Annotated in this window: 57 protein-coding genes (2 of these 57 cut by a window edge); 32 read left to right on the top strand and 25 right to left on the bottom strand. The window is 65.0% G+C overall.

Features of this window, described 5'->3' with window-relative positions; all coding sequences use genetic code 11:
• The 5 genes from EN852_RS20380 to EN852_RS20400 all read left to right on the top strand — a co-directional run.
• Positions 1-53, top strand: partial view of a LacI family DNA-binding transcriptional regulator gene (locus EN852_RS20380; protein ID WP_127876646.1) — the final stretch only. 1,009 nt of this gene lie to the left of the window's left edge; 53 of the gene's 1,062 nt are visible here — the last part of the coding sequence; the start codon falls outside the window, past its left edge; its stop codon occupies positions 51-53.
• A 76-nt stretch (positions 54-129) separates the two neighbouring features.
• Positions 130-1,119: a substrate-binding domain-containing protein gene (locus EN852_RS20385; RefSeq protein WP_246694336.1), complete on the top strand. Its 990-nt coding sequence runs from the start codon at positions 130-132 to the stop codon at positions 1,117-1,119.
• Positions 1,120-1,186: 67 nt separating this feature from the next.
• A complete protein-coding gene (locus EN852_RS20390; RefSeq protein WP_127876647.1) occupies positions 1,187-2,179 on the top strand; it encodes an ABC transporter permease in 993 nt (330 codons plus the stop codon).
• Positions 2,176-2,952, top strand: a complete 777-nt coding sequence (locus EN852_RS20395) for an ATP-binding cassette domain-containing protein (RefSeq protein WP_127876648.1) — start codon at positions 2,176-2,178, stop codon at positions 2,950-2,952. The genes EN852_RS20390 and EN852_RS20395 overlap by 4 nt, the downstream gene beginning before the upstream one ends.
• 1 nt (position 2,953) lies before the next feature.
• Entirely contained in the window at positions 2,954-3,808 is an 855-nt protein-coding gene (locus tag EN852_RS20400; protein ID WP_127876649.1) for a sugar phosphate isomerase/epimerase family protein, read from the top strand.
• A gap of 46 nt (positions 3,809-3,854) precedes the next feature.
• Here EN852_RS20400 and EN852_RS20405 read toward each other — a convergent pair whose 3' ends face one another.
• The 8 genes from EN852_RS20405 to pcaQ all read right to left on the bottom strand — a co-directional run bounded on the left by EN852_RS20405 (position 3,855) and on the right by pcaQ (position 11,976).
• Complete coding sequence (locus EN852_RS20405; RefSeq protein WP_127876650.1) at positions 3,855-5,300, bottom strand: aldehyde dehydrogenase; 1,446 nt, start codon at positions 5,298-5,300, stop codon at positions 3,855-3,857.
• Positions 5,301-5,336: 36 nt separating this feature from the next.
• Positions 5,337-6,122, bottom strand: coding sequence for a coniferyl-alcohol dehydrogenase (locus EN852_RS20410; protein WP_127876787.1), 786 nt, complete (start codon positions 6,120-6,122; stop codon positions 5,337-5,339).
• A gap of 2 nt (positions 6,123-6,124) precedes the next feature.
• Positions 6,125-7,186, bottom strand: a complete 1,062-nt coding sequence (locus EN852_RS20415) for a branched-chain amino acid ABC transporter permease (RefSeq protein WP_127876651.1) — start codon at positions 7,184-7,186, stop codon at positions 6,125-6,127.
• Positions 7,183-8,079 carry a branched-chain amino acid ABC transporter permease gene (locus tag EN852_RS20420; RefSeq protein WP_127876652.1) on the bottom strand — a complete coding sequence of 299 codons (897 nt, stop codon included), beginning with the start codon at positions 8,077-8,079 and terminating at the stop codon, positions 7,183-7,185. Before EN852_RS20420 ends, EN852_RS20415 begins: the two co-directional genes overlap by 4 nt.
• Positions 8,076-8,804, bottom strand: a complete 729-nt coding sequence (locus EN852_RS20425; RefSeq protein WP_127876653.1) for an ABC transporter ATP-binding protein — start codon at positions 8,802-8,804, stop codon at positions 8,076-8,078. Before EN852_RS20425 ends, EN852_RS20420 begins: the two co-directional genes overlap by 4 nt.
• Entirely contained in the window at positions 8,801-9,532 is a 732-nt protein-coding gene (locus EN852_RS20430) for an ABC transporter ATP-binding protein (protein WP_127876789.1), read from the bottom strand. Before EN852_RS20430 ends, EN852_RS20425 begins: the two co-directional genes overlap by 4 nt.
• 28 nt (positions 9,533-9,560) lie before the next feature.
• Positions 9,561-10,877: an ABC transporter substrate-binding protein gene (locus tag EN852_RS20435; protein ID WP_127876654.1), complete on the bottom strand. Its 1,317-nt coding sequence runs from the start codon at positions 10,875-10,877 to the stop codon at positions 9,561-9,563.
• A 181-nt stretch (positions 10,878-11,058) separates the two neighbouring features.
• Entirely contained in the window at positions 11,059-11,976 is a 918-nt protein-coding gene (gene pcaQ, locus EN852_RS20440) for a pca operon transcription factor PcaQ (protein ID WP_127876655.1), read from the bottom strand.
• 92 nt (positions 11,977-12,068) lie between these two features.
• On the opposite strand from pcaQ, the gene pcaD reads away from it, so the two are divergent.
• From pcaD to pobA, 6 genes are read left to right on the top strand one after another with little or no spacing between them, the layout of a single operon-like run.
• Entirely contained in the window at positions 12,069-12,881 is an 813-nt protein-coding gene (gene pcaD, locus EN852_RS20445) for a 3-oxoadipate enol-lactonase (protein ID WP_127876656.1), read from the top strand.
• Positions 12,874-13,278: a 4-carboxymuconolactone decarboxylase gene (pcaC, locus tag EN852_RS20450; protein WP_127868660.1), complete on the top strand. Its 405-nt coding sequence runs from the start codon at positions 12,874-12,876 to the stop codon at positions 13,276-13,278. The genes pcaD and pcaC overlap by 8 nt, the downstream gene beginning before the upstream one ends.
• Positions 13,271-14,023, top strand: a complete 753-nt coding sequence (gene pcaH, locus EN852_RS20455; protein WP_127876657.1) for a protocatechuate 3,4-dioxygenase subunit beta — start codon at positions 13,271-13,273, stop codon at positions 14,021-14,023. Before pcaC ends, pcaH begins: the two co-directional genes overlap by 8 nt.
• Positions 14,023-14,637 carry a protocatechuate 3,4-dioxygenase subunit alpha gene (pcaG, locus tag EN852_RS20460; RefSeq protein ID WP_127876658.1) on the top strand — a complete coding sequence of 205 codons (615 nt, stop codon included), beginning with the start codon at positions 14,023-14,025 and terminating at the stop codon, positions 14,635-14,637. The genes pcaH and pcaG overlap by 1 nt, the downstream gene beginning before the upstream one ends.
• 11 nt (positions 14,638-14,648) lie before the next feature.
• On the top strand, positions 14,649-15,701 hold the full coding sequence (locus tag EN852_RS20465) for a 3-carboxy-cis,cis-muconate cycloisomerase (RefSeq protein WP_127876659.1): 1,053 nt from the start codon (positions 14,649-14,651) through the stop codon (positions 15,699-15,701).
• Positions 15,701-16,873: a 4-hydroxybenzoate 3-monooxygenase gene (gene pobA, locus EN852_RS20470; protein ID WP_127876660.1), complete on the top strand. Its 1,173-nt coding sequence runs from the start codon at positions 15,701-15,703 to the stop codon at positions 16,871-16,873. The genes EN852_RS20465 and pobA overlap by 1 nt, the downstream gene beginning before the upstream one ends.
• Positions 16,874-16,886: 13 nt before the next feature.
• Here the strand turns inward: pobA and pcaF are convergent, their stop codons facing one another.
• The 3 genes from pcaF to EN852_RS20485 are packed head-to-tail and all read right to left on the bottom strand — an operon-like array spanning position 16,887 to position 19,749.
• Positions 16,887-18,092 (bottom strand): 3-oxoadipyl-CoA thiolase, encoded by a 1,206-nt coding sequence (gene pcaF, locus EN852_RS20475; RefSeq protein WP_127876661.1) that lies wholly within the window; start codon positions 18,090-18,092, stop codon positions 16,887-16,889.
• Positions 18,092-18,895, bottom strand: a complete 804-nt coding sequence (locus EN852_RS20480; protein WP_127876662.1) for a CoA-transferase subunit beta — start codon at positions 18,893-18,895, stop codon at positions 18,092-18,094. Before EN852_RS20480 ends, pcaF begins: the two co-directional genes overlap by 1 nt.
• A complete protein-coding gene (locus EN852_RS20485) occupies positions 18,892-19,749 on the bottom strand; it encodes a CoA transferase subunit A (RefSeq protein ID WP_127876663.1) in 858 nt (285 codons plus the stop codon). Before EN852_RS20485 ends, EN852_RS20480 begins: the two co-directional genes overlap by 4 nt.
• Before the next feature lie 94 nt (positions 19,750-19,843).
• Between EN852_RS20485 and EN852_RS20490 the strand changes: the two genes are divergently transcribed.
• The 13 genes from EN852_RS20490 (at position 19,844) to EN852_RS20550 (ending at position 31,726) form a co-directional block, all read left to right on the top strand.
• Positions 19,844-20,626, top strand: coding sequence for an IclR family transcriptional regulator C-terminal domain-containing protein (locus EN852_RS20490; RefSeq protein ID WP_127876664.1), 783 nt, complete (start codon positions 19,844-19,846; stop codon positions 20,624-20,626).
• 81 nt (positions 20,627-20,707) lie between these two features.
• Positions 20,708-21,433 carry a GntR family transcriptional regulator gene (locus tag EN852_RS20495; protein ID WP_127868669.1) on the top strand — a complete coding sequence of 242 codons (726 nt, stop codon included), beginning with the start codon at positions 20,708-20,710 and terminating at the stop codon, positions 21,431-21,433.
• A gap of 2 nt (positions 21,434-21,435) precedes the next feature.
• Complete coding sequence (locus tag EN852_RS20500) at positions 21,436-22,467, top strand: ADP-ribosylglycohydrolase family protein (protein ID WP_127876665.1); 1,032 nt, start codon at positions 21,436-21,438, stop codon at positions 22,465-22,467.
• On the top strand, positions 22,464-23,438 hold the full coding sequence (locus EN852_RS20505; protein ID WP_127876666.1) for a PfkB family carbohydrate kinase: 975 nt from the start codon (positions 22,464-22,466) through the stop codon (positions 23,436-23,438). Before EN852_RS20500 ends, EN852_RS20505 begins: the two co-directional genes overlap by 4 nt.
• Positions 23,439-23,476: 38 nt before the next feature.
• Complete coding sequence (locus tag EN852_RS20510) at positions 23,477-24,541, top strand: ABC transporter substrate-binding protein (protein ID WP_127876667.1); 1,065 nt, start codon at positions 23,477-23,479, stop codon at positions 24,539-24,541.
• 28 nt (positions 24,542-24,569) lie between these two features.
• A complete protein-coding gene (locus tag EN852_RS20515; RefSeq protein ID WP_127876668.1) occupies positions 24,570-25,439 on the top strand; it encodes an ABC transporter permease in 870 nt (289 codons plus the stop codon).
• Complete coding sequence (locus EN852_RS20520; protein WP_127876669.1) at positions 25,439-26,227, top strand: ABC transporter permease; 789 nt, start codon at positions 25,439-25,441, stop codon at positions 26,225-26,227. Before EN852_RS20515 ends, EN852_RS20520 begins: the two co-directional genes overlap by 1 nt.
• Entirely contained in the window at positions 26,227-27,294 is a 1,068-nt protein-coding gene (locus EN852_RS20525; RefSeq protein ID WP_127876670.1) for an ABC transporter ATP-binding protein, read from the top strand. Before EN852_RS20520 ends, EN852_RS20525 begins: the two co-directional genes overlap by 1 nt.
• A gap of 83 nt (positions 27,295-27,377) precedes the next feature.
• Positions 27,378-28,466 carry a Gfo/Idh/MocA family oxidoreductase gene (locus EN852_RS20530; protein WP_127876671.1) on the top strand — a complete coding sequence of 363 codons (1,089 nt, stop codon included), beginning with the start codon at positions 27,378-27,380 and terminating at the stop codon, positions 28,464-28,466.
• 51 nt (positions 28,467-28,517) lie between these two features.
• Positions 28,518-29,432, top strand: a complete 915-nt coding sequence (locus tag EN852_RS20535) for a sugar phosphate isomerase/epimerase (protein WP_127876672.1) — start codon at positions 28,518-28,520, stop codon at positions 29,430-29,432.
• Positions 29,433-29,445: 13 nt separating this feature from the next.
• Positions 29,446-30,543, top strand: a complete 1,098-nt coding sequence (locus tag EN852_RS20540; RefSeq protein WP_127876673.1) for a fatty acid desaturase family protein — start codon at positions 29,446-29,448, stop codon at positions 30,541-30,543.
• Positions 30,544-30,568: 25 nt separating this feature from the next.
• Positions 30,569-30,883 carry a MocE family 2Fe-2S type ferredoxin gene (locus EN852_RS20545; protein WP_127876674.1) on the top strand — a complete coding sequence of 105 codons (315 nt, stop codon included), beginning with the start codon at positions 30,569-30,571 and terminating at the stop codon, positions 30,881-30,883.
• A 39-nt stretch (positions 30,884-30,922) separates the two neighbouring features.
• On the top strand, positions 30,923-31,726 hold the full coding sequence (locus tag EN852_RS20550; protein ID WP_127876675.1) for a 3-methyl-2-oxobutanoate hydroxymethyltransferase: 804 nt from the start codon (positions 30,923-30,925) through the stop codon (positions 31,724-31,726).
• 18 nt (positions 31,727-31,744) lie between these two features.
• Here the strand turns inward: EN852_RS20550 and hutH are convergent, their stop codons facing one another.
• Both hutH and EN852_RS20560 read right to left on the bottom strand, forming a co-directional pair.
• Positions 31,745-33,241: a histidine ammonia-lyase gene (gene hutH, locus EN852_RS20555; RefSeq protein ID WP_127876676.1), complete on the bottom strand. Its 1,497-nt coding sequence runs from the start codon at positions 33,239-33,241 to the stop codon at positions 31,745-31,747.
• Entirely contained in the window at positions 33,238-34,239 is a 1,002-nt protein-coding gene (locus EN852_RS20560; RefSeq protein WP_127868682.1) for an ornithine cyclodeaminase family protein, read from the bottom strand. Before EN852_RS20560 ends, hutH begins: the two co-directional genes overlap by 4 nt.
• A 111-nt stretch (positions 34,240-34,350) precedes the next feature.
• Here EN852_RS20560 and EN852_RS20565 point away from each other — a divergent pair, with 111 nt between their 5' ends.
• The 7 genes from EN852_RS20565 (at position 34,351) to EN852_RS20595 (ending at position 43,720) form a co-directional block, all read left to right on the top strand.
• Positions 34,351-35,793 (top strand): MFS transporter, encoded by a 1,443-nt coding sequence (locus tag EN852_RS20565; RefSeq protein ID WP_127876791.1) that lies wholly within the window; start codon positions 34,351-34,353, stop codon positions 35,791-35,793.
• Between the two features lie 280 nt (positions 35,794-36,073).
• Positions 36,074-37,060, top strand: a complete 987-nt coding sequence (locus tag EN852_RS20570; protein ID WP_127876677.1) for an ABC transporter permease — start codon at positions 36,074-36,076, stop codon at positions 37,058-37,060.
• 88 nt (positions 37,061-37,148) lie between these two features.
• Positions 37,149-38,174: a sugar ABC transporter substrate-binding protein gene (locus EN852_RS20575; RefSeq protein ID WP_127868684.1), complete on the top strand. Its 1,026-nt coding sequence runs from the start codon at positions 37,149-37,151 to the stop codon at positions 38,172-38,174.
• Positions 38,175-38,272: 98 nt separating this feature from the next.
• The gene (locus EN852_RS20580) at positions 38,273-40,396 is read left to right on the top strand and encodes an SMP-30/gluconolactonase/LRE family protein (RefSeq protein ID WP_127876678.1); all 2,124 of its coding nucleotides are present in this window, start codon (positions 38,273-38,275) and stop codon (positions 40,394-40,396) included.
• The gene (locus EN852_RS20585; protein WP_127876679.1) at positions 40,393-41,448 is read left to right on the top strand and encodes a hypothetical protein; all 1,056 of its coding nucleotides are present in this window, start codon (positions 40,393-40,395) and stop codon (positions 41,446-41,448) included. Before EN852_RS20580 ends, EN852_RS20585 begins: the two co-directional genes overlap by 4 nt.
• On the top strand, positions 41,448-42,944 hold the full coding sequence (locus EN852_RS20590; RefSeq protein WP_127876680.1) for a sugar ABC transporter ATP-binding protein: 1,497 nt from the start codon (positions 41,448-41,450) through the stop codon (positions 42,942-42,944). Before EN852_RS20585 ends, EN852_RS20590 begins: the two co-directional genes overlap by 1 nt.
• A gap of 368 nt (positions 42,945-43,312) precedes the next feature.
• On the top strand, positions 43,313-43,720 hold the full coding sequence (locus tag EN852_RS20595; protein ID WP_127876681.1) for a carboxymuconolactone decarboxylase family protein: 408 nt from the start codon (positions 43,313-43,315) through the stop codon (positions 43,718-43,720).
• Between the two features lie 58 nt (positions 43,721-43,778).
• Here the strand turns inward: EN852_RS20595 and EN852_RS20600 are convergent, their stop codons facing one another.
• The 11 genes from EN852_RS20600 to EN852_RS20655 form a co-directional block, all read right to left on the bottom strand.
• Positions 43,779-44,666 (bottom strand): amidohydrolase, encoded by an 888-nt coding sequence (locus tag EN852_RS20600; RefSeq protein ID WP_189546084.1) that lies wholly within the window; start codon positions 44,664-44,666, stop codon positions 43,779-43,781.
• A complete protein-coding gene (locus tag EN852_RS20605) occupies positions 44,666-45,802 on the bottom strand; it encodes a VWA domain-containing protein (protein ID WP_127876683.1) in 1,137 nt (378 codons plus the stop codon). The genes EN852_RS20600 and EN852_RS20605 overlap by 1 nt, the downstream gene beginning before the upstream one ends.
• Before the next feature lie 226 nt (positions 45,803-46,028).
• Positions 46,029-46,910, bottom strand: a complete 882-nt coding sequence (locus EN852_RS20615; RefSeq protein WP_127876684.1) for a MoxR family ATPase — start codon at positions 46,908-46,910, stop codon at positions 46,029-46,031.
• A gap of 7 nt (positions 46,911-46,917) precedes the next feature.
• On the bottom strand, positions 46,918-47,922 hold the full coding sequence (locus tag EN852_RS43205; RefSeq protein WP_127876685.1) for a molybdopterin cofactor-binding domain-containing protein: 1,005 nt from the start codon (positions 47,920-47,922) through the stop codon (positions 46,918-46,920).
• A gap of 1 nt (position 47,923) precedes the next feature.
• Complete coding sequence (locus tag EN852_RS43210; protein ID WP_127876686.1) at positions 47,924-49,291, bottom strand: xanthine dehydrogenase family protein molybdopterin-binding subunit; 1,368 nt, start codon at positions 49,289-49,291, stop codon at positions 47,924-47,926.
• Positions 49,292-49,302: 11 nt separating this feature from the next.
• Positions 49,303-49,785 carry a (2Fe-2S)-binding protein gene (locus tag EN852_RS20630; RefSeq protein WP_127876687.1) on the bottom strand — a complete coding sequence of 161 codons (483 nt, stop codon included), beginning with the start codon at positions 49,783-49,785 and terminating at the stop codon, positions 49,303-49,305.
• Positions 49,786-49,842: 57 nt separating this feature from the next.
• Entirely contained in the window at positions 49,843-50,637 is a 795-nt protein-coding gene (locus tag EN852_RS20635; protein WP_127876688.1) for an FAD binding domain-containing protein, read from the bottom strand.
• Between the two features lie 11 nt (positions 50,638-50,648).
• Positions 50,649-51,092, bottom strand: coding sequence for an SRPBCC family protein (locus tag EN852_RS20640; protein ID WP_127863148.1), 444 nt, complete (start codon positions 51,090-51,092; stop codon positions 50,649-50,651).
• 105 nt (positions 51,093-51,197) lie between these two features.
• Positions 51,198-52,025: an AraC family transcriptional regulator gene (locus tag EN852_RS20645; protein WP_127876689.1), complete on the bottom strand. Its 828-nt coding sequence runs from the start codon at positions 52,023-52,025 to the stop codon at positions 51,198-51,200.
• Between the two features lie 145 nt (positions 52,026-52,170).
• Entirely contained in the window at positions 52,171-53,169 is a 999-nt protein-coding gene (locus tag EN852_RS20650; RefSeq protein WP_042637227.1) for an ABC transporter permease, read from the bottom strand.
• A gap of 41 nt (positions 53,170-53,210) precedes the next feature.
• Entirely contained in the window at positions 53,211-53,954 is a 744-nt protein-coding gene (locus EN852_RS20655; protein ID WP_095815741.1) for an ATP-binding cassette domain-containing protein, read from the bottom strand.
• Between the two features lie 451 nt (positions 53,955-54,405).
• On the opposite strand from EN852_RS20655, the gene EN852_RS20660 reads away from it, so the two are divergent.
• On the top strand, positions 54,406-55,395 hold the full coding sequence (locus EN852_RS20660; RefSeq protein WP_127863150.1) for a sugar-binding protein: 990 nt from the start codon (positions 54,406-54,408) through the stop codon (positions 55,393-55,395).
• A gap of 71 nt (positions 55,396-55,466) precedes the next feature.
• On the opposite strand, the gene EN852_RS20665 is transcribed toward EN852_RS20660, so the two are convergent.
• Positions 55,467-55,848: the final stretch of an NAD(P)-dependent oxidoreductase gene (locus EN852_RS20665; RefSeq protein WP_348643456.1), read on the bottom strand. 722 nt of this gene lie beyond the right edge of the window; only the last 382 of its 1,104 coding nucleotides appear in the window; its start codon lies beyond the right edge, outside the window; the stop codon is at positions 55,467-55,469.

A 55,848-nucleotide genomic window follows, 5' to 3' on the forward strand; every position in this document is an offset into this window, starting at 1 on the left:
CCGTTGGCTCGCCAGGCAACGGCCCGTATTCCGGGGGAGGAGACCGACAATAGCCCCCATTGTCGACAACGGAAGGACCGCCGGCCTGGCCAAAGGCGTCCGGCACCCCAGATCAGAAGGAGGACTGGAATGACATCGCTTACCCTGAAGATAAATCGATTTACCCTTGCATTGGGCGTGGCTCTGGCGTTTTCGGCCATCGGTGTCGCCAAGGCCGAGGATGGCGAATATGGCGTGCTGATGAAGACGCTGGCCAATCCATTCTGGGGCGCGATGGCGCAGGGCGTCGCGGACGGCGCCAAGGAAGCCGGGGTGAAGTATTTCCAGCAGGCGGCCGAGAGCGACCAGGCGGCCGAGCCGCAGCTCAACCTTTGCAACACGATGCTGGAGCGCAAGCCGGTGGCGATGATCACCGCCGCCATCAACTCGACCAATCTTCTGCCCTGCCTGAAGTCGGCGCAGGACGCCGGCATCAAGATCGTCGACCTCGACAACAATCTCGACCAGGCGGTCCTCGACAAGGAAGGCGTCAAGGTGACCTTCCATATCGGCTCCGACAACATCGCCGCCGGCGCGCAGGGCGCGGAGTACCTGGCCAACAAGCTCGGCAAGGACGCCAAGGGTCCGGTGCTTGTGATCGAGGGCCTCTCCGGCAACATCACCGGCGAGAAGCGCGCCAAGGGCTTTGCCGACAAGCTGAAGGAACTGGCGCCCGGGCTGGAGATCGTCGCCTCGCTGCCGGGCGACTGGGATCGCGGCAAGGCCGCCTCGATCGCCACCGACACGCTGACGGCACATCCCGACCTCGTCGCCATCTTCTGCGCCAATGACGGCATGGCGCTGGGCGCCGTAGAAGCGGTCTATGCGGCCGGCAAGGGCCAGCAGGTGACGATCATCGGCGTCGACGGCAATGTCGATGCCGTGAAGTCGATCAAGGAAGGCCGGCTCAACGCTTCCGTCGCGCAGCTTCCTTATCTCGTCGGCAAGCAGGCGGTCGAGAACGTCAAGAAGGCGCTCGCCGGCGAGAAGGTCGAGGAAAGCATCGCCGTGCCGACCCTGGTGCTGACCAAGGACGTGATCGACGCCGGCAAGGAGCCGATGCTGCAGTATGTGAAATAGTCCTCCCGGACAGGCTGGCGCGGGTCTACCCTGCGCCAGCCAACTTTTTTGCGAACAGCGAGGCAAGATGGCTTCCGAAACGACGCAGCCCGGTTTCTGGGCTCGGGTGCAGCGCGCATCCGTCGAAAGGCTCCACATCAGGCTGGAGTCGCTGGTGGTGCTTCTGGCGTTGGGCACGGCGATGGCGCTCTTGTCGCCCTATTTCCTGTCGCTCAGCAATTTCCTCAACATCTTGCTCGCGACCTCGACGATCGGCGTGCTGGCGATCGCCGCCACCTTCGTCATCGGCTCGGGCGGGCTCGACCTGTCGCTCGGCTCAGTGATGGGGCTTGCCGGCGTCGCGGGCGCCTTCGTCGCCGTCAATCTCGGCTGGCCCTCGGTGCTCGCCGTGATCGCCTGCATCCTGGCCGGCGCGATCGCCGGCTACATCAACGGGCAACTGGTCACCCGCGCCTTCGTGCCGGCCTTCATCGTCACGCTCGGCATGCTGGGCCTGGCGCGCGGGTTGGCGCTGGTCATCTCGCAGGGCAGGGCGATTTACGGCCTGCCGCCCGAGATCGTCTATATCGGCCAGGGGCGGCCGTTCGGCATCCCGATGCCGGTGATCATCTTCGTGCTGACGGCGATCGTCGCGCATGCGGTGCTTGCCTATACGCGCTTCGGCCGCCACACGCTGGCGCTGGGCGACAGCGAAGGCGCGGCGCGCGCAGCCGGCATCCGCGTCGAGCATCACCGCCGCATCATCTACACGCTGTCCGGCGCGCTCGCCGGGCTCGCGGGCCTGCTCTTCACCGCCCGCGTCAATGCGGGTGACCCGACCGCCGGCATCAATTACGAGCTCACCGCCATCACGGCGGCGATCATCGGCGGCACCAATCTGTTCGGCGGCCGCGCCTCGATCCTCGGCACGATGATCGGCGCGCTGATCATGGGCGTGTTGCAGAACGGGCTGACGCTGCTCGCGGTGCAATCCTACTACCAGCAGATGGCGATCGGCGCGGTGCTGATCCTCGCCGTGTTCATCGACCAGTACCAGGTGCGGAAGGAGTCACGCGTATGACCCTGCTTTCGCTTCACGGCATTCGCAAAAGTTTTGGCGCGGTCGACGTTTTGCATGGCGTCGACCTCTCGGTCGCGGCCGGCGAGGTGGTCGGGCTGGTCGGCGACAACGGCGCCGGCAAGTCGACGCTGATGAAAACCATCACGGGCATTTACCGCGCCGACTCCGGCTCGATCGAATTCAACGGCAAGGACGTTCTTGCCCTCGATCCTGGACAGCGCCGCCAACTCGGCATCGAGATGATCTACCAGGATCTTTCGCTGGCCAAGCAGCAGGACGTGGCGTCGAACATCTTCCTCGGACGCGAACCGACGAAGCGGCTGTTCGGCCTGTTCCCCGGCTTCGTCGACAAAAGCGAGATGGATCGCCAGGCGTCGAAGATGATCGAGCGGCTGGGCGCGCATCTGCCGTCGATAAACCGGTCCGTCGGTTCCTTCTCGGGCGGCCAGCAGCAGACGGTGGCGATCGCGCGGGCGCTCACCTTCAACCCGAAGCTCGTCATCATGGATGAGCCGACCGCGGCCCTTGCGGTGCGCGAGGTGCAGAGCGTGCTCGACCTCATCCGGCGGCTCAAGTCGGAAGGCATCGCCGTCATCCTGATCTCGCACCGGCTGAACGACGTGCTGTCGGTCACTGACCGCATCGTCGTGCTGCGCCATGGGCGGGCGGATGCCGATCTCGTCACCGCCAGGACCAATATGAACGAAGTCGTCAGCCGCATCGTCGGCGGCGGCGACATTGCCGCCGCGGCGGCGCATGAGCAACGAGGCTGATATGAATACCTTCGGACTGCACACTTTCGCGATCGCGCCGGTCTGGGACCTTGCCCGCATCGAGCCGCAGATGGACCGGCTGAAGGAGCTCGGCATCGGGCTGATGGAGATCCCGCTGCTGAGGCCGGAGGAGATCGACACCAAGCGCACGCGCGGCTTCGCCAATCACTATGGCGTCGAGCTCATCCCGTCGCTTGGCCTGCCGCGCGCGCTCGATGTGGTCGAGCGGCCAGAAGAGGCGCTCGACTTCCTGCAGCCGGCCTTCAAAGTCTGCAATGAGGTCGGCGCCGAGGCGCTCGGCGGCGTCACCTACGGCACGATCGGCAAGACCACCGGACGGGCGCCGACGCAGCGCGAGATCGACGGCATGTGCCGCTTCCTCGAACGTGCAGCGAAGTCGGCGAAGTCGCGCAGCCTCAAGCTCGGCATCGAGCCCTGCAACCGTTATGAGACGCATCTGATCAACCGCGGCATCGACGCGGCGCGCATCATCGAGCGGGTCGGCGCCGACAACATCTTCATCCATCTCGACACCTACCACATGCATATCGAGGAAGAGAGCTTTGCCGCCGGCTTCGAGGCGGCAGCGCCCTATCTCGGCTATGTGCATGTGTCGGAAGCCAATCGCGGCGTGCCGGGGCGCGGCATGCTGAACTGGGCGGCCTGCATGAAGGCAATCGCCGACATCGGCTATAAGGGGGCGATCACGCTCGAAAGCATGAACCATGTCGATGTCGACATAGCCGGCGGGCTCGCCGTGTGGCGCCCGGTGGCGGAAGACCCCCGCGACGTCATCGAGGTCGGCCTGCCGTTCCTGCGCGAGGAAGCGAAGAAGGCCGGATTGACGCTGGGGTGAGGGCATCTTCCCTTCTCCCGCAAGGGGAGAAGGAAGAAGCTGCCGATCAGAACGGGTAGTGCTGGCCCGGGTCCTCGATCGTCACCCAGCGCAGGTCGGTGAACTCGGCGATCGAGGCCTTGCCGCCGAAACGGCCATAGCCCGAGCCTTTCACGCCGCCGAACGGCATCTGGGCCTCGTCGCCGACGGTCGGGCCGTTGATGTGGCAGATGCCGGCCTGAATGCGCGCGGCGACGGCCAGGGCACGGCGGATGTCGCGGCTGAAGACGGCGGACGACAGGCCGTATTCGGTGTCGTTGGCGACGCGCACGGCCTCATCCTCGCCTTTCACGCGAATGACCGGCTTCACCGGACCGAAGGACTCTTCCGAATAGACGCGCATGGCGGGCGTCACGTGATCGAGGAGCGTGGCTTCCACGACCGTGCCGGCGCGCTTGCCGCCGGCCACAAGCTTTGCGCCTTTTGCGGTCGCGTCGGCGATCAGCTCCTCCATCTTGTCGGCGGCCTGAGTGCTGATCAGCGAGCCCAGCACGACATGGCCGCGCGGATCGCCGGCCGGAAGTTTTGAGGCACGGGCGGCAAGCTTGGCGACGAACTCGTCGGCCACCTTCTCGTCAACGATAAGACGTTCGGTCGACATGCAGATCTGGCCCTGATGCATGAAGGCGCCGAAAACAGCGGCATTGACTGCCGCGTCGATGTCGGCGTCGTCCAGCACGACGAGCGGCGCCTTGCCGCCGAGCTCGAGCAGGGCCGGCTTGAGGTGCCGTCCGGAGAGCTCGGCGATGATGCGCCCGACCTTGGTCGAGCCGGTGAAGTTGACGCGCTTCACCGCCGGATGCGCGATCAGCGCCTCGACGATTGCCGCCGCGTCCTTTGGGTCGTTGGTGACGACATTGACGACGCCTTTGGGCAGGCCGGCCTCGACCAGCACCTGGCCGATCAGGCGATGCGTGCCCGGGCACATTTCCGACGCCTTCAGCACCACCGTGTTGCCGCAGGCGAGCGGCATGGCGAGCGCGCGCGTGCCGAGGATGACCGGCGCATTCCACGGCGCAATGCCGAGGCACACGCCGGCCGGCTGGCGGATCGCCATGGCCAGCGTGCCGGGCTTGTCGGAGGGGATGACCTCGCCGGAGATCTGCGTGGTCATCGCCGCCGCCTCGCGCAGCATGTTGGAGGCCAGCATGACGTTGAAGCCCGCCCAGGGGCCGGTGGCGCCGGTCTCTTCCATCATCAGCTTCGTGAACTCGCCAACCTTCGAAGCCATCACATCGGCCGCCTTCAAGAGCAGCGTCCGGCGTTCACCAGGCCCGGTCTTCGACCAGGCGTCGAAAGCAGCGGCCGCAGCATCGACTGCGGCATTGGCGTCGGCAATGCTTGCGGCAGCGGCGCGCGTCGCGAGCTTGCCGGTGAAGGGGTCCAGGCGTTCGTAGGAGGCCTTGCCGGTGGCCGCCCGCTCGTCGCCGTCGATCAGAAGTCCGATATCCATTGTTCTCTCCCTCGCTCCCGGTGGAGCGTTGCAAAATCAGAAGCCAAGCACTTCCGCGTTGATCGATGCCTCGAGGCCGCCATCGACGGGCACGTTGGCGCCATTGATCCAGCGCGCGCCATCCGAGCACAGGAACAGCACGACGGGCGCGATGTCGCCCGATGTGCCGGCGCGGCCGACCCGGGCGATGTCGCTGTCGACCTTCGCGTCGCCCAGCACGCTGCGGAACTGTTTGAGGATCGGCGTCTCCACCGGGCCCGGGCTCACCGCGTTGACGCGGATGCCGCGGCTCTTGAACAGCTCCTGATGCGCGGCGCGGAAGGTCCACAGGAGTAGGAGCTCCTTCGAGACGGGATAGCCTTCCTCGTTCTTCACCGCATGGTCGGCGATCACCTTGGCGACATCGGGAAAGCCCTCGACGCTCACCATAGAGGCGGCGCGGTTGAGGTTGGCGCGCCAGCCGAAGCCGGCAATCGAGGCGACGTTGACGACGGCGCCGCCCTCGCGAAGTTTTGGCGCCAGCGCTTCGGACAGCGCGCGCAGTCCATAAAAGTTGACGGCGAGCGTCGATGCCGCGCCGGTGTTGCCGGAGAGGCCGGCGACGTTGCACAGCGCATCGAGCCGCTGCGGCAGTTGCGCGACAAGATCGTCGACGCCGGCCTTGGACGAGATATCGGCCTTGACGAAGATGCCCTGATGATCGGCTGGCTCGCGCATGTCGACGCCGATCACATCGGCGCCAAGTTGGCCAGCGAGTTCCGCAGTGCGGGCGCCGATGCCCGAGGCGACGCCGGTGACGAGGATCGTCTTGCCGAACAGCATGCTCACGCTTTCTCCCGAGATGTTGTTATCTGTTCCGGCGAAGCGGTCACACCGGTCGTGTCGCTTGCGTTGACAGGAAGCCTGACGCGGTAGCCGACCGACAACAGGCGCCAGCCGAAGCGTTCTTCGAGCGTGCCCCACAGACCGCGCGGCAAGAGCAGCGAGAAGACCAGCGCCGTGGCACCGAGGCCGATCAGGTACCAGACGCCGGCGCCGCCGAACCAGGTCTCGATGAGAAAGAACAGCAGCGCGCCGAGGATGGCGCCCTCGAAGGTGCCGATGCCGCCGACCAGCACCATGAAGATCATGTAGGCGGTCCACTGCACGCTAAAATAGGTTTTCGGCTGGAAGGTGATCGCGGTCGCCAGCCACAGCGCGCCGGCGACGCCGATGCCGAAGGCGGCGAGCACGAAGAGCAGCCGCTTGGTGCCGGTGACGCGCACGCCGATGGAGGCTGCCGCGTCCTCATTGTCGCGGATGGCGCGGATGGCGGCGCCCGTGCTGCCGCGCAGCAGGCCGAACAGGACGGCGAGCAGCGCCGTCATCGAGGCCAGCGCCAGCCAGTAGATCGTAATGCGCCTTGTCGACGCGTCGTAGACGTTGAGCGAGATCAGCGAGGTGCCGGTCTCGCCCTGGATCAACCGGTCGAGATTGACGAGAAGGTGGGTGAGTGCCGCGATCACCCACATGCCGATGGCGAACTCGCCGTTCCTCAAGCGCAGCATGAACAGCGAGATCGGCCAGGACACGGTGCCGACGATGACCGCCGAAATGAACAGCGAGACGAACGGATTGAGCCCGGCATTGGCGAGGCGGATGGCGAAGTAGGCGCCGAGGCCGAAGAACACCTGCTGACCGACCGAGACGAGACCGCCGAAGCCGGCGAGCGCGTTCCACATCGCGGCGAGGATCACATAGATGAACAGCGCGGTCATGCGGTCGACCGCGCCGGCCGAGAGAAATTGCGGCGCGACGGCGAGCAGCACGGTGATGGCCAAGACGCCGACGCCAGCGATGCGGGACGCGGCGGTGCCACGTTCGATGACGGGGGAGGTGGCGCTCATGATGCCTTCCCCGTGGAGAGTCGGAGCAAACCACCCAAGCCAAGGCCGGAGGTGTAGAGCCGGATGAACAGCACGATCAGGAAAGCGACATGCCCGCCGATGAGAAAGCCCTGCGGGTGCACGGTCGCGCCGAGCGTTTGGGCGAGCGCAAGCACGATGCCGCCGATCAATGTGCCCCAGAGCGAGCCGGCGCCGCCGATGACGGCCGCCTCGAAGGCGAACAGAAGCTGCGTCGCGCCGGCATAGGGATCGAAGGTGGCGCGCATGCCGAGGAAGGCGCCGGCAAGGCCGACCGTGACCATGGCTATGGCCGCAGCTATCGCCATGGCGCGGCGCGCATCGACACCGACGAGACCGGCAGTGTCAGGATCTTCCGAGGTCGCGCGGATCGAGCGGCCGAGGCCGGTGCGGGTGAGAAAGAGCTGCAGCCCGCCGAGCAGGACGACGGCGGTGGCGAAGATGATCACCGCCAGCTTCCCGACATAGATGCTGCCCGGCCATTCCCAGGAAGCGTAGGACAGGCTGCCGATATAGGGCGCCAGCGAGCGTGTGTCGGCACCGAACTGCTCGAACAGCACGTTGTCGATGACGATGGCCAGACCGAAGGTGGTGAGGATCGGCAGCAGCGCGCCGCCCCGGGCGCTGCGCTCGAGCAGGAAGCGCTGCAGGGCCCAGCCGATCACAGCCATCAGCGGCAACACGATGGCGAGGCCGAGGAAAGGCGAGATGTGGAAGCGCGAGGCGAGCAGCCATAGCGCGAAGGCCGACAGCACGGCAAGGCTGCCATGCGCGAGGTTGATGATACGCATCACCGAGAACATGAAGGAGAGGCCGCAGGCGATCAGGGCGTAATAGCCGCCGAGCAGGATGCCCTGGATGATCTGGTTCATCATGCCGGCACGCCCCCGGCACTTTTGCGGTGCAGGCCGAAATAGGCTTTGGTCACCTCGTCGCGCGAGACGTTCTTGCTGTCGCCTGCAAGCGCGATGCGGCCCTCGAGCATGCAGATGACCTTGTTGGAGACCGAGAGCGCGCGGTTGAGGTCCTGCTCGACCAGAATGATCGTCGTGCCGGAGCTGATCAGACCCTGAAGGGAGGCATAGACGCGGTCGACGACCAGCGGCGACAGGCCAAGCGAGACTTCGTCGAGCAGCAGCAGGTCGGGATTGCTCATCAATGCGCGGCCGATTGCCGTCGCCTGCTGCTCGCCGCCGGAAAGATGTCCGGCCTTGGCGTGGCGGCGCGGCTTGAGGTTGGGGAAGGTTTCCAGCACGCGCTCGACGCTCCAGTCGCCGCGGCGGCCGGCGGTGCGGCCAAGCAGAAGATTTTCCTCGACAGTCATCTGCACGAATAGCCGACGGCCCTCTGGCACCAAGGCCACGCCTTTGCGGACGCGCTCATGCGAAGGCACGCCGGAAAGGTCGGCGCCGTCGAAGACCACGCGGCCGGAGACTGCCTGGTGCGCGCCGGCGATCGCCCTCAACAATGTCGTCTTGCCGGCGCCGTTGGCGCCGACCAGCGCCAGCGTCTCGCCGCGCTCGACGCTGAAGCTCACGCCGCGCACCGCCTGCAGCAAGCCATGCCGGACGACCAGATCCTCGACCGACAGCAGGCTCATTTCGGACCTCCGCCGAGATAGGCGCTGATCACCTGCGGGTCGGCCATCACCGCCTGCGGGTCGCCGTCGGCGATAATCTTGCCGGCGTCCATGCAGATCAGCCGTTCGGCCACCTGCAGAAGGATGTGGACGATGTGCTCGATCCAGACGATGCCGATCCTGCGGCGGCGCAATTCGCGGATGGTCTCGACCAGCTCGCCGGCCTCGCCGTCGGTCAGGCCGCCGCCGATCTCGTCGAGCAGAAGCAGCGTCGGCTTTGCCGCCAGCGCGCGCGCCAGCTCCAGCCGCTTGCGGTCGAGCAAGCCAAGCGTCTCGGCGCGCCGGTTGGCGACGCCTAGCATGCCGCAGAGCTTCAGCGAGCCGAGCGCCTCCTCATAGGCCTCATCGCGACCGAGGCCGGCGCCATGCGAGGCGGCGACGAAGACATTCTCGAAGGCGGTCATGCCGCCGAAGGGTCTTGGCACCTGGTGCGTGCGGACGAGGCCCAGCCGGCAGCGCTGCGTCGCCGGCAGCGCCGTCACGTCATCGCCCTTGAAGGCAATCGTTCCAGCGCTTGGTGGATAGGCGCCGGAAAGCACGCTGAGCAGCGTCGTCTTGCCGGCGCCGTTCGGGCCGACGATGCCCACCGCCTCTTCGGCGCCCATGGCGAAGTCGATGTCGTCAAGCACCACAAGCGCTCCGAAGCGCTTGTGGATGCCGGCGGCACTGAGGATCGCACCGTTGGGCATGGCGTTCACGATGCGGTCCCTCGACAGATCAGCCGTTGTAAGGCTGGAGCTTGGCCTCGACCGGCACCTTCGGATCGGTGGCGTTCTCGGTCACGACATAATCGAGTGGGAACTTCGAGCCTTCCTTGGCGGCCACCCATTGCGTGCCGATGATCGGGCCGGGCGAGACGTTGGCGACCGGGCCGCTGGTGAAATCGACCTTGCCGATCATGGTCTCGGTCTTCAGCGTGCTCAGTGCCTTGGCGACCGCCGCCTTATCCTTGGCGTTGGAACTCGCCTTCAGGGCTTCGAAGCCGGCGTCGAGCAGCGACATCGAGGCGCCGAGTTGCTGCGTCCACTGCTTGCCGCTTGCCGCCTCGTAGCCATCGGCCAGTTCCGTTCCCGAGACGCCGGTGAGCGGCGACTTGTACGGGAAGGCCTTGTGCCAATAGGCGGCACTCGCAATCTTCATGCCGAGATCGCCCAGCGCCTCGATGTCGGAAGGGAACAGGCCGGTCTTGGCGACCTGAGCGATCTTGATCTGCCTTGTCAGGCCCTGCTGCGCGGCCTGGCGCCAGAAGGCGGCGAAATCGGGCGGGATCGGGAAGGAGTTGAAGATCTCGACTCCTTCCTGCTTGAACAGCGCGATCTGCGAGGAATAGTCGGTGGTGCCGGTCTCATAGGCGCCGGGATCGACGATCGTGAAACCTTGCTTGGCCAGAAGCGGCGCGAGGTTGGCGCGGATGGCGTTACCGTCGGCGTCGTTCGGATACATGACGCCGACCTTCTTGTTGGTCTCGATCAGGTTCCACTGCGAAATGTAGGTCTTGAAGAATTCGCCGACGCCGAAGCCGAAATGATAGGTCCATTTGAAAGGCGAGGGCGCGCCGGGCTTGGCGCCGCGGCCGAAATACCAGGCCTCCCACGGCATGACGGTCGAGAGGCAGGGCACGCCGGCTGCTTCGCAGGCATCCGCCACCGGATTGATCACCTCCGGCGTGGAGACGGCGAGCATCAGGTCGATGGCCTGGTTGTTGATCAGGTCTTTTGCCAACTGGCCGGCGCGGGACGGGTCGGACTGGGTGTCCTGGTCGAGGATATCGACGCTGTATTTCTTGCCGCCGAGCTCGATGCCGTTGGCCAGGGCCTTGCGGGCAAGGTCGAGCACATAGCCGTCGGTCTCGCCGAAGCCGGCGAGCGGGCCGGTGCGCGGACTGACGAAGCCCACCTTGAGCGTGTCGGCGCTTTGCGCGAAGGCCTTGCCGCGGCCGAATGCCAGTGCCGCGCCGCCGGCCACCGACGTGGCGATGAATTGGCGCCGTGAAATGCCCGATAGAGCGGGTTTGCTGCCGATAATGCGAGACATCTGCTCCTCCCTCAGTGGCCGTTCGACACGACGGCAAACGGGTCTTCCGTTTGCGGCCGGACGGCACGGCTCTCGATCCTCCGAGGTCACATTGCACTAGCGGTTTGGTTCGGTAAAATGATATTTTACGGTGTTTCATTAACCCCTGGGTTAGCGGAATTCGAACTGCCAGGGCCGATCGTCAGGCGTGGTGCCGCGCTGCCTCGCGGATCGTCTGCAAGAGGATGGTGAAGGCGGGCGAGGGCGCGGTGTCGGTGCGCATGGTCAAGCCCACCGGCCCTTTGGTTTCTTCCGTATCCACCGGCAGGGCGACGAAGGCGCCGCTGGCGATCTCGTTGGCGACGACGCCGGCAGAGATGATCCACACCGCGTTGCTCTGGCGCATGAAGGAGCGGCCGAAGGAATCGGAAACGGTTTCGATTTCCGTCGCCGGCGCGGTCATGCCATTGGTGATGAAGAGCCGGTCGACGAAAGGCCGGATGACGGATTCCCGCGTCGGCATCAGGACGGGGAACTCGTCGAGCCGCGCGAAGATGTCGGCGCCCGGCTCGGACAGGGGATGCCCGGCCCGCACCACAAACAGCACCTGCTCCGAGTAGAGATGTTCGAAGAAGAAGCCGGTCATGTGCTCCGGCGCGGCGAGGCGGCCGACGACGAGATCGAGCGCTCCGACGCGCAATTGCTCGAGAAGCACTGCGTTTTCGCCGGTGACGATCTTGAGCGCGGCGCCGGTGTTTTCCTCGAGGAACAGGGTCATGGCGAGCGGCATCACCCGCGCCGACACGGTCGGCAGCGCGCCGATGCGGATCGGGTCACGATGGAGGGCGCCATCCTGGCGCACGGAATCGACGCCGCGCTTCAGCGCCGAAATCGCCGAGCCGGCGTGTCCGAGAAAGATCTCGCCAAGACGCGTGACACGGATGCCGCGTCCGTCTCTCTCGACCACCGGGACACCAAGCGCTTCTTCCAGTTCGCGCAAGGTCTTGGTCACGGCAGGCGCGCTGACATGCAGGAAGTCGGCCGCGCGCGCGACGCTGCCTTGTCGCGCGACTTCGAGAAACGCCTGCAGGTGGCGGAAGCGAATCCGGCTTTCGGCCATGGTTCGATAACCTCAGAGTTAATGAAACGCCGCAAAATATCATTTTACCGAACCAAACCGCTGGTGCAATGTGGCTTTGGAGGATCGAAATCGTGCCATTCGTCAGCATAGGCGGCGTCACGCTGCATCATCGCCATATCGAGGCGGCCGGCACGTCGCGTCCGATCATCTTCATCAATTCGTTGGGCACCGACTTCCGTATCTGGGACGACCTCGTCGCGCGGCTTACTGGTGAAATGCCGATGCTCGTCTACGACAAGCGCGGCCATGGGCTGTCGGATATCGGCAGCGGCGTGCGCTCGATCGACGACCATGTCGACGACTTGCTCGGCCTCATCGATCATTTCGGTTTCGGGAAGGTCGTGCTGTGCGGATTGTCGGTCGGTGGCCTAGTCGCGCAGCGACTCTACACCCGCCATCCCAAATGTGTGGAGGCGCTGATCCTCAGCGACACCGCGCACAAGATAGGCACCGCAGAGAGCTGGAACACGCGCATCGCCACCGTCGAGCGCGACAGCATCGAGGTGATCGCCGACGGTATCATGAAAGTGTGGTTCACGCCGGAATTCCACGCCGCGCGCGCCGCCGATCTGGCCGGTTGCCGCAACATGCTGACCAGGCAGGCGCTGCCCGGCTATATCGGCACCTGCATGGCGGTGCGCGATGCCGATTTCACCGACAGCGCGCGGCGCATCGCTGTGCCGACGCTCTGCATCGTCGGCGACCAGGATGGTTCGACGCCGCCGGAGTTGGTCCGCTCGCTGGCCGGCCTGATCCCCGGCGCACGCTTCGAAGTGGTCCGCGACGCCGCACACATTCCGTGTATCGAGCAGCCCGAAGCGCTCGTCAGTCTGATCCGCGATTTCGTCGCCTCGTTGCCCGAGGGAAAGCCTGCTCATGGATGATGTCACGAAGAACCGCTACCGGACCGGTCTCGAGGTCCGCCGCTCCGTGCTCGGCGATCCCCATGTCGACCGCGCCGAGGATGCCGCCACCGATTTCGACCGGCCGTTCCAGCAACTGATCACCGAAGCCGCCTGGGGAACCGTGTGGGCGCGACCGGGCTGGTCGAAGCGCGAGCGCTCGATCGTGACGCTGGCGCTGCTTGCGGCACTCGGCCATGACGAGGAAGTCGCCATGCATGTGCGCGCCACCGCCAATACAGGCGCCACGCGAGACGACATCTGCGAGGCCTTCCTGCATGTCGCGATCTATGCCGGCGTGCCGGCGGCCAACCGGGCCTTCAAGATCGCCAAGGAGGTGTTCGCGCAGATGGACGGAGCCAAGACCGCCCATGGCTGAGTCCGGCTCAAACCGCGCGCCGGAAACCGGCGCCTTCTTCCAACGCGACCGGCAGTGGCATCCGCCGGCATTCACGCCGAACTACAAGAGCTCGGTGCTGCGCTCTCCGCAGAAAGCGCTTTTGTCGTTCGACAACACGCTGTCGGAACTGACCGGACCGGTATTCGGGCATGCGATGCTCGGCGAGCTCGACAACGACCTGATCCACAATTTCGCCAAGTCGGGCGAGAGCGCCATCGGTGAGCGCATCATCGTCCATGGACGCGTGCTCGACGAGCGCGGCAAGGGCGTGCCGGGCGTGCTGCTCGAATTCTGGCAGGCCAATGCCGGCGGCCGCTACCGTCACAAGAAGGACGGCTATCTCGCGCCGCTCGATCCGAATTTCTGCGGCTGCGGCCGCACCATCACCGGCGAGGATGGCGGCTATGCCTTTCGCACCGTCAGGCCTGGGCCCTATCCGTGGCCGAACGGCCCGAATGACTGGCGCCCCGCGCATATCCATTTTTCGGTGTTCGGGCATGGCTTCGCACAGCGGCTGATCACCCAGATGTACTTTGAAGGCGATCCGCTGATCTGGCGCTGCCCGATCGTCGGCGGCATTTCCAACAAGGCAGCCATCGAGGCGCTGATCGCCGCGCTCGACATGCACGCGACGATCCCGATGGACGCGCTCGCCTACACGTTCGACATCGTGCTGCGCGGGCGGCGTTCGACGCTATTCGAGAACAGGCCGGAGGGCAATTGATGGCGCAGTCGCTCGACCAGCTGAGGGAGAGCCCTTCGCAAACCGCCGGCCCTTACGTGCATATCGGGCTGACGCCCAATTTCTGCGGTATCGGCGGCGTCTATCAGAGCGACCTCGGCTCGACGATGGTCAACGGCGAGACCAAGGGCGAGCGCATCGAGCTGCGCATCCGCGTGCTCGACGGCACCGGCACGCCGCTGAAGGATGCGCTGATCGAGATCTGGCAGGCGGATGCCAGCGGGCTCTACAATTCACCGGCGGAGATGCGCGGCGCCGCCGATCCCAACTTTTTGGGCTGGGGCCGGCAGCCGACCGATATGGAAACGGGTGTTTGCCTGTTCCGGACGATCAAGCCCGGCCGCGTGCCGTTCCGCGATGGCCGGCTGATGGCACCGCATATCACGCTGTGGATCGTGGCGCGCGGCATCAATGTCGGCCTGCACACCCGGCTCTATTTTTCGGACGAGGAGAAGGCCAATGCCGAGGATCCGATCCTTGCCCGCATCGAGCATCGCCTGCGCGTGCCGACGCTGATCGCCGAGCGGCAGGGCGACACTTACGTCTTCGATGTCCACCTGCAGGGCGAAAAGGAGACGGTCTTCTTCGACAGCTGACCGCGACCAATATGACCGTTTCGCCCTTCGATCATCCGCTGCTTTCCGGCCTGCTCGGCGACGAGGAGGCGGCACGGCATTTCTCCGTCGAAGCCGACATCGATGCGATGCTCGCTTTCGAGCGGGCGCTGGCTGAGGCTGAGGCCGGGTGCGGCGTCATCCCGCGTGATGCCGGGGCGGCGATCGTGCAAGCTTTGGCCGCCTTCCGGCCGGACACGGCGAAGCTGCGCGCCGGTGTCGCCGGGGATGGCGTCGTGGTGCCGGAACTGGCTCGGCAGATCAAAGCCGCAGTCGGCGCGCCGCATGATGCATATGTGCATTTCGGCGCCACCAGCCAGGATGTCATCGACACCTCGCTGGTGCTGCGCCTGCGGCAGGCCATCGACCATATCGGCCTGCTGCTTGGCGAGAACATTGTGCGCCTCACCGGCCTCGAGCTGGAGTTCGGAGAACGTCAGTTCATGGCGATGACGCGCATGCAGCCGGCAATCCCGATTACAGTGAAGGGTCGGACTACATCCTGGAGGGCGCCGCTCGAGCGTCACCAGCAGCGCCTTGCCGAAATGTCCGACCGTCTGCTGGCGCTGCAATTCGGCGGCGCCGCCGGCACGCTGGAAAAGCTCGGCGACAAGGGCACCGCCGTTCGCGCCGCCCTTGCCGCGAAGCTCGGTCTTGCCGACGCGCCGCAATGGCACAGCCAGCGCGACGCGCTCGCTGAGTTCGCCAGTTGGCTATCGCTGATGACCGGCAGCCTCGGCAAGTTCGGGCAGGACATTGCGCTGATGGCGGAGGTTGGCTCCGACATCAAGCTGTCCGGTGGCGGCGGTTCGTCGGCCATGCCGCACAAGCAGAACCCGGTGAAGGCAGAGGTGCTGGTGGCGCTGGCGCGCTTCAACGCGGTGCAGCTTTCCGGCATGCACCAGGCGCTGGTGCATGAGCAGGAGCGCTCGGGCGCGGCCTGGACGCTGGAGTGGCTGATCCTGCCGCAAATGGTCGTGGCGACGGCGGCCGCGCTCAGGCTTGCCGCTGAGCTTGCCGCGCAGATCGAGAGCCTTGGTCACTGATGCGCACGAAGGTCGTCATCATTGGGTCGGGACCGTCCGGCCTGCTGCTTGGACAGTTGCTCGCCGGCATCGGCGTCGAGACGATCATCCTCGAACGGTCGAGCCGCGAGCATGTGCTCGGTCGCGTTCGGGCCGGCGTGCTCGAACAGGGCACGGTCGACCTGCTCGGCGAAGCGGGCGCCGCGGACCGGCTGCATGCCCAGGGCCTGCCGCATGAAGGCATCTCGCTCGCCTTCGACGGCCGCGCGCATCGCATCGACATGAGCGCGCTCACCGGCGGCAAGCATGTCACCGTCTATGGCCAGACCGAGGTGACGCTCGATCTGATGCAGAAGCGCGAAGCGGCGGGACTCCCGACCGTCTTCGAAACGTCGAATGTCGCGCTGCATGGTTTCGACGGCGCGTCGCCCTTTGTCACCTACGACAAGGATGGCGCGACGCATCGCATCGATTGCGACTTCATCGCCGGTTGCGACGGCTATCACGGCGTCAGCCGCAAGTCGGTGCCGCAGGGCGCGCTGAAGACGTTCGAGCGGCAGTATCCGTTCGGCTGGCTGGGCGTGCTGGCTGAGGTGCCGCCGGCGGACAGCGAGCTGGTCTATGCCAATCACGAGCGCGGCTTTGCGCTCTGCTCGATGCGCTCGCCGCAGCGCAGCCGCTACTATGTGCAGGTTCCCGCCGATGAGCGCGTCGAGGCCTGGTCCGACGACCGCTTCTGGGACGAGTTGCGTCGCCGCCTGCCGGCGCAGATTGCGGCCGCCGTCACCACCGGGCAGTCCTTCGAGAAGTCGATTGCGCCGCTGCGCTCCTTCGTCGCCGAGCCGATGCGCTTCGGAAAATTGTTCCTGGTCGGCGACGCCGCCCACATCGTGCCGCCGACCGGCGCCAAGGGCCTCAACCTCGCTGCCAGCGACGTTCGTTATCTCTTTGCCGGGCTTCGCGAATTCTACCGCGAAAGGTCAGAGGCCGGGCTCGACGCCTTCTCGGCCAAGGCGTTGTCGCGTGTGTGGAAAGCGGTGCGCTTTTCCTGGTGGATGACGACGATGCTGCACCGCTTTCCGGAGACCGGCGAGTTCGGCCAACGCATCCAGGAAGCCGAGCTCGACTATCTTGTCCATTCGAAGGCCGCGTCGACGGCGCTCGCGGAAAATTACGTCGGCCTTCCCTATTGATCGGCCGCCGCGCTCAGACGCGGTCCAGCGCGATCGCGATGCCCTGGCCGACGCCGATGCACATGGTGGCCAAGGCCAGCTTGCCGCCGCGCTCGCTGAGCTCGAGCGCCGCCGTGCCGGTGATGCGGGCGCCGGACATGCCGAGCGGATGACCGAGCGCGATCGCGCCGCCATTGGGGTTCACATGCTCCGCCGTCTCGGAAATTCCGAGTTGGCGCAGCACGGCAATGCCCTGGGAAGCGAAGGCTTCGTTCAATTCGATGACGTCGAACTGCTCGGGCGTCAGGCCGAGGCGGGCGCAAAGCTTGTTCGTGGCCGGGGCGGGGCCAATGCCCATGATGCGCGGCGCAACGCCGGCGACGGCACCGCCGAGGATGCGGGCGATTGGCGTCAGCCCATGCTTGTTCGCCGCCGCTTCGGAGGCGATTATGAGGGCAGCAGCTCCGTCATTGACGCCGGAAGCGTTGCCGGCGGTCACCGTGCCGCCCTGGCGGAACGGCGTCGGCAGCTTGGCCAGCGTCTCGATGGTGGTGCCTGCGCGGGGATGTTCGTCCTTCGAAATGACGATAGCCTCGCCCTTCCTCTGCGGGATGGTCACCGGCGTGATCTCCTTCGCCAGCCGGCCATTCTCTTGCGCGGCGACCGCCTTGTCCTGACTGCGGACGGCGAAGGCGTCCTGGTCGGCCCTGCTGACGGAAAAATCCTCGGCGACATTCTCGCCGGTCTCCGGCATGGAATCGACGCCATACTGCTTCTTCATCAGCGGATTGACGAAGCGCCAGCCGATGGTGGTGTCGTAGATCTCGGCATTGCGCGAGAAAGCCGTGTCGGCCTTCGGCATGACGAAGGGCGCGCGGCTCATCGATTCCACACCGCCGGCGATCATCAGCTCGGCCTCGCCTGATTTGATGGCGCGCGCGGCGATGGTGACGGCATCCATGCCCGAACCGCACAGGCGGTTGACCGTCGAACCGGGAATCTCCTGCGGGAGGCCGGCAAGCAGCAGCGCCATGCGCGCCACGTTGCGGTTGTCCTCGCCGGCCTGGTTGGCGCAACCATAGACGACGTCGTCGATGGCGGCCCAATCGAGACCCTTGTTGCGCTCGACCAGCGCCCGCAACGGGATGGCGCCGAGATCGTCGGCGCGGACGGAGGACAGCGAACCACCGAAGCGGCCGATGGGCGTGCGGATGTAATCGCAGATGAAGGCTTCAGCCATTATGCAGCTTTCCCTTTCGCGGTCCCTTGATGCGCCGCCTTGGTGCGGGCCTGCAGGTCGCGCAATGTCGTCAGCTCGAGTTCCGTCGGCGCCGGCGTCTCGTCAAGGGCCTCGGCGAATTTTACCGCCCAGCCACAGGTCTCCTGCACCTGCTCGCGCGTGACGCCTGGATGCAGCGACACGACGGTGAACTCCTTGGTCACCGGGTCCGGCTTCCAGATGGCGAGGTCGGTGATCAAAAGCGTCGGGCCGGCGGTGTTAATGCCGAGCCGCTTGCGATGATCGCCGCCTTCGCCATGGCCGAAGGAGGTGAAGAAGTCGATCTTCTCGACCATGCCGCGCTTCGACTGCGCCATGGTGATGTAGACCTGTCTCGACGAGGTGGCGATCTCCGGCGCGCCGCCGCCGCCGGGCAGGCGTGTCTTGGGATGCGCATAGTCGCCGATGACGGTGGTGTTGATGTTGCCGAACTTGTCGAGCTGGGCGGCGCCCAGGAAGCCGATCGAGATACGGCCGCCCTGCAGCCAATAGCGGAACATCTCCGGCACCGCGACGGTGGTGACCGCCGTCTCGCACAATTCGCCGTCGCCGATCGACAGCGGCAGCACGTCGGGCGCGGTGCCGATGGTGCCGCTCTCATAGATCAGCGTGATGTCGGGCGCATGCGTCAGCCGCGCGACGTTGCAGGCGGCCGATGGCGCGCCGATGCCGACGAAGCAGACATCGTCGCTTTTCAAGGCGCGGCTGGCGGCGATCGTCATCATCTCGTTTGGGCTGAAACCCAGATCCTTCGTGTCGCTCATGCGGCTTTCCTCAGATGCTCGACGCGGCTGACAAAGTCGTCGGCGCAGCTCTCGATAACATTCTTCTGCATCCATGCCTGGAAGCGGTCGCGGTCGGCGGCGATCTCGTCCCATTCGAGATAGGCGGCGTTGTCGCGCTCATAATAGCCATGCGTGTAGGAGGGATGCGAGCCGCCCGGCACGACGGAAATCGCCGCAATCGTCCAGCTTGGCAACACGGTGAGGTTGGGGTGGAGGTCGTCGAAATTGTCGACCACCTCCTCGACCGTCACGACCGCGCGCTTTGCCGCCAGCACCGCTTCCTTCTGGATGCCGATGATGCCCTCGACCAGCACATTGCCTTTCCGGTCCGCCTTCTGCGCGTGGACGAAGGTGACGTCGGGCCTTATCGCCGGAACGGCGGCCAGCGCCTCGCCGGTGAAGGGGCAAGTGACCGATTTGATGTTCGGATTGACCGAAGCGAGACCGGCGCCGCGATAGCCGCGGAACACCGCGCAGGGCAAGCCGGCGGCGCCCGCCTCATAGGCGTTGGCCATGCCAGCATGGCTGTGCTCCTCGACCTCGATCGACCGCGGAAAGCCGTTCTCGATGGCGTCGCGGGCGCGTCGCAGCAGGCCGACGCCCGGATTGCCGACATAGGAGAAGATTATCTTCTTCGCCATGCCCATGCCGATCATCTGGTCGTAGATCAGGTCGGGCGTCATGCGGATGAGAGTGAGGTCGCGAAAGCCCTGGCGGATCGCCTCATGCGCGGCGGCGGTCGGGATCAAATGAGTGAAGCCCTCGAAGGCGACGGTGTCGCCGTCATGCAGGTTTTCCGCGACCGCCTCTTTGAGCGGCAGGAACTTCACCATTTTCCAACTCCGACAAATCAGAAAAGTTCGCATTGCGAACATATGTTTGATATGTGATACTTTTTTAATCCGACCCGAATTGGGAGTCAATGTCATGGAAGCTGTGGCGGACGATGAAGCTGGCTCACGCGATCATGTCGGCTCGCTGCAGCGCGGCCTGGCCGTGATGGAAATCCTCGCGCGCCATCCGGCCGGCATGACGCTGACCGAGATGGCCGAAGAGGCTGACCTGACCCGCGCAGGCGCCCGCCGCTTTCTGCTGACGTTGGTCGCCACGGGTTATGCGACGCAGTCCGGCCGGCTGTTCTCGCTGTCGCCGCGTCTCTTGACCGTCGCGCGGACCTGGCTCGGCGGAGCATCGCTTTGGACCTTCGCCGCGCCCATTATGCGCGAGGTAGCGGGGGAATTCGACGAAGCCTGCAATGCGGCGGTGCTGTCGGGCGAGGACGTCGTCTATGTTGCGCGCATTCCCGGACGGCGAATCTTGAGCGTCGCGCTCGATGTCGGCACCAGGCTGCCGGCCTATTGCACGTCGATGGGGCGCGTGCTGCTTTCCGGCCTGGCGGCGGACGATTTAAAGGCCTTCCTTGCGCAAGCGACCATCGAACGGCGAACGCCAAAGACGATCACCAGCCGGGCCGCGCTCGGCAAGGCCATCGACAAGGCGAGAGCGGACGGCTTCGCCATCGTCGACGAGGAACTGGAACTCGGCCTGCGCTCGATCGCGGTGCCGATCGTCGATCGCGCCGGCCGCACAGTCGCCGCCATCAATGTCTCGACGCAGTCGGCGCGTTTCTCGGTCGAGGCGATGGAGCGCGACATCCTGCCGGTGCTGCGGCAGGCAAAGCAGCGGGTGGAGGAGTTCTTCTTCGTTTAAAGGTCGGTCGAGGCGTGTTGACGCTTCATTTCAGATGCGCTAATGAACAGGACTATACAGGTTCATTGAACAGGTATCGATATGGCCCGTCGCGCGATGCAGCTCTCTCCCGGCACGGGCAAGCCCGAGCAAATCGCGACGGTCCTGGAGCATGAGATCCGCTCCGGCGTGCTCGGCTTCGGCGACCGCCTGCAGAGCGAGAACGAGCTCGTCCAGCGCTTCTCCGTCAGCCGCAACACGATCCGCAAGGGGCTCGAGGAACTGTCGAGCCGGGGCCTTATCACCACCAAGGTCGGCATCGGCTCCTTCGTCACCTTCGACGGCATGCCGGTCGACGACGCGATCGGCTGGTCGCGCGCGCTTGCCAATGCGGGTGCCAATGCCGAGACCCGCACCTTGCGGCTCGAGATCATCGAGGACGCGGAGCTGGCGGCCAGGCTCGGGGTCGAGAGCCCATCCTTCATCGCCGTCGACCGCGCCCGCACCAATGCCGATGACGGCCACGCCATCTCGATCGAGCGCAGCCGCCTGCCGCTATCGCCTGAACTGGAAGACATTCCCCTGCGCGGCCTGCGCGAAGGCACGCTGCACCAGACGCTGCGCGGGGCAGGGCTTATTCCCGATCACGGCGAGGAATGGGTCGACATCGAGATGCTGAGCGCGGCCGACGCCGCGATCCTAGCCTGCGCGCCGGGCACACCGTTCCTGCGCACCCGCCGCCTGACGCGCGCCGCCGACGGACGCGCCATCGAATTCGTCACCAGTCTGCTCAACCCGGCGCATTTCGCGCTGCATCTGGAGTTCTGAGCATGGCGGGGGAGGCGATAGATCGGGCAATGGGCGCGCTGGTCGGCGGGGCGCTTGGCGATGCGCTGGGCATGCCGACGCAGCTTCTGTCGCCGGGCCGCATCGTCGAGCTTTACGGCCATGTCGAGGGTTTCGTCGCGCCTTCCGACGACCATCCGGTGTCGAAGGGGCTGCCGGCCGGCGCGATCACCGACGACACCGAGCAGGCGCTGCTGCTTGGCCGCATCCTGGTCGAGTCCGGCGAGCGTTTCGACCATGCGCGCTGGGTCAACGCGCTGCTTGACTGGGAGCGCGACGTCAAGGCGCGCGGGAGCTACGACCTGCTCGGACCATCGACCAAGCGCGCCATCGATGCCATCAACAGCGGCGTGCCGGCCGAAGAGGCCGGGCGCGGCGGCGACACCAATGGCGCGGCGATGCGCATCGGGCCGGTCGGCATCATGATGCCGCCGGAGCCGCTTGGCGCGCTGGTCGCCAAGGTGGCGGAAACCTGCCGGGCCACGCACAACACATCGATCGCAATAGCTTCCGCTAGTGCCGTTGCCGCCGCTGTCAGCCTCGGCGTCTCGGGCGGCGACTGGCGCGCCGCTTGCGGCCATGCCGTCGCGGCGGCGGGGCTCGGCGCCAGCCTTGGCCATTGGGTCACCGGCGGCGACATCGCCGCCCGTATTGCCTGGGCGCAGGAGCTTGTCCGCGGCAAGGCAGACAAGGAAGCGATCACGCTGATCGTCGACCTGGTCGGCACCGGCGTCGCCAGCCAGGAATCGGTGCCGGCCGCCTTCGCGGTGCTGGAGGTCGCGCAAGGCGATGCCTGGCGGGCTGCCGTGATCGCCGCCAATCTCGGCGGCGATACCGACACGATCGGGGCGATTGCCGCCGGTATGGCGGGTGCCTGCGCCGGCCTGTCGAACCTGCCGCAGGATCGCATCGCCGAGCTGAAAGGCATCGACATCGCGGAGGTCCGCGCGCTGGCTGCGGATCTGGTCGCGGCACGCGGCTCCAAATCCGGCCCGGGCAAGGAGGACGCCGCATGACCGGGCGGCTCGTCCATGTCGGCAGCGCGGTGGTCGACTATGTCTACCGCATCGATGCTTTGCCGGCGCCAGGTACCGAAAAGACCGCGTCAGCTTACGCCCGCGTCGCCGGCGGCGGCTTCAACATGATGGTCGCCGCAAGCCGCACCGGCATGAAAGTTGTGTTCGGCGGCCAGCTCGGGACCGGGCCGGACGGAGACTTCCTGCGCGCCGCTTTCGCCGCTGAAGGCATCGAGACGCTGACGCCGCCGTCGCCCGCGATGGACAGCGGCAATTGCGTCGCCATGATCAGCGGCGACGCGGAGCGAACCTTCGTCTCTTGGCCGGGCGCCGAGAGCCGGCTCACGCCAGACATGATGAAGCCGGTACAAGCCGTTCCCGGCGATTGGGTTTTCACCTCGGGCTATACGCTGAGCTATCCCGGCAGCCGCGATGCGCTCACCGATTGGATCGAGGCGCTGCCGGCCGGCATTCCTTTCGTCTTCGACCCGACACCGGTGATCGCCGATATTCCGCGCCCGATCCTGGACAGGGTGCTGGCGCGTACGACCTGGTTGAGCTGCAACACCAATGAAGCAGCCGAAATAGCGGGCGCCGGCGACGTCCAGACCGTCGCCATACGGTTGCTCGCCGAGCATTGCCCCAGCGCCGAAGGCGTCGTCATCCGCGCCGGCGCGCATGGCTGCCTGGTGCGCAAGGCCGATGGCGGCACCCGCGCGGTTCCCGGTTTCAAGGTGGAGGCGGTCGACACGAACGGGGCCGGCGACACGCATATCGGCGCCTTCGTCAGCGCGTTGTCGCGAGGCATATCGCCCTGCGAGGCGGCTCGCTACGCTAATGCCGCCGCCGCGCTTTCGGTCACCCGCCAGGGCGGGTCTTCGGCGCCGACCGATTCCGAAATCCTGGAATTCCTGGCTGAGCGCGGCGAAGCGACGACCGCGCCTGGCCAGGCGGAAGCGACTGCAACTTAACAAGCCCGTCAACGGGCAAACAATGAGAGGAAAAGAACATGCGCATGCCCAGACTGACCGCTTTCCTGACGGCCACCGCCGTCTTCGTCTCAGCCTTCACGCTGGCAGCACAGGCCGCCGAGGAAGTGCATGTGCTCAACTGGAAAGGCTACGGCGCCGACGAGCCGTGGGCGGTCGCCAATTTCGAGAAGGCGACCGGCTTCAAGGTGGTCAACGACTTCTTCAACTCCGAACAGGAGATGCTGACCAAGATCCGCACCAATCCCGGCCTCTATGACGTCGTCATGATCAACGCCGCCTTCAACGACCAGGCGATGGCCGGCAAGCTGATCCAGCCGATCGACGTCTCGAAGCTTTCCAACTACGCCGACATCGCCAAGGACAAGGCCGGCTCGCCGATGCTCAACCATGACGGCAAGGTCTATGGCGTGCCGTGGGTGTGGGGCCTGACGGCTCTCGCCATCAACGACAAGTCCTTCGACAAGCCGCCGACGAGCATCGCCGAGATGTGGGATCCCGCGCATAAGGGCCGCGTCATCATCCGCGACGACGCCGTCGAGGCGGTGCAGTTCGGCGCGATCGCTTCGGGGCAGAACATCAACGACATCAAGGACATGGACGCGGTCAAGGCGAAGCTCACCTCGCTGATGCCGCAGATCAAGACCTTCTGGAGCTCTGAGAACGACTGGAACCAGATGGTCGCCTCCAACCAGATCGACATCGGCACCTATTGGAGCGGTTCGGCCGACCGCGCCAAGACGCATTTCAAGCTGCCGGTCTCGCTGGTCATCCCGCAGGAAGGCGCAGTCGCCTGGCTCGACGCCTTCTCGATCCCCGTCGGCTCCAAGAACGTCGCCGGCGCCGAGGCCTTCATCAACTACATGATCGATCCGAAATTCTATGTCGAATGGGTCACCAAGGTCGGCGCGCCGGTTTCGGCCAACACCAAGGCGGTCGACGCGCTGCCCGAGGACGCCTTCAACCGCAAGGTCATGGGCAGCCCGGACGTCGCCAAGCGTATCCAGTTCCAGGCGCCGGTCACCGACGCGCAGCGCGAGAAGTACCTGGCGCTGTGGCAGGAGCTGAAGGTCAACGTGAAGTAATCGATGTCTTTCGGGGAGGAGAGGCAGAATGGCTGACCAGCTTGCGATCGGTTCGCGCCGCGGACTGAGGCCGGCCCTGCCGCTTCTCCTTCCGGCCTATCTGTGGCTGACGGTGGCGATCTTCCTGCCGCTGTCGGCCATGGTGTTCTTCTCCTTCATGACCGACCTGCCGCTGGCCGGAAAGGAGTGGTCGTTCACGCTCGGCAATTACGCGGCGTTCTTTTCGCAAAGCCTCTATTCGACGCTCCTCTTCGCGTCGCTGCGGCTCGGCCTCGAAGTGACGCTGTGGTGCGTCGTCATCGGCTGTCCGGCGGCCTATGTGCTAGCCAAGGTGCTGAAAGGGCGCAGCCGCGAGGCGATCTTCCTGCTCGTCATCCTGCCCTTCTGGTCGAACGGGCTGGTGCGCATCTTCTCCTGGGCGATGGTGCTGCGCGAAGGCGGCATCCTCGACACAGCGCTCAACGCGGTGCTGCCGTTCAAGATCAACATCGATCTCATGTATTCCTATCCGGCCGTCATCATCGGCCTGGTGCACTCCTATGTGCCCTACATGGTGCTGACCTGTTATCTGACGTTGCAGGCCATCGACGACTCGCTGATCGAGGCGGGGCGCTCGCTCGGCGCGTCGCGGCGGCAGGTGCTTTGGCGGGTGATCATCCCGCTGTCGATGCCAGGCCTGATCGCCGGTGCCGCGCTGATCTTCGTGCCGGTGGTCGGCTCCTTCATGGAACCGCGCATCCTCGGCGGCCGCACCGGCACCTTCTACGGCACCGTCATCGAGGACCAGTTCGTCGCCGTGTTCAACTGGCCGCTGGGCGCAGCACTTTCCTTCATCCTGCTCGCGGTCGTGCTGATCATCCTGGCGCTGGCGGCACCGGTCCTGCGGAGGGCTGCGTGATGGCAACGACGCGCGTGCTCGAATGGCTCGGGCGCTTCTACATCGTGCTTTTGCTCGGCTTCCTCTATCTGCCGATCATCATCATGGCGGCGATGTCGTTCAACGCTTCGCCCTTCTACCAATTGCCGTTCGAATGGACCACGGACTGGTATCAATCGCTCTGGCAGAACGATCAGCTGATCGCGGCGACCTGGAACAGCATCGAGATCGCGGTCATCACCACTTTGATCTCGACGGTGCTGGGTTCGATGGCCTCGCTGGCGCTCTATCGCTACGAGTTCCGCGGCAAGAAAGTCCTGCAGGCGCTGCTCTTCCCGCCGATCGCCATTCCGTGGCTGATCACCGGCACGGCGATGCTGATCTTCTTCTTCGGCGTCGGCATCGGGCGAGGTCTGGTGGCCATCCTGCTCGGCCATGTCGCGCTGGCGCTGCCTTATGTGATCGTCGTCGTCTCGGCGCGGCTGCAGACCTTCGCGCCGGAGCTGGAGGAGGCGGCGCGCTCGCTCGGCGCCAACCAGTGGCAGGTGACCATGCGCGTAACCTTGCCCTGGATCATGCCAGGTGTCATCGCCGGCGGCCTGTTCGCCTTCGCCGTGTCGTTCGACCAGTTCGTGGTCTCGTATTTCCTGTCGACGCCCGGCCAGACGACGCTGCCGGTCGAAATCTATGCCGCGATCCGCAAAGGCTTCACGCCCGAGATCAACGCGGTCTCGACGATCATCATTGTGGTGTCGATGGCGCTGATGCTGCTTACGGCGCGCTTCTTCAAATTCGGCGGAGAGAAATAATGGCTGGCGTCCAGGTCGCGAACGTCTCGCGCAGCTTCGGCGCGCACAAGGCGCTGGACGATGTTTCGATCGATTTCGCCGATGGCGGCTTTTATGCGCTGCTCGGACCGTCCGGCAGCGGCAAGACCACGCTGCTGAGACAAATCGCCGGCTTCGATTTTCCGGACAGTGGCCGCATCGCCATCGGCGGCGAAAGCGTCGAGCGCGTGCCGGTCGAGAAGCGCCGCATCGGCATGGTGTTCCAGAACTATGCGCTGTTTCCCAATATGAGCGTCGCCGACAATATCGCCTTCGGCCTTTCGGTGCGTGGTGAACCTAAGGCGACGATCGCGACAGAGGTTCAGCGCGCGCTCGATCTGGTGCAGCTAGGCAAGCTCGGCGGGCGCAAGCCGCACCAGCTTTCCGGCGGCCAGCGCCAGCGCGTGGCGCTGGCGCGCGCCATCGTCACCAAGCCGCGCGTGCTGTTGCTCGACGAGCCGCTCGGCGCGCTCGACAAGGCGCTGCGCGTCGACATGCAGATCGAGCTGAAGCGCATCCAGCGCGAGATCGGCATTACCACCATCTTCGTCACCCACGACCAGGAAGAGGCGCTGACGATGAGCGACCGCATCGGCATCTTGCGTGACGGCAGGCTGGTGCAGGAAGGGCCGCCGGAAGAGATCTACGACAGGCCGCAAAGCGAGTTTGCCGCGACCTTCCTCGGCGACGCCAACATCTTTCGCGGCGATGCGACCGGCTCGGGGATCAAGCTGCCCGACGGCACGACGATCGCGGCCTCGACAGGCGCATCGGTGCCGGCGGGCGCCAAGGCGAGCTGCGCGGTGCGGCCCGAGCGCATCCGGATATCGACCGGCGCGGCAAAGCCCGATCCAGCCGATGCCAACATGCTCACGGGGCAGGTCTCGAAGCGCATCTTCGCCGGCAACAACAGCACCTATTTCGTCGAGCGCGATGGCCAGACACTGAAGGTGATCGTCCAGAACACCGGCGCAGAGCGGCTGGCCGAGGGCCAGCCGGTGGTCCTCAGCTGGTCGCCGGATAGCACGGTGCTGATCGCGGCCGCCTGATATCGCTGATGGGAAATGATGGCGCGGGCCTTGGCTGAGGCCTGGAGCATCGCGCTATATCCAGTCCTCGACGGGAGGAATGGATGGCGAGCACGGGTTTCGAGCCGGACGTAAAGGTCCGGGTCAAGGACTACCGGATCGGCTGCATCGGCGCCGGCATGATCATGGCCGAATGCCATCTCGCCGCCTATGCGCAAGCCGGCTTTCCGGTGGTGGCGAGCGCCTCACGCACCAAGGCGAATGCCGCGAAGGTGGCGGATCGCTGGCATATCCCGACCGTCCACGACACACCGGAGCAATTGATCGAGGACATCAGCGTCGAGATTGTCGACCTTGCCTTTCCTCCGGACCAGCAGCCGGCGCTGATCCGCCATGCGCTCAAGCAGCCGCATATCAAGGCGATCCTGGCGCAGAAGCCGCTGGCGCTCGCGGTCGAGGAGGCAGTGAAGCTGCGCGACGAGGCGGCGGCTTCCGGCAAGATCCTCTCGGTCAACCAGAACATGCGCTACGACCAGTCGATGCGCGTGTTGAAGCAGATCATCGACAGTGGCGCGCTTGGCGAGGTCGTCTTTGCCGAGATCGACATGCACGCGATCCCGCACTGGCAGACATTCCTGGCCGGTTACGACCGGCTGACGCTTGCCAATATGAGCGTGCACCACTTGGACGTGCTGCGCTTCCTGTTCGGCGATCCGGATGAGATCACCACGCTGACGCGCAAGGACCCGCGCACGAAATTCGACCATTCCGACGGCATCACCGTGTCGACGCTGCGCTTTCCGTCCGGCGTGCTCGCGGTATCGCTGGAGGATGTCTGGTCCGGTCCACGCCAGGAAGGCTACGATGACGACCAGCACATCGCCTGGCGCGTCGACGGCACCAAGGGTGTTGCCAAGGGCACGATCGGCTGGCCGAAAGGCATCGCCTCGACGCTGACATACGCCTCGACCGAGACGACGGGCGGGAAATGGGTCAGCCCAAGCTGGGAGACGATGTGGTTTCCACACGCCTTCATCGGCGTCATGGAGCAACTGCAATATGCGCTGAAGACCGGCACGCCGCCGGCGCTGTCCGTCGCCGACAACGTCAAGACCATGGCGCTGGTCGAGGCCGGCTACCGGTCGATGGCGGAAGGCCGTACCGTCAAGTTGTCCGAAATCCGCGTCGACTGAGGCAGCCGAAAGACGCGGCAACTGAATCGCTTACCCGGAGGACTTCACCTCATGATGCAGGCAGGTATCTTCACAGGCTATTTCCCCTACGGGTTGGGGGAATCCGCAAAGCGCATCCGCGCGCTCGGATTCAACACCGTGCAGCTCGACCTGCATTTCAAGGACATCGACCTGTCGGCCGGGCAGATCACCAAGGACAAAGCGAGGAAGGTGCGCGACACGTTTCGCGACCATAACCTGCCGGTCTGCTGCGTGTCCGGCTACACCAATATCATCCATCCGGACAAGGGAGAGCGGGACCGGCGGCTTGCCTATCTCAAGGAGATCATCCGTAACGCGCGCGACTTCGGTAGCCCTTACGTGATCTCGGAGACCGGCACCTACAACACAGAGTCCGACTGGGTGCACCACCCCAAGAACAAGACCGAGGAAGGCTTCGAGGAATGCCGCAAGGTGATCTCCGACCTCGCCCGGACGGCTTACGACCACGGCGCTGTGTTCCTGCTCGAGACCTATGTCAACAATGTCGTCGGTTCGGTCGAGGAGACGGTGAAAATGTTCGCGCAGGTCGACCATCCCGGCCTCGGCCTGTTGATGGACCCGACCAACTATTTCGAGGCGCACAATATCGACCGCATGGACCAGGTGCTGAACCAGGTGTTCGACACGCTGACCGACAAGATCAGGATCGCTCATGCCAAGGACGTGAAGCGTTCGGGCGGGGACAAGAGCGAAAAGCATGCAGATATCGGCGACGCGGACGCGCATGAGGGGCTGACCTTCCGCGGCGTCGGCGAGATCGAATTGCCGGCGCCGGGGCTGGGCGCGCTGAACTACGACCTCTACCTCAAGCGGCTCAGCGAGAAGCATCCGAACATCCCGGTCATCATCGAGCATCTGACCGAGGACGACGTGCCGCGCGCCAAGACATTTCTCGACGACAAATTCCGCGCGAACGGGCTTTGATCGTGGAGGGAAGATGACGACGGTCTCCAGCACCAAGCGCGATTACAGCCTTGTCGGCGAAAGCACGCGCCGGGCGATCGAGACCGGGCTCGCCTCGGCCGAGTGGTATCACACCGACGTGGCGCGCAAGACCATGAAGGAATTGATGCAGCGCTCGGACGGGCCGGCGATCCGCGACACCATCATCTGGATCGCCGCGATCCTGGGCTCAGCGGCCGGCATCGTCTGGTTCTGGGGGACATGGTGGGTGGTGCCGTTCCTGTTCGTCTACGGCGTGCTCTACGGCTCGTCGAGCGACTCGCGGTGGCACGAATGCGGCCACGGCACCGCCTTCCGCACGCGCTGGATGAACGACGTCGTCTATCACATCGCCTCCTTCATGCTGATGCGCAATCCGGTGCAGTGGCGCTGGAGCCATGCGCGCCACCACACCGACACCATCATCGTCGGCCGCGACGCCGAGATCGCGGTGATGCGGCCGCCGGATTTGCTCAAGGCGGCTTTGGCCTTCACCGGCATCCTCGACTTCCGCTATTCGCTGCCGACGCTGTTGCGCCAGGCCTTCGGCACATTGTCGGATGACGAGAAGAGCTACATCCCGCAGATGGAGCAGCACAAGGCGGTGACCGCGGCGCGCTGGCACATGGTGGTCTATGCCGCGACGATCGCTGTCGCGATCGCGCTTGGATCATGGATACCGCTGGTGCTGATCGGCCTGCCGGGCCTCTACGGCACTTGGCACATGGTGCTGACAGGGCTGTTGCAGCATATCGGGCTCGCCGACAACGTCACCGACCATCGGCTGAACACGCGCACCGTCTACATGAACCCAGTCAGCCGGTTCATCTACTGGAACATGAACTATCATGTGGAGCATCACATGTTCCCGATGGTGCCTTATCACGCGCTTCCGAAGCTGCATGAGCTGATCAAGCACGATCTGCCGGTGGCGAACCCGTCGATGTGGCACGCCTATCGCGAGGTCTGGCCGGTTCTGCTCAGGCAACTGAAATACGAGGATTTCTACCTCAAGCGCGAATTGCCGCCGACGGCGAAGCCTTATCGCGGCGAGTTCCATGATCTCGACATAACGGCCGCGGCCGCCGAATAGGCGCTCGGCAACTCGGAGACAGACGATGACGGAGTGGGTCGAGGCATGCGCGGTCGACGACGTGGACGAGGAGGACGTGATCCGCTTCGACCATGGCGGCCGCAGCTTCGCGATCTACCGCTCGCCGGAGAACACCTTCTTCGCCACCGACGGTTTCTGCACGCATGAGAAAGCGCATCTCGCCGACGGGCTGGTGATGGACGACATCATCGAATGCCCCAAGCACAATGGCCGCTTCAACTACAAGACCGGCCAGGCCAAAGGCGCGCCGGTCTGCGTCAACCTCAGAACCTATCCGGTCAAGGTGGAGGCCGGTAAGGTGATGATCGATATCGGCTGACAGCAACGCGCAGCAACATATAGAGGGAACCGAAGTCCGATGAGCCGAAAGAGACCGACCGTCGCCGATCTGCGCGCCATGAAGGGCAAGCGGCAATTGACCATGCTGCGCGTGCTGACGCTGGAGGAAGCCGAGGCCGCCGAGCGCGCCGGCATCGATATCGTCTCGGTGCCGCCGGAGCTCGTGCTCAACCCGCACTATCGCGACGCGGCGCCCAGCCTCTTCACCATGCCCGGCGAGAATTTCTTCGAGATCGGCACGGCGGACGATTTCCTGCGCTGGTCGTTCCGGCTCTACAAGGCCGGCGCCGATGCCGTCTATTGCAGCGCCGGCTACGCCACGATCAAGCGCATGGCCGACGATGCCATTCCGGTGATCGGCCATGTCGGCCTCATTCCTTCCCGCGCGACCTGGACGGGCGGCTTCAAGGCGGTCGGCAAGACCGCCGATACCGCCATGCAGGTGTTCGAGGCGGTCAAGCAATTGGAGGCCGCCGGCGCTATCGGCGCCGAGATCGAAGTGGTGCCGGTGGAGGTAGCAAAGGCGATCTCCGAGCGCACTTCGCTGATCATGCTGTCGATGGGCGCCGGCACGGGCTGCGACGCGCAATATCTGTTTGCCGAGGATATTCTCGGCGCCAATCGCGGTCACTTGCCGCGCCACTCAAAGGTCTATCGCAACTTCGCCGCCGAATATGACCGGCTGCAGCAGGAGCGCATCGCCGCGTTTTCCGAATATGTCGCCGACGTCAACAGCGGCGCCTATCCCGAAGACAGGCATATCGTGCGTATGGATCCGGACGAGCTCACCCTCTTCATGAGGAAGGTGGACGCAAAGCCCTGAACCAAGAGTCGAAAAGCGTCAGCCCGTTGCCGGCGGACCTTGCCATGCTCCGCCTGCGAGGGCGGTATAAAGCGCTTCCGCGTCGGCGCCCAGCGGCCTGTCTTCCTTGAGCGTCGCCACATGCGAGCGCACGGCCGCGTGGATTGCGCCGGTGGCCGGCGCAAGCGTCAGTCCCTCGCGCAAATCGACGGCCTGCGCCGCCGCCATCAACTCAAAGGCGATCAGCCGCCGCCACAGCACGATCATCTCGGCGCATTTCGCGACCGCGAGCGGCGTCTGCGTGGCGTGATCCTCGACGCCCTCGGACACGGGCAGGAAATCGAGCATCACCGGATTGGCCTTGTGGCGGATGGCGGCCAGGATCGCCGTCACCGTCTTCTGCAGCGGCACGAAGCCCGCCGAGGCGCCGCCGACCGGTGAGAGATATTTCGGCAGGCCGTGCCGGGTCGAGCCGGTGAGCTGGACGAAGCGGGCGGCTGAAGCCGCCGCGCATTGCGCGATCGCCAGGCCGAGCGTCTCGAAGGCGAGCGCCAGCGATGCGGTGTGGAAATTGCCGGTCGACATGACCAGCTCATCCTCGGCAAGCACCAGCGGATTGTCGGCGGCGGCGTTGAGCTCGATCTCGACCGCAAGCCTCGCATGGTCGATCGCCTGGATCAGCGCGCCGTGGATCGAGGGCATGCAGCGGATCGACAGCGGATCCTGGATGGTCGTCGGCGCCGGCGCCTCATCGCGCGCCAAGAGGTCGCGCAGCGCCTTTGCCGCAAGCTGCTGACAGGCGCCCGGACGCGCTTGGTGCTGGCGCGGATCGAGGATGGTGCGGTTGGCGCCGATGCCTTCCATCGTCAGCGCGCCGGCCTGCTGCTGCTGGTCGAGCGCCGACAGCGCGTCGGTCAGCGCCAGCGCTCCGGTCCCGGTGGAGACCGCCGAGGCGTTGATCAGGGAAAGACCATCCTTCGGCGAGAGCGTGACGGGCGCCAGCCGCGCCATCATCAGCGCCTTGGCGGCAGGCATGCGGCGGCCCTGGTATTCCGCTTCGCCATCGCCGATCAGCATGCGAGCGATCGCCGTCATCAGCAGGAGGTCGCCGGCGCCGATCGAGCCCAGCGACGGCATCACCGGATGCACGCCGGCATTGAGCGCCTCGACCAGCGCCGTAAACACGCGCGGCGACAGGCCCGAGCCGCCGGAAGCGAGCATCGCAAGGCGGGCGAACATCGCCGCCCGCACCACCGGCACCGGCAGGGCCTCGCCGACCGCGGCGCTGCGGCCTTCGATCAGCTGGCGCTGGAAGGCGCTCGCGTCGCCTTCGACCGCGGTGATGAGATTGGCACCGAGGCCGGTGTTCAGCCCATAGATCTGCTGGCCGCCGGCCGCCGCGGCATCGAGGACCTGGCGAGCCTTGTTGAGCTTTTCGAGGACACCAGCCGTGACCTCGACCTTGCAAGCATTGCGCGCGGCGGCAAGCACATCCTCGATGCTGACGCCGGCGCCGGTGAGTACGAGCGGGCTCATGCGAAGCGCAGCCTTTGGCCAATGCCGTTTTCGCCGGCCTTGGCGAGCATGGCCTTGCCGAGCGCAATGTCGGAGAGCGAGAGGCCGCGATGCCAGAACAGGATCGTCTCGCCATCGCTCTGCCGGCCCGGCTTGAGGCCGGCCGCGATCTGGCCAAGCTCGGCGTGCAAAGTCGCCTCGCTCAGCCGTCCGGTCTCGACATGGGCGCGCAGCGAGCCGAACTTGCCGCCCTTGCACTGGCCCCAGTCGTCGACGACGATCTTCTGCATGATATCGGTGAGCGACAGCTCGACGGCGCTCATCGTGCCATAGGGCACCACCAGCGCGCCGCGCTTGATCCATTCGGTCTTGAGCAGTGGCTGCGGTTCCGGCAGCCGCGAGGCCTCGACGACGATGTCGGCGCCTTCGACGCAGCTTTTCCAGTCGGCCACGGCCAGGACCGGCTTGCCGAGATCGGCGGCCAGCTTCGCGGCAAAGCTGTCGCGGCTTTCGGGCCGGCGCGAATGGACGCGGATCTCGTCGAAGTCGAAAAGATGGTCGAGCAGCCGCACGTTCCAATAGGCGGTGCCGCGCGCGCCGATATGGGCGAGCACTTTTGACGACTTCTTCGCCAGATGCTTGGCGCCGATGGCGGTGACGGCGCCGGTGCGCATGTCGGTGATGACGGTGGCGTCGAGGATGGCGCGCGGCGTGCCGGTGCGCGGATCGAAAAGATTGAGGATGCCGAACTCGGACGGCAGGCCGTGCATGTAGTTGTCGACATAGTCGCCGACGATCTTCACGCCGGCGGCGTCGAGTGGCGCCACATAGCCGCGAAGCACGTTGAAGTGGCCGTGGAAGGAGGGATCCGGCTCGAGATGGACACGCGGCTCGATAACGGTCTGGCCGTTGCCCTGCGCGACGAGCCCGGCCTCGACGGCGCCGATGATCTCGGCGTCGGTCATGGCAAGCGCTTCGATGTCGAGAGCGTTGAGGTAGTCGATGTAGATAGGCTTCATGCGTTTCCCTCGGTCGGCCCGCGCTCTTCCATAACAGGCGGAGAGGCGACACGAAAGTTTGTTGGATAAGCTCTGGACTGGACCGGGCTTATGCTGTTCAACCACCGCGTCATGACCAGCATCCCCGACAACGCAGCCGTGTCCCCGTCCGCAAATTCCGCACGTCAGGCGCGTCGTGTCGCGCTGATCGTGGCGGTCGCCTTCTTCATGCAACTGCTCGATTCGACGATCATCTCGACCTCGCTGCCGCAGATGGGCCAGTCCTTCGGCGTGCCGGCGGTGGCGATGAGCATCGGCATCACCGCCTATATGCTGACCATGGCGGTGTTCGTGCCGCTGTCGGCCTGGCTTGCCGACCGTTTTGGCGCGCGCAATATTTTCCTCCTGGCGATCGCGCTGTTCACGCTGGCCTCGGTTGCTTGCGGGTTTTCGCAGAGCCTGACCCAGTTCGTCGCCGCCCGCATCGTGCAGGGCCTGGGCAGCGCGCTGATGACGCCGGTCGGCCGCATCCTGGTGCTGCGCAACGCCGAGAAATCCGAATTGATCGCCGCGACGGCGCTGATAACCTGGCCGGCTTTGTTCGCGCCGGTGGTCGGGCCGGTGCTTGGCGGCTTCATCACGACCTATCTCTCCTGGCACTGGAACTTCTTCATCAACGCGCCGCTGGGGCTGGCCGGGCTTGCGCTGGTCGCCCGCTTCGTGCCGGGCGACCGCGATTCCGAGGCCAGGCCATTCGATTGGCCGGGCTTTTTCCTCACCTCGCTCGGGCTTGCAGTGATGCTTTACGGGCTCGAACGCCTCGCGCATCCCGAGAACGGCTTGTTGCCGACGGTAGGCTCCATCGGCATTGGCATCATGATCGGGTGGCTCGCCGTTCGCCACCTCTTGCAGGCTCGGCATCCGCTGCTCGACCTTTCGGCCTTCAAGGTGCTGACCTTCGCGATCTCGACGCTTGCCGCGGGCACGGTCTTCCGCGTCGCGATCAACGCCACGCCCTTCCTGCTGCCGCTGCTGTTCCAGGTCGGCTTCGGCCTGAGTCCAGTCGATGCCGGCCTGTTGGTGCTGGCCTATTTCCTCGGCAATCTCGGCATGAAGACGGTGACGACGCCGACGCTGAGGCGCTTCGGCTTCCGCACCGTGATGGTGGTGAATGGGTCGATCGCGTCGCTGGCGATCATGGCCTGCGGAGCGATCTCGCCGCAGACGTCTCAGGTGCTGGTGGTGGCGCTGATGCTGGTCGCCGGTCTCACGCGCTCGATGCAGTTCACGGCGCTGAACACGCTCGCCTTCGCCGACATCGGCGCGCCGCAGCGGAGCTCGGCGGCGACGCTCTCCTCGATGCTGCAGCAGATATCGATGCTGTTCGGCGTGGCGATCGCGGCGGCGATCCTCAATTTGTCGCAGATCGTCAGGAGCGAAGCCTTGCCCGACCTCGTCGACTTCAGAATCACCTTCGTCGCGATCGGCCTGCTCGGTCTCGCCGCGGCGATGCGCTTCCTGGTGCTGCCGGCCAACGCCGGCGCCGAGGTTTCGGGGCATTCGACGAACAATTGAGGTCGCGCCGGGGGATTTCGCGGACTCAAATTCCGCCGGCCGCGTCGCCTTCGAACGGGTTCTTCCGCGGGCCGCGCGATTGGGGCAACGAACAGCCAAAAAGCCCAAGAGTTTCCGGCTATTGCGCCAGTTACGGCAATCGATGCGTCCACTCGGAAAATAGTCGGAGAGGGGCGGTTGTTGAACGCGGATTCATTTGACGAGCCGCTGTTGAGCCGATTAGCTTTCGTGCGGGGTGGCGGCCTTAAGGGCCTTGCCATCGGGGCGAAAGACATTATCGATGAACGCGATCGGCTGGCCGAACTGGAGGCGCCTCAATCAGGAAGGCATCGTCTTTGCCATCGCCATCCTTTTGTTCGCCGCCGCAGCGCTCAGTCTGCCCGGGTTCCTGACCGCCGACAATCTGGTCGCCATCGTCCGCTCCGTCTCGGTGCTCGGCATTCTGGCGCTCGGCATGGCGGTCGTCATCATCGGCCGCGGCATCGACCTGTCGGCAGTGGCGATCATGGCGATGTCGGTTGCCTGGTATCTGCAACTGCTCAACACCGGCACCTCGGACGGCCTGGCCTTCGCCTATGTGCTGGCGGGCGTTTTAGCCATCGGCCTGCTCAACGGCTTTCTGGTCGCCTATGCCGACGTTCCGGCGATCTTCGTCACGCTGGCCACCGGCTCGTTCGTCTTCGGCTATGTGCGCTCGCAACTGATCACGCAGGATGCCGTTCCAGTGCCGCAGGGCCATTGGGTGGAACTGCTCGGCGGCGTGCGCTTCCTCGACATTCCGGTCGAGGTTTTCGTCTTCGCCGGACTGGCGTTCCTGGTCTTCCTGTTCCTGTGCTACACCAAATGGGGCCGCTTCATCTACTTCGCCGGCGACAACCCGGTCGCGGCGCGCAACATCGGCATTCCGGTGCGCCCGATGCTGGTGCTGCGCTACGCGCTTTCGGCCGTGGTGGCGCTGATCGCCGGCCTGCTCACGGCGGCCAGCCTGCATTCGATCAACACGCGCGTCGTCAATTCGACGCTGCTCTACGACATCGTGCTGGTGGCGGTGATCGGCGGCATCGGACTTTCGGGCGGGCGGGGAGGGGTGCGCAACGTGCTGGTGGGGGCGGCGCTGATCGGCATCCTGCTCAACGCCATGACCATTATCGACATTCCGCTGCTCTACCAGAACCTGATCAAGGCGGCGATCCTGCTGGGGGCCATCATCGTCGACGGCATCATCAATCCGCGCGACGAGCAGACCGCGCAGCAGGGCGACATTTAGAGCCGATGGGCTGGCCCATCTTGCTTTGGGGTACCCGGAGCGATCGCGACGATCGCCCGGCAATGAAAACCGAACCAGAGGATGTGACATGAGACTACTCAAAACATTGATGGCCGCCGCCACGGCGCTCGCCGTTACCGCCTTCGCCGCGCCGAGTTTCGCCGCCGACGATCCAGGTCCCGCCGCCTATGCCAAGGCGCTCAACGGCAAGCGCGTCATGCTGGTGCCGCTGGCGATGGGTTTCGACCTGGCGCAAGGCTGGGCGCATTACCTGAAGAAGGAAGTCGAGGCCTGGGGCGGCACGTTCGAGACCCGCGATCCGAACTGGGTGGTCGATGCCGGCGCGCAGGCGATCACTGACGCCATCGCTTCCGACACCCGGCCGGATGTTCTGATCATCCACGCGCCTGACCTCAATTCCTACTCCAAGCTGATGAAGAAGGCGCAGGCTGCCGGCACCTATGTGATCCTGGTCGACAACCCGGCCAACTTCCCGGCCGATGCCTTCGTCGGGAGCGACTGGGACAAGCTCGGCCAGCTGGAAGCGGAAGCAGCGATCAAGGGCTGCGGCGAGAATTCGTCCAAGAAGATCGGGCTGGTGCAGGGCGACCAGGCGAACTCGTCGAGCCTCTACCAGTATGCCGGCATCATGAAGGTGCTGGAGAAGCATTCCGACTTCCAGGTTGTCGCCAAGCCGGATTCCAACTGGGACGCGACCACGTCGCGCAATGTGACAACGACGATGCTGCAGCAGCACCCCGACATCTGCTCGATCATCGACTTCTGGGACGGCGACGCCACCGGCGCTTCGGCCGCGATCCGCGACGCTAAGCTCGATGGCAAGGTGTTCCTGGTCACCACCGGCGGCGGCGAGAAGGCGGCCGACTGCGACAAGCTGAACGACGGCACCTATGGCGCCGTGGTGATGACCGACCTCGCCCGACAGTCGGGCGACATGAACGCCATCATCAAGTTCCTGCTGCAGAGCGGCCAGCCGGCCGGCACCTCGCACACCTACATCTACACGCTGGAGAAGGCGACGACCAAGGCCGACCTCAAGCCCGACAGCTGTTGGGACCTGAAGGCGTTGCAGGCCGAAGCGGCGGCGAAATAGACAGCGCGTCCGGATGGTATCCACGAGGTGGCCGGATCACCCCGGCCACCTCTTTTCCCGTTGCCACCTCTTTCCCGCTTGAATGACAGCAGCCGCCGATGACTTTTCGTGAACGCCTCCAGGCTTGGCGCTATAATCTCGTGCCCGACCATCTGGTCGGCGAGATCCTGACCAAACGCTGGACCGACAACGCCATACCGTTCCTGGCGCTGGTGGCGACGCTCGGCGTGTTCGTCTCGATCATTCCGGGCTTCTTCAAGCTCACCTCCCTGCAAGAATCGACACGCCAGCTCGGCGAGTTCTCGCTGGTGGTCATCGGCATGACAGTGGTGATGCTGGGTGGCGGCATCGACCTCTCGGTCGGCTCGATCTTCGCGCTGTCCTGCTTTTCCGCCGTCTATGTCTTCTTCATCCTCGAACAGTCGATCTGGCTGGCCCTGGCCGCGGCGCTCGCGGCCGGATTGGTCTTCGGCGCCATCAATGGGTACCTCGTTGGCTATCTGAGGCTGCGCGCCTTTCTCACCACCCTGGTCACCTTCATCTTCGGGCGGGCGCTGTTCGACATATTGGTCAGCACCTATGCCGCCGACGTGCAGCTTTCCCAGGCTTCGTCCGACGTGCTCGACTTCATCGGCGACGGCACATTCTGGGGCCTGTCGGTTTCGGTCTGGCTGGCCGTCGTCCTCGCCATCGTCACCCATGTCGCGCTGACGCGATCGCGGCCGGGCTGGCATGTGCTGGCGGTGGGCGGCTCGCGCCGCTCGGCGCACAATGCCGGTATCCGCGTGCGCCGCACCGTCTTCATGACCTATGTCTTTTCCGGCTTCTGCTCATCGATCGGCGGGTTCCTCATCGCCTGCCGCCTGAGCGGGGCAGGCCCGGGGACCGGCCTCAATCTCGAAATCATGGCGCTGACGGCGGCGGTGGTCGGCGGCGTCAGCCTCGGCGGCGGACGCGGCTCGGTGGTCAAGGGGCTGATGGGCGCCATCATCGTTCTTACCATGACCAACGGGCTGATCCGGCTGGGCTACGGCACCGGCACCAACCAGATGGTGCTCGGAATCCTTCTGGCTGTCGCCGTCACCATTGACATCCGCTGGCTGAAGAACCGCCACAAGGTGCTGAACGAGGTCTATGTCGCGCCGGTCTACCTCAAGATGGGCGAGACGCAGTCAGCCGCGCCCGGTTCGGGCACGCCTTACGAGCTCGACAACCGGCTCTCGGCCGCGGAGCATATCGGGCTTGGCGAGTTGGAAGGGCCGGAGGACGTCATCCTCGATCGCGACGACCATCTCTATTGCGGCACTCGCCACGGCGAGATCGTTCGCTTTTTCGCGCCTGACTACAAACGCTCCGAGGTCTTTGCCCATATCGGCGGCTTCCCGCTGGGGCTCGCTTTCGACAAGGACAGCAATCTGATCAGCTGCGTCGGCGCCATGGGGCTCTATTCCGTCTCGCCGGAGCGGGAGGTGAAGCGCCTGTCGGCCGAGACGGCGCGCTCCTGGACGTCGATCGTCGACGACGCAAGGCTGCGCGACCCGAACGATTGCGACATCGCGCCGGACGGCCGCATCTATTTCACGGACTCGACCAAGCGCTATGACGCCCACGACTGGGCGCTGGACTCGATCGAGAACCGCGCCACGGGGCGCCTTTTGGTCTACGATCCGAAGGACGGCTCGACCAAGACGCTGCTGGACGGCTACCGCTACACCAACGGCGTCTGCATGGCGCATGACGGCAAGTCGCTGTTCTTCGCCGAGAGCTGGGCCTGCCGCGTGCATCGCTACTGGCTGGAAGGGCCCAAGGCCGGCACCGCCGAATGCGTCATCCGCGACATGCCCGGCTATCCCGACAACATCAACCGCGCGTCCGACGGCAATTACTGGATGGCCTGGCTCGGCATGCGCACGCCGAGCTTCGACCTGTCGCTGCGCCACCCCGACATGCGCAAGCGCATGACGCGGCGCCTACCGCAGGACGAATGGCTGTTTCCCAACATCAACACAGGCGGCGTGGTGAAGTTCAACGAGAAGGGCGGCATCGTCGAGACGCTCGGCGATCTCTCGGGCGACGCGCATCCGATGGTCACTTCGATGCGCGAGCACAAGGGCTATCTGTTCGTCGGCGGCATCTTGAACAACCGCATCGGGCGCTACAAGATTTCGGGCGCCGACCCGAACTGGACGAGCCCCGCTTCCTATTGGGGAGGCAAGCCATGATCCTCGATCCGATCCTGGATGTCTTCCGCGGCAAGGCGGTCACCATCCCGCCGCTCGACGGCGCGTTCCGTCCCAACACGCGGCTGGACGATGCGCCGGCCTTCGCCGAATTGAGCGAGCCGGACAATCTGCTGGCGGCCGACGGCCGGCTGCTCGTCTCCAGCGGCAACGCCGTCCTTGCGATTGCGGCTGGTTCCGAACCGGTCGTGATCGAGACCTTTCAATCCTCCGTCACCGCGCTGGCCCTGTCACCATCAGGCGATCTGACCGTCGGGCTCGAAAACGGCAAGCTACTGATCGCCGGCAAGGAAGTCTCGTTGTCTGCTGAAGTCCGGTGCATCACCGCGCTTGCCTATGCCAGTGACGGCACGCTGTGGCTCGCCAATGGCTCCGCCGAGCATGCGCCGTCACAATGGGCGGCCGACCTGATGAAGAAGGGCGCGTCCGGTTCGCTGTGGCGGCGCGGGCCGGGGGCTGTTGGTTTTCAGAAGACCGCCGGCGACATCGCCTTTCCCTATGGGCTTCACCCGATCGGCGCCGGCGTGCTGGTGAGCGAAAGCTGGCGCCATCAGCTCGTGCGCTTCGACGGCGCGAACGGAAATCGCTCGACCGTGCTGACGCAACTGCCCGGCTATCCCGCGCGGCTTTCGCCGGCTGGCGACGGTGGCGCCTGGCTGACCCTGTTTGCGCCGCGCAACCGGCTGATCGAATTCGTGCTGCAGGAAACGCATTATCGCCAGGACATGATCGATCAGGTGCCGGCGACCTACTGGATCGCGCCGGCGCTGGCGTCAAACCGCAGCTTCCTCGAGCCGCTGCAATGCGGCGGCATCCGCACCATGGGCATTCACAAGCCGTGGTCGCCCAGCCGCTCCTACGGGCTCGTCGTGAAGCTCGACCGAACCCTGCAGCCGCAATTCAGCCTGCACAGCCGCGCCAACGGCACGCGCCACGGCATCTGCAGCGTGGCCGAACGCGACGGCCGCCTGTTCATCGCCGCGAAGAGCGGCGATTGCGTGCTGGCGCTCGACGCAATCACGGGAGGTTTCTGATGGAACCGATCGTCCGTCTGGAAAACGTCACCAAGACCTATCGCGGCGTGCCTGCGGTCAAGAACGTCACGTTCGACCTGAGGCAAGGCGAAATCCACGCGCTGCTCGGCGAGAACGGCGCCGGCAAATCGACGCTGACCAAGATCATTGCCGGCGTCGTCGACGCGACTTCGGGCAAGATGTTCCACAAGGGCGTCGAGACGGCTTATGCCTCGCCGCATGCAGCACTTGAAGCCGGCATCGCCATGGTGTTCCAGGAGACCAGCCTGGTGCCGTCGATGACGGTGGCGCAGAACCTCTATCTCGGCACGGAGAAATTCCTCAACCGGCTGCGCGGCACCTACATCTCGGCGCAACAATTCCTGCAGTCGCTGAACTTTCCCGTCGATCCGAATGCGATGGTGGCGACGCTGGGGGCCGCCAAGCGGCAGATGGTCGAGATCGCGCGCGCCGTCCACCACAATGCCGAGATCATCATCTTCGACGAGCCCACGGCGACGCTGACGCCGGAGGAGAAGCGCCATTTCTTCGCGCTGATCCGCCGGCTAAAGGCGGGGGGCGTGTCGATCGTCTTCATCAGCCACGCGCTGGAAGAGGCGCTGATGATCGCCGACCGCATCACCATTTTGCGCGACGGCGAGCTGGTGATCACCGACGACACGCCGGCTTTCGACCGCGACAGGATCGTCGCCGCCATGGTGGGCCGTTCGCTGTCGGGACAGATCTACCGCCAGCGCGACGAGGCGAAATTGCGCAAGGCCGGCAAGAAAGTGCTCTCGGTGCAGGACATCTCGATGAGCAACATCGTGCGCAACAATTCCTTCTCGATCTTCGAGGGCCAGATCACCGGCGTGTTCGGCCTGATCGGCTCCGGCCGCACCGAGACGTTCAAGATCGTGTCGGGCATCTACAAGCGCGACTTCCTGCGTGGCGGCGCGATCGAGCTCGACGACAAGCCGGTACGCTACCTCGTGCCGGCGGAGGCGGTGGCTGACGGCATCGTCTACGTCACCGAGGACCGCAAGAGCGAAGGCATCTTCGAGACGATGGGCATCGCGGAGAACCTGTTCGGCGGGCTGCTCGCCGCCGGCCGTGAAAAGGCCTGGGTGATCAACCAGCAGGAGATGCGCGAGCTTTCGGCCGAATGGACGAAGACGCTCAACATCAAGGCGATCAACGACAATGCGCGCGTGGTCGAGCTCTCCGGCGGCAACCAGCAGAAGGTGATGATCGGCAAGGGGCTGGTGCAGCAGCCGCGCATCGTCATCCTCGACGAGCCGACGCGCGGCGTCGATGTCGGTGCCATCGCCGAGATCCACCAGATCATCAACCGGCTGGCCGACGAAGGTCTCGCCGTCGTCGTCATCTCGTCCTACCTGCCGGAGATCATGAACCTGTCGGACCGCATCCTGGTCTGCCGGCAAGGCCGCATCGTGGAGGAGTTCTCGCCGGCGGAGGCGACGGAGGAGAAGATCATGTATGCGGCGGTTCACTAGGGTGTTGGCTGGTAGGCACTTCGACAATTGGCCGAATCGTCCGTCCCGTCGTCATCCACGGGCGGAGCAAGGAGCAAAGCGACGCGCGGAGACCCGAGGATCCATGCCGTTACTTTCGAGAGCCGCTTACGGTGCAGAATTCTGCTCCGCTGCATTCATTGATCAAGGTCACGGAATGGATTCTAGGGTCTGCGCGCGTCGCTTCGCTCCTTGCTCCGCCCTAGAATGACGATGCTGAGATGCTTTGACCAACCTCGCGACTGTGTGTTGTTTTGAGCTAAAAACTGAGCGGGACAAACGGGTTAGCCGTCTATGCGCAACGCTTGATTCAATGAATTCGACCAACGATTCAAACGAAAGGACCAACCATGGCCACCACGAAACTTCTAACCGATGCCGAGGTCGAAAAAATCCCGGCGGTGAAGGCCGTGTTCGAGGATATCCGGGCGACGCGGAAGTCCGATTTCGTCAACAATTTCTGGCGCGGGCTCGGTAACGACCCGGTGGCGCTGAAGCGGGTGTGGGAGCAGCTCAAGGCTGTCATGGTGGCCGACAGCGCCATCGATCCGCTGACCAAGGAAATGATCTATATCGCGGTCTCGACAGCCAATGGCTGTTCCTACTGCATCCACTCGCATACCGCCGCCGCGCGTGCCAAGGGCATGACAGACGCGCAGCATGGCGAGCTGGTGTCGATCATCGGGCTCGCAGGCCAGACAAACCACCTCGTGACGGCGATGCAGATTCCGCTCGATCCGCAATTCGAGGTGAAGTGAAGCGCCGACTTTCCCTTCTCCCACAAGGGGCCCACAAGGGGAGAAGGAAGAAGCCGCGTTAAACCGGCCGGTAAACTCTCTTCGCCGTATTCCAGAAGATGTCCGCCTCGGCTTGCGCGCCGTGCCTGGCCACCGCCGCGCGGTGCGCCTTGATCAGCTCGGCATGGCTGGTCCAGAGCTTTTCGATCGGGAAGTTCGAGCCGAACATCAGCCGGTCGCTGCCGAGGATATCGATCGCGTTATCGACGATATAGGCGATCAGTTCCGGGTCGTTGCGGTGGACGAACGTGCCGAGTCCCGACAGCTTGGCGTAGAAATTGGGCGCTGCCGAAAGCGTTCGCAGGCCGGCCTTCCACGCTTCGGTGGTTTCGGGCTCCATGCCGGTCAGCATGCCGGCATGGGTCAGAACGAAATTCGTCTCAGGGTTTTCGCCGACAAGCGTCAGCCCGTCCTTCATCTGCGCGGGAAAAAGCTGCAGGTCGAAGGAGAGGCCGTAATCCTTCAGCCGCGCCACATTGGCACGCACCTTCGGATCGATCACCTGGTCGGCCGAGGCGGCGAAGCGGAAGGCGGGCGTCTTGTGCCAGTGCAACTGCATGCGCACGCCGCGCAGCAGCTGGTATTTCATCAGCCGATCGATCTGCGGGCGGACGTCGTCGACCGTCATGTCGGCATAGCCGACGATGGCGTGCGGCCAGCCGGTCTCGTCAGCGGTCTTCTGCAGGAAGGCGACCTCTTTTTCGAAATCCTCCTTGGCCCAGTTGGTCTGGACGTAGACGGCCTTCTCGACACCCGAGCCTTTCTGATCTTCGAGGAATTCCGTGATCGGGTAATCGCGGCGGATCGGCTCGTAGGGGCCGAAGATGCGCGGCACCATCGGGCCGACCAGCCAGGGCTGGTCCTTTTGGCGCCAGATGTGGAAATGCGCGTCGATGGCTTTCTGCATCACGATACCCTTTTCCAGACGGTTTTTGCCGCAGGCGCTGGGCGGGCGAGCGACAGGATGAAGTCGGTGAGACTATCGACCGACGAGCCGTCGACCAGATCGTCGAGCACCGGCAGGATTGCCCGGAGCGCCGCCGTTGCCGGGCGAAAGCGCGGATCGCCGGCGAGCGGCGTCGCCAGCGACAGCCGGAAGGCGCGGGCGCTGAGGCGACGCATGGCGATCTCCAGTTCGGCATGGCTGCCGCGTTCCAGCCCATCGGAGAGGATGACGACGCAGGCGCCGCGCACGAAGGCGGAGAAGCGCGGCACGGAAAGGAAGGCGAGCAATGTCGGCCCCATGCGAGTACCGCCGTCCCAATCGTCGACCAGCGCCGCGGCACGAGCCAACGCCTGCCCGCGATCGCGGATGCGCAGCGCCGAGGTGATACGGGTAAGCCGCGTGCCGAAGGTGAAGACTTCCGCGCGATCCGCGCCCTGCACGGCGGCGTGCGCCAGCTTGAGATAATCGGCCGTGTGCAGCTTCATCGAACCGGAAACGTCGATAAGCAGGAGCAGTTTTCGCGCCACCGTCTGCCGGCGGCGCAGCAATGGCGAGGGGATGTCGCCGTCGGCGCTGACGATTTCGCTGAGCGAGCGGCGAAGGTCGAGCGTGCCGCGCGAGCGAGTGCGCACGGTGCGGAAGGAACGGCGGGCGGGCAGGGTGGCGGCGAGCTTGCGGCGAAACTGGCCGAGACCATCGGCGTCGCCCGGGAAATCGCGGCTGCTCAGTTGCTCGAGTGCCGAGGAGAGCTCGCCGCCTTTCTCGCGGCGAGCTGCTCGGTCTTCCTCTTCACGCGTGCCTCGATCGTCCTTGACGCGGGTCTCATCGTCCTCTTCGCCTTCGATCGAAGGCCTGGCATCACCGTAGAAATAGGCGCGGAAATGCGCTTCGAATTCGCCGCGGCGATCGGGCGGGGCGGCGAGCGTCGCAAGCGCCGCCTCGCGGATGTCGTTCATCGAGCGCGGACCCAGAAGTGTCACCGCTTGCATGAAGCTGGTGACTTGTTCGGGGGCTATGGGGAAGGCGTGGCTGCGCAGCAGACGGGCGAAGCCGAGGAAAGGCGCGGCGGCAGGGCGCAGGTTTTCCGGGCGCCTCATTCCTTCACACCCCCCTCTGTCCTGCCGGACATCTCCCCCGCAAGGGGGGAGATTGGCAGTTTCGACGCTTCGCTCGATGCTGCGACGTTGAGGTTTGGCGAAAGCCCGCGTGACGTCCGATCTCCCCCCTTGCGGGGGAGATGGCCGGCAGGCCAGAGGGGGGTGCTGTCCCGCCAGCGCTGCGCATTGGAGCTGAGGTATCGCGCTAGCGCGTTGCGATTGCTCATCACCCCAACGCCTCCTCGACAATCCTCCCCAGCTCCGGCGCGATCGCCGACAAATCCTCCTCATCCTTGATCAGCACGCCGATGGCCCGCCGAAAGGCCTCCGGCCACGGGCTGCCGCCCTTTTCGAGGATGGTCGCGGCATTCGCCCATTCCACCGCTTCAGCGATGCCCGGCGGCTTTGCGAGAGGCCGCGCGCGGATTTCCTGCACGGCATTCGCCACAGCGCGTGCGGTCGCCTCGGCGACATCGCCCGAGCGCAGCATGATGATCTCGGCCTCGCGCTGAGCGTCGGGGTAGCCGATCCAGTGGTAGACGCAGCGCCGGCGCAGCGCCTCGGCCAGCTCGCGGGTGCGGTTGGAGGTCAGGATGACGATCGGCTGCGTCGCGGCGCGGATGGTGCCTCGCTCCGGAATGCTGATCTGGAAGTCGGAGAGGAATTCGAGAAGCAGCGCCTCGAACTCATGGTCCGAGCGGTCGATCTCGTCGACGAGCAGCACACGCCGTTCAGGTGCGCGCAACACCTGCAGCAGCGGCCGGGCGATGAGAAAACGGTCGTCATAGATGTCGATCTCGTGCTCGCCGGCATGGCGGATGGCGAGCAATTGCCGCTGGTAGTTCCATTCATACAGCGCATGCCCGGCGTCGATGCCTTCGTAGCATTGCAGGCGCACAAGCTCGCGGCCGAGCAGCTCGGCGATCGCCTTCGCGGCTTCGGTCTTGCCGACGCCGGGCGCGCCTTCAAGCAACAGCGGCTTGCCCAGGCGGATCGCCAGGAAGATCGCGGTCGCAAGGCTGTCGTCGGCTAGGTAACGCGAGGCGGCAAGGCGCGCGGCTATCGCCTCCGGCGAAGCCGCGACAGCAACGGCATCGGCGTTTGCCATTTCTCCCTCAGCCCGCGGCCTGCGCCTTCAGCGCACGCAGGATGCGCTCGGGCGTGATCGGCAGCGTGTCGATGCGCACGCCGACCGCGTCGAAGACGGCATTGGCGACGGCCGGGATCTGCGGATTGGCGCACATCTCGCCCGGACCCTTGGCGCCGAACGGTCCGTCGGCGGAGGGGCGCTCCAAGACGATGGTCTCGGTCTGCGCCAAATCGCCGGGGCCGGGCATCAGATACTGGTTGAAGTCGGTGCCGCCATGGTCACGGTTCGGGTAATAGGGCTCGGTCGTCTCGTAGAGCGCGTGGCTGATGCCCATCCAGGAGCCGCCGACCAGCTGCTGCTCGACCATTTTCGGGTTGAGCGCGCGGCCGATCTCGAAGACGTTCTTCACCGTCAGCACCGTCACTTCGCCGGTTTCGTCGTCGACCTCGACCTCGGCCACGGTGCAGGCGTGGGCGTAGCAGGTCGAGGGCTTCATCGCGCCGGTTTCCTTTTCCGGATAGGAGCGCGGGATCAGGAACATGCCGCGGCCCGAGATCGAGCGGCCGCGCTTGAAATGCGCCGACAGCGCGACATCGAAGATCGAGATCGATTTCTGCGGCGCGCCCTTCACCTGGATGTTGCCCTGGCCGTCGGTTTCGAGGTCGGAGGCGTTCACCTCGAGTTCCTCGGCCGCCACTTCCAGCATCACCTGCCGCGCCTCCTTGGCCGCCTGGATGACGGCGTTGCCGGCGCGGTGCGTGCCGCGCGAGGCAAAGGTGCCCATGCAGTGCGGGCCGGTGTCGGTGTCGGCGGTGTCGACGACGACGCGGTCGGTCGGCACGCCGATCGTCTCGGCGCAGATCTGCGCCATGATCTGCTTCATGCCCTGGCCAAGATCGACGCTGGAGAGCGTCACCATGAAATTGCCGGTCGGCGTCGAATGGACCAGCGCCTGCGTCGGGTCGCCGCCAAGGTTCATGCCGGTCGGATAGTTGATCGCGGCGACGCCGCGTCCACGCCGGATCGCCATCTCAGGCTCCCTTCCTGTAGGAGGACATCGCCATGTATTTCTCCGCCACCGGCCAGTTGGCGGCGCGCGAGGCTTCCTGCATGCATTCGATCAACGCGGCGCCCTCGGTCGGCTGGCGATGCGCCTTCATGTCGCCGTCGCGATAGGCATTGATGAAGCGGAATTCGAGCGGGTCCATGCCGATCAGCCGCGCCAGCTTGTCCATCTGCACTTCCAGCGCGAAGTCGCCGATGGTGACGCCGAAGCCGCGCATGGCCGACGAAGGCGTGCGGTTGGTGTAGACGCAGTAAGTGTCGATCCAGACATTCGGGATCGTGTAGGGCCCGGGATAATGCGCGGCGCCCTTCTGCGCGCCATATGGGGAATGGCGCGAATAGGCGCCGGCATCGGTGTAGCCGGTCACCTTGCGCGCGACGATGCGGCCGTCCTTCATGACGCCGTCCTTGATGACGACTTTCTCGGCCGCGCGCGGCGAGGAGATTTGCATCTCCTCCTCGCGGCTGTAGACGAAGGAGACCGGGCGTCCGGTGAGCTTGGCGCCGAGAATGGCGATCGGCTCGACGATGACATCGACCTTGCCGCCAAAACCGCCGCCGACCGTGCCGCCGACGAAATGCAGCTTCGAGCCCGGCATCTGCAGGATGATCGAGGCGTTGTCGAGGGTGAAGAACATCGCCTGCGTGTTGGTGTAGCAGGTGAAGCGGTCATTGCCCTCGGGCGCCACCACGCAGCCGGTCGTCTCGGTCGGCGCGTGCTCGATCGGCGAGGACTGATAGGATTGCTCGAGGATGTGGTCGGCCTGGGCAAAGCCCGCCTCGACATCGCCGAAGCGCACCTTGCGGCACTCGCCGCTGTCATAGAGATAGTAGTTCTGGCCGTGATATTCGTTGACCAGGGGCGCGCCGGGCTTCAGCGCCTCCTCCATGTCGAAGACCGCGGGAAGCACCTCATAGTCGACCTTGACCTTGGCGGCGGCTTCCTGCGCCGCGCGCTCGGTCTCGGCCAGCACCGCTACCACGGCCTCGCCCTTCCAGCGCACCTTGCCGTCGGCGAGCACGGTTTCGTCCTCCGGCCCGACCTGGATCAGGATCAGGATGGTGTAGACATTGTGCGGCACGTCCTTGGCGGTCAACACCTTGACCACGCCTGGGTGCTTCTCCGCTTCCGACGTGTCGATCGAGCGGATGCGGGCGTGATGGTGCGGGCTGCGCACCATCTTCAGATGCAGCATGCCCGGGAAGTTCCGGTCGGCGAAATAGGCGGTCTTGCCGGTGACATGTCCCGGCGAATCGAGCCGTGGGCGCGGCTGGCCGATCTCATGCAGGCCGTCCTTGCGGACATCGGCGAAATAATCCTTGCGCAGTTCCATAGCTCGTCCCCTCAGGCGGCGTTCTGCGAATTGGCGCGCGCGGCCGTCAGCACCGCCTGGATGATCGGCTCGTAGCCGGTGCAGCGGCAGATGTTGCCGGACAGCGCCTCGACGACGTCCTCGCGGCTGGGATTCGGCGTGCGGTCGAGCAGCACTTTTGCCGCCATGATCATGCCCGGCGTGCAGAAGCCGCATTGCGTGGCGAAGGCATCGAGGAAAGCGCGCTGCAGCGGATGCAGCACGCCGACTTCGGCAAGGCCGGCGGTGGTCTTGATGTCGGCGCCGTTGCAGGTTTCGGCCAGCGTCAGGCAGGATAGCCTCAGCTCGCCGTCGATGATGACGGAGCAGGCGCCGCAGGTGCCCTGGTGACAGCCGCCTTTCGGCGAGGTGTCGCTAATCTTGTCGCGCAGCGCGTTGAGCAGCGTCGTGCCGCTCTCGATGAATTCGGCCTTTTCGGAGCCGTTGAGCGTGAATTGAACCGGGACCTTCGCCATTTTTCCTCCCTGCGCGCCTGCCCGGATCGGCCCGGATAGAAGCGTGTCCCCCACGGATTAATTCGATAACAGCCGGCCGAGATGGACCGGCAGGACCTCGGCGCGATACCAGGCGCTGGCGATCGGGTCGGTGATGGGCGCGATGCCTTCGCCTGCGTCGGCCAGCGCCGGCGCGATCTCCCGCGGCGTGAGCTTGCAGCCGAGCAGCGCCTTCTCCGCCGCCGTGGCGCGGATCGGCCGGTCGGCCATGCAGCCCAACGCAATCCGCGCAGCGGTCACCGTGCCGTCAGTGGCAAGTTCCAGAAGCGCGGCGATGCTCAGCACCGAGACGCCCTTCGGCTTGACGCGCGACACTTTCAGGAAGCGGAAACTCTCCGCCTTGGGCAATGCAAAGCCGACAGCGGTGACGATGGCGCGGCTGGTGTCGCGGCCGGCCAGGAAGGCCTCGATCGGCGTCTCGCCGTCTTCGGTGACGATGGTCGCGTCCAGCGCCAGCAGAGCCACGGCGAAATCCCCGTAGGGGGCAGGGGCGAACAGATTGCCGCCGACGGTCGCCATGTTGCGGATCGCCGGCCCGCCGACAGCGCGCGCGGCCGGCGCGAGCGCGGCAAGCTCCGGATGGCGTGCGATCGCGGCCATGGTGACCGAGGCGCCTAGCCGGACGTCGCCGTCGGCAACAGCGATCCGCGAGAGGCCAGGATCGGTGACGCGGACAAGGCTGGATGTGGACACATCGCCTTCATTGGCGGCGCGGACCACCAGCGTACCGCCGCCGAGATAACGCGTGCCGGCGGCCTGCAAGGCGGCATTCGCATCTTTCACGCTGGAAAAGGTCTGCAGCGCAAGCGACATGGCGCGCTCCGTCAGCTCTGGCCGGCGAAATGGGCTTTCAGGGCATTGAAGCCGCCCTGAAAGACATTGGCGCCCATGCCCTCGGCCAGCTTGTCGGCGTCTTCCGGCGCGGCGTCGAAGCTCGCCGTCCATTCGGCATAGGTGCGGTTGCCATCGGTGACGCGCCGCAATTGCAGCGTCGCCTTGTGGTTGGTGAGCGGCTGCGGCGTTTCGAGGATAGAGTAGCTGACCAGGAAATTCTCGTCGGAGAAGTCGAGCAGTTTTTCACGCAATGTCGCGCCGCTAACCAGTTTGAAATTGCGCACGCAACCGATCGTGGTGGCGTCCTTGCCGTCCTCGATTTGGCTTTCCACCATGCGCGGATGCCAACCGGGCAAACCGTTGAAGTCGCGGATGCGCGCCCAGACCTGCTCGACCGGCGCGTCGATGACGCTGGAAATGGTGACTTTCGCCATAGACTGGTTCCCTTGCAAAGACCGGGAGAAGGCTACGGCTATCGGTCAGCTTGCGCTTATCAATGCGTCTTGAAGGCGTATCAACCAGTCGGAAAAACAGGCGCCTCAGGCCGTCGCCCGCGCTGCTTCGCGGTAGAGCGTCGGCGGCACGCCGACATGGTCGCGGAAGAAGCGCGAGAAATTGCCCTGGGTGGTGAAGCCGAGATTGCAGGCGACCGAAATCAGCGGCTCCTGCGACCACTGCAGCTGGCGCACGGCTTCCTCCATGCGCAGCGTGTTCCAGTAGACGTTCGGGGTCAGGTTGGTCTGTTCCTTGAAGAGCGCGAAGAAATGCGGCCGAGAGAGCCCGACCGAACGGGCGACATCGTCGAAGGAGATGCGCTCGCAGACATTGGCCTTCATCAGCTGGATCGCCTTGCGGACACGGAAGTCGAGCATCGTGTTGATGTGCGCGCGGGCCGTCTGCGGCGCCGAAGCGTCCGCCGCATCAAGCACTGAGTCGATGAAACGCTCGATCTCGTAATTGGCGACGTCGTCGATGCTCTCATTGTCGGTCAGGTGATCGAGTAGGTTGGCCGCCGCCTGGTGCAGCCAGGGCTCCAGCGTGATCGCGGCCTGCGTGAACAGCGGCGCCGAGGAGGGCAGGTCGCGGCGCCGGCGCGCCCAATCGGGATCGATGTAGAAGGCGAGGAACAGGCCGGGCCTGCCGTCATGGGACAGCGCGTGGCTGTGCGGCTGGAACGAATTGATGCCGGCCGCGGTTCCCGGTCCCAGCCGCACCGTCTCGCGGCCGATGGTCATTTCACCGGCCGTGCCCTCCAGCCAGATGATGAGATGCGCCTCGCCATGGGCATGGGTGACGAAGTCGTTGGCGACATTCAGCACGGAGACATGTCCGAACCGGCCCCAATAGAGCCTGATCGCGTCCGTCATGGGTATCGTTCCTCCCGCGGGCGACTGGCCTCCCTTCGCCTGCCCAAGGATAGTGCGGCCGGGGTGCGACCGCGTCAAGGCGGGCAGGAATGACGGCCATCTCGCATCGCCCGTCCGGGCCGATTTTCAGACTGGGCGATAGGAGCTAGTCGCTGCGGCGGAAGTTGCGGATGCGGTCGAAGAGCACCGCCAAGATGATCGCGCCGCCGATGAAGGTGCCTTGCCAGAAGGCGTTGATGCCAAGCAGGCCCAGGCTGTTGCGGATCACCTCGATCAGCGCGGCGCCGACGATGGCGCCGAGCGCGGTGCCGACGCCGCCGGCTAGGTTGGCGCCGCCGATGACGGTGGCGGCGATGACCTGCAGTTCCATGCCGGTGCCGAGATTGGTGGTGACCGCACCCAGCCAGCCGGTCTGGATGATGCCGGCGAGCCCGGCGGACAGCGCCGAGATCATGTAGACGGCGACCTTGATCTGCTTGACCGGAACGCCGGTCAGCGTCGCCGCGTGCTCATTGCCACCGATAGCGAAGATGTGCCGGCCGAACTTGGTCCAGCGCAGGATGAAGCCGGTGATCAGCGCCAGGATGATCATGTAGAGCACTGGGTTGGCGATGCCGAACACCCAGGCGCCGCCGCCCAGTGCCAGGAGCTTCTGGTGGTCCGGCCCGAACTGGAAGACCACGGTGTTGTTCGAGGCGACCATGGCAAGGCTGCGCGCGACCGAGAGCATGCCGAGCGTCACCACGAAAGGCGGAAAGCCGACATAGGCGATGAGCACGCCGTTGAAGGCGCCGATGGCGAGCGCGGTGACGATCGTGGCCAGGATGCCGATCTCAATCGAATAGCCGGCATGCATGGTGACGGCGAGCACCATGGAGCACAGGCAAAGCACCGAGCCGACCGACAGATCGATGCCGCCGGTGATGATGACAAAGGTCATGCCGAGCGCGACGATGGCGACGAAGGTGACGTTGCGGGTGATGTTGAAAAGGTTCTTCGACGTGGCGAAGGAATCGGTTGCAAAGGAGAGGAACAGGCAGGCGAGAATGACCGCGATCACCACCCAGAATGTCTGGTTGGCGAGGAGCCGCGACAGGAAGGTGTGCTGCTTCTGCGCGATCGTCTGGTCAAGGGTGACTGCCATTATCGATCTTTCCTGAGAGGTATGACGCTCGATCCACGCGATTACGCAACCTGTTCGATGGCGCCGGTGATCAGCCCGGTGACTTCCTCGGGCGAACTCGAGGCGATTTTCTTGTCGGCCACCTTGCGGCCGCGCCGCATGACGATGACGCGGTCGGCGACGTCGAACACGTCGGGCATGCGGTGGCTGATCAGCACAACCGCAATGCCCTGGTCGCGCAGGTGGCGGATGAGGTTGAGCACCTCGGCCACCTGCCTGACCGAGATCGCCGCCGTCGGCTCGTCCATCAGCACGATCTTGGCCTGCGACAGCATGGTGCGGGCGATCGCCACCGCCTGGCGCTGGCCGCCCGACATCTGCTTGACCAGGTCGCGCGGCCGCGTTTCGGACTTCAGCTCGGCAAAGAGCTGGCCGGCGCGCTTGTACATCGCGGCGTAGTCGAGGATGCGGAACGGGCCGACGCCCCGGCGCAGCTCGCGGCCGAGATAGACATTCGCCGCGGCCGTCAGATTGTTGCAGAGCGCCAGGTCCTGGTGGACGATCTCGATGCCGTGCTGGCGGGCCTCGGCCGGCTTGTGCATGACAATCTCCTTGCCCTCCAGATGCATGGTGCCATGGCTCGGGCGGAAATTGCCGGCGATCATCTTCACCAGCGTCGACTTGCCGGCGCCGTTGTCGCCCATCAGGCCGACGACCTCGCCGGCCTCCAGCGAGAACGAGACGTCGTTGACCGCCTGGATGGCGCCGAAATGTTTCGAGATGTTGGCGAGTTCGAGAACCGACACCAGCCTTAAGCCTCCCCATTTGTTGACGCAGCAGTTTGCCGGCTTGCCAGCAGCGCTTGCGTTCGCCCGTCCATCTCCTCACGAACGGCGCGATACATGCATTTAGGCAAAAGCCGGCAAAGCCGTCAATCAATTGTCTGACGATTAATTTCGAGACTCGACAAAAAATCGGTTTTGTAGGACAAATAGGAATTGACCGTTGGCGAAAAGCCGATATTAGCTAGCCTCGGAGGAATAATTTGCCCATCGAGCGCGCATAGGGCGGAACGGGGCAAATGGCTTGACGATCAAGGATTCGGCTGCGCCAGTATTGGGGCAAACGGATCGGCAAATGCTTATCAGCCCGGCCATGGACACGAGCATTGGGAAGATGCTTGGCATCGTTCTTGCGCATCCGGACTGATCGGTGTGGCGGGCACGCGGTGTCCGTTTGTTTCAAGGGAGGACTGATATGAGGAAAACACTTTTGCTTGCCGCCGTCGCCGCCATGGCGTTGGGCGCCGGGCCGGCTTTGGCCAAGAAACAGCTCGTCATCGTCGTGAAAGGTCTCGACAATCCATTCTTCGAAGCCATCCATCAGGGCTGCGAGAAGTGGAACAAGGAGAACGCCAGCTCGGAATATGAATGCTTCTATACCGGCCCGGCATCGACCTCGGACGAGGCCGGCGAAGCTCAGATCGTGCAGGACATGCTGAGCAAGCCTGACACAGTCGCGATGGCGATCTCGCCGTCGAACGCGCCGCTGATCGCGCAGACGATCAAGAGCGCCAATCCGTCGATCCCGATCATGACGGTCGACGCCGACCTTGCCAAGGAAGACGCCGCCCTTCGCAAGACCTATCTCGGCACCGACAATTACCTGATGGGCAAGAAGATCGGTGAATATATCAAGAAGGCCAAGCCGAATGGCGGCACGGTCTGCACCATCGAGGGCAATCCGGCGGCCGACAACATCCTGCGCCGCGCGCAAGGCATGCGCGATGCGCTGACGGGCAAGGAAGGCCTGGCGGCACTTGCCGGCGAAGGCGGTTGGACCGAAGCCCCCGGCTGCCCGGTGTTCACCAATGACGACGGCGCCAAGGGCGTGCAGGCGATGACCGACATCCTTGCCGCCAACCCGAAGCTCGACGCCTTCGGCATCATGGGCGGCTGGCCGCTATTCGGCGCCCCGCAGCCCTATCGCGACCTGTTCAAGCCGATGGCGGACAAGATCGCCAAAAACGAGTTCGTCATCGGCGCAGCCGACACGATCGGCGACGAGGTGGCGATCGCCAAGGAAGGTCTCGTCACCGCGCTGGTCGGCCAGCGGCCGTTCGAAATGGGCTACAAGGCGCCTGCGGTGATGCTCGACCTCATCGGTGGCAAGAAGGTCGACGATCCGGTCTTCACCGGCCTTGACGAATGCACCAAGGAAACCGCCGACACCTGCATCCAGAAGTAGGCTGCATCGGAACCGTCGAAAAAACGAGGGGGCGCCCACAAGGCGCCCCCTCGCTTTTTCAGGAATTGGTCTCAGATCTTCTGCTTCACGCCGTCCTTCGAAGGCATCAGGTCGACGCCGTTGAGCTTGCCGATATGGGTGGCGAGCATCGGCACATATTGCTCGGCGGGACCGGCGGCATGGGCCGTCGCAAAGGAATTCTTGGTGGCGTTGCCGAGCGGGTTGGCGATGCCGGCCGCGCCTGCCATCGACTCCAGATAGGTCAGGTCCTTGAAGGCATTGGCGATGGTGAACTTGTGCGCGTCGCGGTCACCCTCCAGAGTCCAGCGCATGAAGGTCTGGTAGAAGCCGCAATCCATGCGGCCGTTGCGGATGACGCTGTCGAAGCGCGCCGGCGAGATGCCGACCTTCTGCGCCAGCGCCAGAGCCTCCGAATAGATCGCCGCATAGCCC

The organism is Mesorhizobium sp. M2E.F.Ca.ET.209.01.1.1, assembly GCF_004010375.2.
Classification (GTDB): domain Bacteria; phylum Pseudomonadota; class Alphaproteobacteria; order Rhizobiales; family Rhizobiaceae; genus Mesorhizobium.

Excerpts from the sequence above, each read along its gene's own strand:
- EN852_RS20385 (WP_246694336.1), top strand. The coding sequence starts at position 130 with ATGACATCGCTTACCCTGAAGATAAATCGATTTACCCTTGCATTGGGC.
- EN852_RS20390 (WP_127876647.1), top strand. The coding sequence starts at position 1,187 with ATGGCTTCCGAAACGACGCAGCCCGGTTTCTGGGCTCGGGTGCAGCGC.
- EN852_RS20395 (WP_127876648.1), top strand. The coding sequence starts at position 2,176 with ATGACCCTGCTTTCGCTTCACGGCATTCGCAAAAGTTTTGGCGCGGTC.
- EN852_RS20400 (WP_127876649.1), top strand. The coding sequence starts at position 2,954 with ATGAATACCTTCGGACTGCACACTTTCGCGATCGCGCCGGTCTGGGAC.
- EN852_RS20405 (WP_127876650.1), bottom strand. The coding sequence starts at position 5,300 with ATGGATATCGGACTTCTGATCGACGGCGACGAGCGGGCGGCCACCGGC.
- EN852_RS20410 (WP_127876787.1), bottom strand. The coding sequence starts at position 6,122 with ATGCTGTTCGGCAAGACGATCCTCGTCACCGGCGTCGCCTCGGGCATC.
- EN852_RS20415 (WP_127876651.1), bottom strand. The coding sequence starts at position 7,186 with ATGAGCGCCACCTCCCCCGTCATCGAACGTGGCACCGCCGCGTCCCGC.
- EN852_RS20420 (WP_127876652.1), bottom strand. The coding sequence starts at position 8,079 with ATGATGAACCAGATCATCCAGGGCATCCTGCTCGGCGGCTATTACGCC.
- EN852_RS20425 (WP_127876653.1), bottom strand. The coding sequence starts at position 8,804 with ATGAGCCTGCTGTCGGTCGAGGATCTGGTCGTCCGGCATGGCTTGCTG.
- EN852_RS20430 (WP_127876789.1), bottom strand. The coding sequence starts at position 9,532 with ATGCCCAACGGTGCGATCCTCAGTGCCGCCGGCATCCACAAGCGCTTC.
- EN852_RS20435 (WP_127876654.1), bottom strand. The coding sequence starts at position 10,877 with ATGTCTCGCATTATCGGCAGCAAACCCGCTCTATCGGGCATTTCACGG.
- pcaQ (WP_127876655.1), bottom strand. The coding sequence starts at position 11,976 with ATGGCCGAAAGCCGGATTCGCTTCCGCCACCTGCAGGCGTTTCTCGAA.
- pcaC (WP_127868660.1), top strand. The coding sequence starts at position 12,874 with ATGGATGATGTCACGAAGAACCGCTACCGGACCGGTCTCGAGGTCCGC.
- pcaH (WP_127876657.1), top strand. The coding sequence starts at position 13,271 with ATGGCTGAGTCCGGCTCAAACCGCGCGCCGGAAACCGGCGCCTTCTTC.
- pcaG (WP_127876658.1), top strand. The coding sequence starts at position 14,023 with ATGGCGCAGTCGCTCGACCAGCTGAGGGAGAGCCCTTCGCAAACCGCC.
- EN852_RS20465 (WP_127876659.1), top strand. The coding sequence starts at position 14,649 with ATGACCGTTTCGCCCTTCGATCATCCGCTGCTTTCCGGCCTGCTCGGC.
- pobA (WP_127876660.1), top strand. The coding sequence starts at position 15,701 with ATGCGCACGAAGGTCGTCATCATTGGGTCGGGACCGTCCGGCCTGCTG.
- pcaF (WP_127876661.1), bottom strand. The coding sequence starts at position 18,092 with ATGGCTGAAGCCTTCATCTGCGATTACATCCGCACGCCCATCGGCCGC.
- EN852_RS20480 (WP_127876662.1), bottom strand. The coding sequence starts at position 18,895 with ATGAGCGACACGAAGGATCTGGGTTTCAGCCCAAACGAGATGATGACG.
- EN852_RS20485 (WP_127876663.1), bottom strand. The coding sequence starts at position 19,749 with ATGGTGAAGTTCCTGCCGCTCAAAGAGGCGGTCGCGGAAAACCTGCAT.
- EN852_RS20490 (WP_127876664.1), top strand. The coding sequence starts at position 19,844 with ATGGAAGCTGTGGCGGACGATGAAGCTGGCTCACGCGATCATGTCGGC.
- EN852_RS20495 (WP_127868669.1), top strand. The coding sequence starts at position 20,708 with ATGGCCCGTCGCGCGATGCAGCTCTCTCCCGGCACGGGCAAGCCCGAG.
- EN852_RS20500 (WP_127876665.1), top strand. The coding sequence starts at position 21,436 with ATGGCGGGGGAGGCGATAGATCGGGCAATGGGCGCGCTGGTCGGCGGG.
- EN852_RS20505 (WP_127876666.1), top strand. The coding sequence starts at position 22,464 with ATGACCGGGCGGCTCGTCCATGTCGGCAGCGCGGTGGTCGACTATGTC.
- EN852_RS20510 (WP_127876667.1), top strand. The coding sequence starts at position 23,477 with ATGCGCATGCCCAGACTGACCGCTTTCCTGACGGCCACCGCCGTCTTC.
- EN852_RS20515 (WP_127876668.1), top strand. The coding sequence starts at position 24,570 with ATGGCTGACCAGCTTGCGATCGGTTCGCGCCGCGGACTGAGGCCGGCC.
- EN852_RS20520 (WP_127876669.1), top strand. The coding sequence starts at position 25,439 with ATGGCAACGACGCGCGTGCTCGAATGGCTCGGGCGCTTCTACATCGTG.
- EN852_RS20525 (WP_127876670.1), top strand. The coding sequence starts at position 26,227 with ATGGCTGGCGTCCAGGTCGCGAACGTCTCGCGCAGCTTCGGCGCGCAC.
- EN852_RS20530 (WP_127876671.1), top strand. The coding sequence starts at position 27,378 with ATGGCGAGCACGGGTTTCGAGCCGGACGTAAAGGTCCGGGTCAAGGAC.
- EN852_RS20535 (WP_127876672.1), top strand. The coding sequence starts at position 28,518 with ATGATGCAGGCAGGTATCTTCACAGGCTATTTCCCCTACGGGTTGGGG.
- EN852_RS20540 (WP_127876673.1), top strand. The coding sequence starts at position 29,446 with ATGACGACGGTCTCCAGCACCAAGCGCGATTACAGCCTTGTCGGCGAA.
- EN852_RS20545 (WP_127876674.1), top strand. The coding sequence starts at position 30,569 with ATGACGGAGTGGGTCGAGGCATGCGCGGTCGACGACGTGGACGAGGAG.
- EN852_RS20550 (WP_127876675.1), top strand. The coding sequence starts at position 30,923 with ATGAGCCGAAAGAGACCGACCGTCGCCGATCTGCGCGCCATGAAGGGC.
- hutH (WP_127876676.1), bottom strand. The coding sequence starts at position 33,241 with ATGAGCCCGCTCGTACTCACCGGCGCCGGCGTCAGCATCGAGGATGTG.
- EN852_RS20560 (WP_127868682.1), bottom strand. The coding sequence starts at position 34,239 with ATGAAGCCTATCTACATCGACTACCTCAACGCTCTCGACATCGAAGCG.
- EN852_RS20565 (WP_127876791.1), top strand. The coding sequence starts at position 34,351 with ATGACCAGCATCCCCGACAACGCAGCCGTGTCCCCGTCCGCAAATTCC.
- EN852_RS20570 (WP_127876677.1), top strand. The coding sequence starts at position 36,074 with ATGAACGCGATCGGCTGGCCGAACTGGAGGCGCCTCAATCAGGAAGGC.
- EN852_RS20575 (WP_127868684.1), top strand. The coding sequence starts at position 37,149 with ATGAGACTACTCAAAACATTGATGGCCGCCGCCACGGCGCTCGCCGTT.
- EN852_RS20580 (WP_127876678.1), top strand. The coding sequence starts at position 38,273 with ATGACTTTTCGTGAACGCCTCCAGGCTTGGCGCTATAATCTCGTGCCC.
- EN852_RS20585 (WP_127876679.1), top strand. The coding sequence starts at position 40,393 with ATGATCCTCGATCCGATCCTGGATGTCTTCCGCGGCAAGGCGGTCACC.
- EN852_RS20590 (WP_127876680.1), top strand. The coding sequence starts at position 41,448 with ATGGAACCGATCGTCCGTCTGGAAAACGTCACCAAGACCTATCGCGGC.
- EN852_RS20595 (WP_127876681.1), top strand. The coding sequence starts at position 43,313 with ATGGCCACCACGAAACTTCTAACCGATGCCGAGGTCGAAAAAATCCCG.
- EN852_RS20600 (WP_189546084.1), bottom strand. The coding sequence starts at position 44,666 with ATGCAGAAAGCCATCGACGCGCATTTCCACATCTGGCGCCAAAAGGAC.
- EN852_RS20605 (WP_127876683.1), bottom strand. The coding sequence starts at position 45,802 with ATGAGGCGCCCGGAAAACCTGCGCCCTGCCGCCGCGCCTTTCCTCGGC.
- EN852_RS20615 (WP_127876684.1), bottom strand. The coding sequence starts at position 46,910 with ATGGCAAACGCCGATGCCGTTGCTGTCGCGGCTTCGCCGGAGGCGATA.
- EN852_RS43205 (WP_127876685.1), bottom strand. The coding sequence starts at position 47,922 with ATGGCGATCCGGCGTGGACGCGGCGTCGCCGCGATCAACTATCCGACC.
- EN852_RS43210 (WP_127876686.1), bottom strand. The coding sequence starts at position 49,291 with ATGGAACTGCGCAAGGATTATTTCGCCGATGTCCGCAAGGACGGCCTG.
- EN852_RS20630 (WP_127876687.1), bottom strand. The coding sequence starts at position 49,785 with ATGGCGAAGGTCCCGGTTCAATTCACGCTCAACGGCTCCGAAAAGGCC.
- EN852_RS20635 (WP_127876688.1), bottom strand. The coding sequence starts at position 50,637 with ATGTCGCTTGCGCTGCAGACCTTTTCCAGCGTGAAAGATGCGAATGCC.
- EN852_RS20640 (WP_127863148.1), bottom strand. The coding sequence starts at position 51,092 with ATGGCGAAAGTCACCATTTCCAGCGTCATCGACGCGCCGGTCGAGCAG.
- EN852_RS20645 (WP_127876689.1), bottom strand. The coding sequence starts at position 52,025 with ATGACGGACGCGATCAGGCTCTATTGGGGCCGGTTCGGACATGTCTCC.
- EN852_RS20650 (WP_042637227.1), bottom strand. The coding sequence starts at position 53,169 with ATGGCAGTCACCCTTGACCAGACGATCGCGCAGAAGCAGCACACCTTC.
- EN852_RS20660 (WP_127863150.1), top strand. The coding sequence starts at position 54,406 with ATGAGGAAAACACTTTTGCTTGCCGCCGTCGCCGCCATGGCGTTGGGC.